The organism is Moraxella sp. CTOTU48717 (assembly GCF_032057165.1).
GTDB classification, from domain to species: domain Bacteria; phylum Pseudomonadota; class Gammaproteobacteria; order Pseudomonadales; family Moraxellaceae; genus Faucicola; species Faucicola tetraodonis.
In genome coordinates this window covers 57,672-115,342 of sequence record NZ_DAMBBC010000007.1, presented here as the reverse complement: position 1 = coordinate 115,342, position 57,671 = coordinate 57,672, and the positions used below count along the sequence as shown (strand labels likewise).

The window sequence follows — 57,671 nt, the reverse complement described above, 5'->3', positions numbered from 1 at the left end:
ATCTCACGAAGCTAAAGAAGCTAACGCGACTTCATCGCAAGCGCCGTCTATGGCTGCGCCAAATCAATCACAGCCAACATCCGCATCAGCTGAAGCAACCTATACATTGCCAGATTTAGGGGTGGATACCGCAGAAATTAGTGAATGGTTAGTCAAAGAGGGCGATACTGTCACTGCTGAACAACCGCTGGTATTGGTCGAATCCGATAAAGCCTCGGTCGAAGTACCGGCACCTGTCAGTGGAAAAATTGTCAAATTTTTAGTCAATGCAGGTGATACGGTCGCCAATGGTCAGGACTTTATCGTGATGGCCTCCCAATCAGCTTCGCAACAGCCATTAGCCAGTGACCCATCAGAACAAGTCGCTAGTCAAGCCAATTCAGCTGCAAACCAAAATCAGCCACCCGCTCAAACGGTATCTGCGCCTCAATCATCCACACCCGCTGGTAAACAAACCTTTGGTTTGCCTGATTTAGGGGTAGAATCGGCACAGATTAGTGAATGGATGGTCAAAGTAGGCGATGAGATCACAGCAGAACAACCATTGTTATTGGTAGAATCCGATAAAGCCTCGGTGGAAGTCCCTTCGCCAGTCGCCGGTAAAGTGGTTGAATTACTGGTTAACGCTGGCGATACCGTCACCAATGGTCAAGACTTTGTTGTGATTGAAGCGGCGGGGTCAGTGCAATCAGCATCACAGCCGCAAGCGACCACCAATACTGCTCAGCAAGAAATCGCTAAAACGCAAAATACCGCGTCGACTTCAACTAATAGCGCTACCACAACAGCTATCCAGTCAAGTTCACAGTCAAAACTGTCTGAAGCACAAATTAATGCCAAAAACGCCGCGGTTTATGCAGGGCCTGCGGTGCGCAAACTTACGCGCCAATTGGGTGTTGATGTCAGTGAAGTGATTGGTACGGGCGCTAATGGGCGTATTGTCAAAGAAGACGTGTTTGCTTATGTCAAAAATACAATAAAAGCAGTTAGCACACCCGCAGCAGCAAATAATATATCTGCGCCATCAGCGGCTCGCGCAGGATTACCTAATTTACCCGATATGAGTAAAACGGAAATTTGGGGAGAAATTGAGCGCCAAGATTTGACCCGTCTACAAAAAGTCTCAATTCCGCAGCTTAATTACAATACCTATTTGCCACAAGTCACCCAGTTTGATTTGGCAGATATTACCGATGTTGAAAAATTGCGTGGCGACCTGAAAGATGAGATGAAAAAAGAAGGGGTGAGTTTAACCATTCTGGCTTTCATCATGAAAGTAACTGCTTATGCACTGATGCAACATCCAAAATTTAACAGCCATTTAAGCGATGACAATACCCAGATTATTATCCGTAAATCCGTGAATTTAGGCTTTGCTGTAGCCACCGAGGAGGGTTTGACAGTCCCTGTCATTCAACGTGTAGAGCAAAAAGGTATCAAACAACTAGCGATTGAAATCGGTGAACTTGCCAAAAAAGCACGTGATAAAAAACTATCTGCCAAAGAGTTAACCGGCGCGTCATTTACGATTTCAAGTCAAGGCAATCTTGGCGGTACTTACTTTACGCCGCTGGTCAATTGGCCACAAGTTGCGATTTTAGGCGTGAGTGAATCTAGCATTCAGCCACGTTGGAATGAGACTAAAGGCGAGTTTGAGCCACGTTTAATGCTACCTTTGTCATTATCGTATGACCACCGTGTGATCAATGGTGCGGACGCTGCAGTATTTACCCGCTATATTGCAAAATTACTAGCAGATCCACGCCGCGTGTTGTTATAAATTGCAGCGCAAAAAAACCTAGCGTGTCATGTGCATGCTGGGTTTTTTAATGCCCAAAAAAAGCCCTTAGTCAAAACTAAGGGCTTTATGAATGCCAACAAGCTTATTTTTCGGTTTTTGCTAAGAAGAACCAAGTATCCAACACTGAATCGGGGTTCAGTGAAACAGAAGTAATGCCTTGTTCCATTAACCACATCGCTAGATCTGGATGATCAGAAGGACCTTGTCCGCAGATACCGATATACTTGCCTTGTGCGTTACAGGCATCGATAGCCATTTTCAGTAGTTTTTTAACCGCTGGGTCACGTTCATCAAATGATTGAGATACGATACCCGAATCACGGTCAAGACCAAGCGTTAACTGGGTTAAATCGTTTGAGCCGATTGAGAAACCATCGAAGTATTGTAAAAACTCTTCTGCCAATAAGGCATTGGTTGGCAACTCGCACATCATGATGACGCGTAAACCGTTTTCACCACGTTTAAGACCATTTTTCTCAAGCAGTTCTAGTACCTTACGCGCTTCTTCTGTCGTACGTACGAATGGAATCATGATTTCAACGTTGGTTAAGCCCATTTCATCACGAACACGTTTTAATGCGCGACATTCTAATTCAAAGCAGTCACGGAAGTTTTCTGATACGTAACGGCTGGCACCACGGAAACCAAGCATTGGGTTTTCTTCAGATGGCTCGTATAGTTTACCGCCGATTAAGTTTGCATATTCATTCGATTTAAAGTCAGACATACGTACGATAACTTTCTTATCTTTGAATGCGACGGCTAGGGTTGAAATACCTTCAACTAATTTGTCAACGTAGAAATCAACCGGTGAAGCATAACCTGCCATGCGCTCTTGAATTGCCTGTACGATTTCGCGTGGTAGGGTGTTCATGTTAAGTAATGCTTTTGGATGCACGCCAATCATACGGTTGATGATGAATTCTAACCGTGCCAGACCCACCCCTTCATTAGGGATTTGGGCAAATCCAAAGGCGCGGTCAGGGTTACCCACGTTCATCATAATTTTAAATGCTAAGTCTGGCATTGACTCAATTGAGTTGTTTTGGATTTCAAAGTCCAATTGACCTTCGTAGATATAACCGGTATCACCTTCTGCACAAGATACAGTGACTGCTTGACCATCGGTCAATAGGTCAGTGGCGTTACCACAACCCACGATGGCAGGGACGCCCAATTCACGCGCGATAATTGCCGCGTGACAGGTACGACCACCACGGTTAGTGATGATAGCAGCCGCACGTTTCATGACGGGTTCCCAGTCTGGGTCAGTCATATCAGACACAAGGACGTCACCTTCTTGTACTTTATCCATTTCATGAATTGAATTGACCACGCGTACCGTACCTGCGCCGATACGTTGACCAATTGAACGACCTTCACAAATGACATCACCTTTTTCTTTAAGGATGTAACGCTCCATGACATTTTGACTTTCACGACTTTTTACTGTTTCTGGACGCGCTTGCACAATGAATAATTTGTTGCTATCACCATCTTTTGCCCATTCGATATCCATCGCATGACCATAATGTTTTTCGATGATTAACGCTTGTTTGGCAAGTTCAACCAATTCTTCATTGGTCAGTGAAAATTGGTTGCGTTCTGCTTTGTCTACTGGGACTATTTTGACTGATTTGCCAGCTGAGTGCTCGTCTGCATAAACCATTTTTTGTTGTTTGCTGCCGAGGTTGCGGCGAATAACCGCGGGTTTACCGGCATTTAATAACGCTTTTGAAATGTAGAATTCGTCAGGGTTCACCGCACCTTGCACCACCATTTCACCCAAGCCATAGCTTGCGGTGATAAATACCACATCATTAAAACCACTTTCGGTATCAATGGTGAACATCACACCTGAAGTGCCTGTCTCTGAACGTACCATGCGTTGTACGCCAGCTGATAATGCAACACCTGCATGCTCAAAACCTTTATGAACGCGGTAAGCGATGGCACGGTCATTGTATAAAGAAGCAAAGACTTCTTTAATAGCAATCAAGATATTGTCAATACCACGGATATTGAGGAAAGTTTCTTGTTGACCAGCAAATGAGGCGTCTGGTAAATCTTCAGCAGTCGCTGATGAACGAACCGCAACAGCGATGTCCTCGCCTTGGCTCATCTCGGCAAAGGCATCACGGATTTCTTGTTCCAAATCTTTGGGCAACTCTTGCTCAATAATCATGTCACGGATTTTTTTACCCGTGGCAGTCAATGCGGCTACATCATCCACATCCAGACCTTGAAGCGCGTCTTTGATTTTGTCTTGAAGACCGGTACCGATTAAGAATTTGTTAAAAGCTTCAGACGTTGTTGCAAAACCACCTGGTACGCTTACCCCTAAATCCGTTAGGTGACTAATCATTTCACCTAATGAAGCGTTTTTACCGCCTACTTTGTCAATGTCGTTTTTGCCTAACTTGTCGAGTGAGATAACTTGTGCGTTCAAGGTGATAACTCCGTGAAATAAAGATTATTTTGAAAAGATTATAACGGTATTTCGTAGAAAATTCATCTTAAAAAATGATTTTCTAGCAAAAAATTTATAATTTAAAAAAAACTGTCAGCGATCAACAATTCAACTAAAATTTTGCTTGGATATCTTTGAGTTTAAGGGGGTGAAAAACGTAGATAAGCCTTCAATGACAATAACTGATGGCTAATTTAAGGCAAATTAAGCATCGATTTGTTAGATTAAAGCCTACAAGTCACGTATAATAACAAACTCTCGACCTGTAAGACAAACGCCTGTAAGACAAATGCCCGTGAGACAAACGATAGTGTCTGCACTGATAACGACATTACTAGATGACATTCACTGCCAAAAACGCGGTGAATGAGTGAGGTTACTCCTCAGTGTCAGTTCAAACCAGTGTTAATTTAAATTAGTATGGACGCTTCTTGTCATTTTTTTGGATAATTTTTCATGACCATTGAGAAAATCAAAGCCACGATTCAAAATAAAGACGCCTTAAATTTTGCAAATTCTCAGTCGTTGCGAAGTGTGTTTTTTATCTCCGATGGTACCGCGATTACGTCTGAAACCCTAGGTCGTTCTATTTTAAGCCAATTTCCCACGGTACCATTTGAGACCCGGGTTATTCCTTATGTTGATACCCTCGATCGCGCCGATGAAGCGGTCAATCAAATCAATCTTGCCCACCAGCGTGATGGGGTAAAGCCGCTAGTCTTTGATACCATCGTTGACCCTGTGATTCGTGAACGAATCAACGGTGCAGATGCCTTTAACTTGGATATTTATGAAGGCTTAATCAGTAAAATTGCCGATGAAATCAAAGTACAACCTGCACCGCATACCGGTCATGCGCATGGGGATGTCGATTCTGAGAACTATAAATCACGTATCGATGCGGTGCATTTTGCTTTAGACAATGATGATGGCGCGCGTACCACCCATTATGATGCGGCAGATATTATTTTGATTGGGGTATCACGTTCAGGCAAAACGCCCACCTCTTTATACCTAGCGTTGCAATTCGGTATTCGTGCGGCGAATTATCCGTTGACTGAAGATGATTTATATGAAAATTCGTTGCCCAAAGCGTTAAAGCCCTACCGTGACAAATTGTTTGGTTTGGTGATTGACGCCGATCGACTGGTAAAAATTCGTAACGAGCGCCGTGCAGGTAGCCGCTATGCAAGTTACCAGCAATGTCAGCAGGAGTTGCGCGCCATTCAAGGTATTTATATTTCTCAAGGGATTCCAAATATTGATGTATCAACCATGTCGATTGAAGAAATCGCGACGCGTATTTTACAGATGACGGGGTTAAAACGCCGGATTGGTTAATGTAATCTCTTAACATACGGTTGATTTATCGTATTTTATATTTAATTTAAAAATTTTTTATTCATTATCTTTTTATTCATTACCAAGGCTTAAAATATGGGAGCTAATATGCCAAAAAAACGGATTAATGACAAAGTCACTCAAATTCCCCCTACAAACAACGACAACGAAAACATCTGTGATGCCAACACACAGTCAATTATTGAGCCCCAAGAAAATATTACCGAAATTTTGGCAAAACCAACCAAAACTGAAATTTCGGACTCTGATAAACAAGCCAATACCGTCAGTATTAGTGAAGACGATGATAAGGTAAAACATTTTGATGATGCATCGGTGCATTTTGATTTAATTAGCCCGCTAGATAACACCCGTATCAATTTAAAGCGTTACAAGCGTCAAGATGCCGTTAGCCATGCCTATGATTATGATGCTATTGTGATTGGTGCAGGACCCGCGGGTGAAGCAGCAGCGATGAAAATCGCTAAATCTGGACAAAAAGTTGCCGTGATTGATCCACGTAAACAAGTGGGCGGTAACTGTACACACGTAGGCACGATTCCAAGTAAAGCATTGCGTCAGTCAGTGTTTAATATTATCGGTAATCGCCGCGATCCTATCTTAAACCAAGGCATCGACTATCACCAGATTCCACTTAATAAAGTATTAACCAAAGCGCGCGAAGTGGTGCGTAACCAGGTAGAAACGCATACCCGTTTTTATGAGCGCAATCAAATTGACTTAATCAATGGTTGGGCAAGTTTTAAAGATACCCATACCATTCATGTTGATATGAGTGATGGTACCGAGCAAGACATTACCTTTGAACAAGCCATTATTACCGTGGGTAGCCGTCCTTATCGCCCTGATTTGTTAGATTTTAGCCATCCTCGTGTGTTTGATTCCGATAAAATCCTGCAAATGGATTATGTGGTACAGCGCATTATTATTTATGGTGCGGGCGTGATTGGCTGTGAGTATGCGTCTATTTTTACCGGTCTTGGCTATAAAGTAGATTTGATTAATACCCAAGAGCAGTTGCTTAGCTATCTGGATGATGAGATTTCTGACGCATTGTCGCATGACTTTAGACAATTTGGCGTATTGATTCGCAACAAAGAAGAAATCGAACGGCTAGAAACTTATGATGACTGCGTAATTTTATACCTAAAAAGTGGTAAACGCATCAAATCAGATGCTATTTTATGGTCAAACGGTCGCTCAGGTAATACCGACAGTCTCAACCTTGCCGCCATCGGACTCACCGCAAACAGCCGTGGTCAACTCAAAGTCAATGAACATTACCAAACCGATATCCCAAATATTTATGCAGCAGGGGATGTCATTGGCTGGCCATCGCTGGCATCGGCAGCTTATGACCAAGGGCGCTGCGCTGCTGCTTATATGGTAGGCGATGAAAATGCACAACCTGTTCGCAGTGTGCCAACGGGTATTTATACCATTCCTGAAATTTCAAGTATTGGTAAAAACGAACAAGAATTAACCGCCGAAAAAGTGCCGTATGAAGTCGGGCAAGCTTTCTTTAAACACCTTGCCCGCGCACAAATCATCGGTGAGCGTAGTGGGGTGTTAAAAATACTGTTTCACCGTGAAACCTTAGAGATTTTAGGTATCCATTGTTATGGCAATCACGCCTCTGAGATTATTCATATCGGACAAGCAGTGATGGAAAGTAAAGGCGGCAATACGCTAGAATACTTTGTCAATACCACCTTTAACTACCCAACGATGGCAGAAGCCTATCGCGTTGCTGCACTCAATGGTCTTAATCGGGTGTTTTAATGGCGCAGATTAATGTAAAGCTACAACCCCAGTACGTAAAATTACAACCGCAGTTGCAACAAGCGCTCTCTGAGTTAAAGTTGCAGCTATCGGATGAGCAGCAATTACAGCTCCTGTACTATCTACAGCAGCTGTTATTTTGGAATAAAGCGTATAATTTGACCGCTATCAAAGATGACCAACAAGCGTTAATCAAACATATCTTTGATAGTTTATCGATTGTGCCATTTTTGCCAGCCGGTGATTTGCTAGATATTGGGACGGGTGCGGGTTTGCCAGCGGTGATAGTTGCTATTTGTCAGCCACAACGTGCGGTGACAGCGCTTGATAGTAACCAAAAGAAAATTCGCTTTATCAAACAGGTCGCCAGTGAACTGGGGTTAAAAAATCTAACGCCGGTTGCCAGTCGTATTGAAGCGCATGCAGGTAGTTATCAAGTGATTACCTCAAGGGCGTTTGCATCACTGGTGGATTTTGTCACCCATAGTCAAAGCAAATTGGCAGACAATGGTATCATTTGTGCCATGAAGGGGGTTGAACCTGTTGACGAGATTCAAGCCCTTCAAAATGAGTGGCAAATTAACACCCAAGTGTTAACCGTGCCAAAGCTCTATGAATCACGCCACTTGATTTATTTGCAAAGATAAACACCCCATTTCAGCCAGTTTTACCGGTATTAGGGTTTGAAAAACTGGCTGTTTTTGACTACAATTTTCAACCTTTTTATCAACACATTGCGAGACAGTTCATGGATATTTTAGCCATTGCTAATCAAAAAGGTGGGGTGGGCAAAACCACCACCGCGGTTAATTTGGCAAGTGCACTGGCACATCGCCGCAAAAAAGTTTTACTGATTGATTTGGATGCCCAAGGCAATGCGACTACGGCATCAGGGCTGGATAAACGCGAGTTAGAGTACAGTATCGCTGATGTGCTATTAGATGATTTGCCAATCCATGAGGCGATTGTCAAAACCCCGAATGGGTTTGATATTGTCGGTGCCAACAATGAATTGTCAGGCAGTGATTTGCATTTAAGTCAAAAGCCTGAAAACCATGCAATTTTGTCAAAAGCCATGCAGCAGCTTGCTGATATGCCTGCCAAAAACGGCCGCGCGCCGAAACCTTATGATTTTATAGTAATTGACTGCGCCCCGAGTTTAAGTTTACTTACCATTAATGCAATGTGTGCCACATCAGGGGTGATTATCCCGATGCAATGTGAATATTTTGCATTGGAAGGATTGGCAGATTTATCGCAAACCATTGAGCGTTTGAAGTCGCTAAACCCAAACTTGCATATCCGCGGTGTGTTAAGAACCATGTTTGACCCGCGCAACACCTTGGCAAATGATGTCTCTATGGAATTGATCGAGCATTTTGGTCCGATTTTATTTAATACCATCATTCCCCGTAATATTCGTCTAGCAGAAGCCCCTGCGCACGGCATTCCTGCGCTTGATTACGAGATGAATTCAAAAGGCTCACAAGCCTATATTCGCCTTGCCAATGAAATTATCAAGCAAAGTCGCCAATTCCAACTTGCCTAGCTTAAGCTGTTTGGGCACTTTCTTTGTTAATTTGTTGGCGAGTGCGCACTGGCAAAAGCAATGAAAATATTTTTCAAGCTATGGCGAATCTGCTAAAATAGCCAGTTCAAAAATGGCGGCATTGGTTTAATTTTTTATCAGTCATTTTTAACTATTTAATGGCATTGGGAATTTCGACATGGTTAAAAAGCGTGGATTGGCATCAAATCGAGGACTTGATGCGTTACTCGGCTCAATCAAAACAGAAAAATTGATTACCGGTAATCTAATCGATGCGAGTGTTCGAGCCGCTGTCGATGACGCTAAAAGCGCTGAAAAACTAAATGCCAAGCCAACCGATGATGGGCAAAATGTCTCAGATGCCGAATCAGCCGAAGCTTGCGATATTATAGCCGTAGCCAAAAAATCGCCTACAGCGGCGATAACCCCCAAACCACTCACCCCAAAACCCGCCAAAACAGTAAAGTCAAATACCCATAACGCATCCATAAATAACGATCACAATGATAATAGTAATGATAGTAGTAATGTGTCTGGGTTAAATTTGATGCATATCAATGTCGCTTATTTGCAGCGTGGCAAGTATCAGCCGCGCATTGATTTGGACGAAGATGCCTTGCAAGAGTTGGCAACGTCTATCAAGCAGCATGGCGTGATGCAGCCCATTGTGATTCGGCCCTTAGCAAAAGTATTGCCCAATTCCCCGATTACCCATGAAATTATCGCGGGTGAACGTCGCTGGCGTGCGGCGCAAATTGCGGGTCTAACCCATATACCCGCCATCATGCGCCCCATGTCAGACGACTTGGCAATCGCTTTGGCATTGATTGAAAACATCCAACGGGAAGATTTGAGCGTCATGGAACAGGCTGCCGCATTGCAGCGTTTTCACGATGAATTTGGCATGAGTCATTCGCAAATTGCGGATGTGGTGGGTAAGGCAAGAACAACGGTTTCTAATTTGTTGCGTTTGAACCAATTACATGACGATGTCAAACAAGCGCTAAACGAGGGGCAGATGGACATGGGGCATGCCAGGGCATTATTGTCGCTGTCACCCAAACAGCAGCCTGTTATTGCCAAAAAAATTATACAGGGTCAATTGACTGTTCGTGAGACTGAAGCGTTAGTCAAAGATATTTTAAATCCAAAAGCGCCGACACAGAGCCAAGAAATTGATTATGATAGGCTGCGACTAAACCAACACCTCTCTGAGCAACTCGGTGCCGTGGTAAAAATCAAAGGCTCATCAAAAGGCAAGGGGAGTATTGAGATATTTTTTCACAACGAAGAGGAATTGCAAGCTTTGATTGTGCAGTTCCAGTCGCAACTTGAGCATTAATCTTGCGCATTAGATTAGTTTTCTTAATTTATTAGTCATTGACAGGCAAAGGCAGTATAACGGATGTGGGAATTAGTTAAAGCAGGCGGTTGGTTGATGTGGCCCATTGTCTTATGTTCGATTTTGATGTTAATTATCATCATTGAGCGCGCGATAAAACTTAAAGCCAGCACAGTGACACCCGCCCATCTGCGTGAACAATTGATGCAGCGGCTGATTGAGCAGAGCGATATTGATCGTGAATCGCTTGAGAATGTCAAACTCAATTCGCCTTTGGGTGATATCCTCGCTTCTGGACTCATGAATCGCCAGCATGGGATTGATTCAATGACCATGCATATGGAAAACCGCGCCAGTATCGCCATCCACCAATTAGAAAAACATATTAATATGTTGGGTACCATCGGTGCTATCGCGCCATTGTTGGGTCTTTTAGGTACCGTACTGGGGATTATTTCATCCTTCTTAGCCATTACCGAAGGCGCAATGCAAGATCCGACCATGCTGGCAGCTGGCGTATCACAAGCGCTGATTACCACAGCAGGGGGTATGCTGGTTGCGATACCTGCAGTGATGGCTTACCGTATTTTTCAGCGCCGTATCATTGATATCAATGCCGCGTTTGAACAAGAAGCGGGTTTGATGATGCAAGAATTACTGGACTATGGTCTAATCACGCCTCGTTAATGGCATATAGCTGCGTAAAAAAGTCAACCCATGCGATTTCGTAAACCCACGGTCGAACCATTGGAAATCAATCTTACCCCGATGATTGATTGCTTGCTGTTTTTGATTGTTTTTTTGCTGCTGTCGACCACCTTTAACCATTTTAGTAAACTCAATATCATTTTGCCGCAAGCAGAGGGCGTACCGATTACTGATAAAAGCAAACGCATTGAAATCGCGGTGCAAAAAGATGGTAGTTATCTGGTCAATGGCATTGCTTTATCTGGTAATGGCGAAGCTGAATTGACAGCGATGATCCGTCAAGAAGCGGGTGAAGACCGAAAGCAGCTATTTGTTATCTCTGCTGATGCCGATACCAGTCACCAGTCGGTGGTTAAAGTGATGGATATAGCGGGTAAAATGGGCTTTATGAATTTAAATATCAGTACTGTGATACCTGCCACTTCGCTCGATAGTAATATAGCCCCAGCGCCCGATGCCAAATAATTTTTATTGTTCAATTTACTGATACAATAGCTGTTAAGTCGTTCTTTTATATATTGAGATGCCATGACCGTTTCAAACCCTTTCAATGCTCACCCACGTTGGCAGACCTATCGAAGATTGCTAGGTTATCTCAAGCCGTATTGGTGGGCGATGACGCTGGTCGTCATTGGCTTTACCTTAAATGCAGGCACCGAAGTGGGCATTGCCAAGCTGGTTAAATTCATTATTGATGCGATTAATGAACGTGATCAAGCCCATATCAATCTTTTTCCAGCCTTAATTGTGTTGTTGTTTGTACTGCGAGGACTTAGCTCATTTTTGGGTAATTACTTTAGCGCAGTGATTTCACGCAATGTCGTCTATCAGCTGCGTATGCAAGTGTTTTCAAAATTGCTCAGATTACCTAGCCAATTTTATCTTAACCACAATGCCGGTCAGATTTCTGCAAAATTAATTTTTGATGTCGAACAGGTGACTGCGGCGGGTACCGATACGCTCAAAACCTTGTTACGCGATGGTTTGACCGTGATTGGGTTGTTGGCGTTTTTGCTTTACAGTAATTGGAAATTAAGCCTGTCGTTGTTTGTGGTATTGCCGCCGATTTTATTGTTAGTCGGTAAAGCCAGTAAACGCTTTCGTAACCTGTCGCGCGGTATTCAAAAGTCCATGGGCGAGGTCAGTCATATTACCAATGAAGTCATCACAGGCTACCAAGTGGTCAAAAATTATGGTGGTCAGCAAAATGAATTGACAAGGTTTAATAACGCCTCTTTAACCAATCTTAAACAAGGGCTAAAGGTGGTGGTGACCAATAGCATCAATACCCCATTAATTCAATTATTGATGGCGTGCGCGATGGGGGTGGTGGTATGGATTGCGTTAAGACCCAATGTATTAGGTGACACCACCGCAGGTGAGTTTATCGCTTATATCAGTGCCGCAGGGCTATTGAGCAAACCCGTGCGCTCGTTGACCGATATCAACCAAGGCTTGCAAAAAGGTTTGGCGGCGGCGGATTCTATATTTGAAATGCTCGATGAAGCCGAAGAAAAAGACACAGGCAAGGTTGAAAAAACCCTGAGTGGTAAAATAGTACTTAACAACCTAAGCGTCACTTTTGAGGATGGCAAACAAGCGCTCAACAACGTAAATTTGGTGGTCAATCCCGGTGAAACGGTGGCGTTAATCGGTCGAAGTGGCGCAGGTAAAACTACCCTAGTCAACTGTCTGATGCGCGCGCTAGAGCCTACAGCGGGCAATATTTATCTTGACGATGTCGCTATCGAAGATTTGACATTACATTCACTGCGTAGTCAGATTGCCAGTGTCAACCAACAAGTGGTGCTGTTTGATACCTCTATCCACAACAATATCGCCTATGGCGAATTATCTAACCGAACTTCGGAGCAAGTGATTGATGCCGCAAAATCAGCCTTTGCGCACGATTTTATCATGCAATTGCCGCAGGGTTACCAATCAAAGATAGGTTCACAGGGTCTGCAGTTATCTGGCGGACAACGCCAACGCTTATCTATTGCACGTGCTTTGCTAAAGGATGCGCCTATCTTGATTTTGGATGAAGCCACGAGCGCGCTAGATAACGAATCAGAATTTTATATCCAAAAAGCGCTGGAGCGCGTCATGCATGGGAGAACCACCATCGTTATCGCGCACCGATTAACGACAATCCAAAATGCCGATAAAATCGTGGTCATGGATAAAGGTGAAATTATTGAAGTCGGTACCCACGACAGTTTGCTAGCCGCGCAAGGTACGTATGCCAAGTTGTATGAGCGTCATTTTGAAGAGGATATATTGTCAAGCTAATGCAACATACACTACTACAGGCGTGGCGCAACAAATCTCTCTGGCTATGGTTGTTATTGCCCGTGTCTTGGTTATATGGATTGGTTTTTTGGCTCAATAAAACTATTTATCGATTAGGGCTAAAACCCGTTTATTATCCCAACGTGCCCGTCATTGTAGTGGGCAATATCACGGTTGGCGGTAGCGGTAAAACGCCGCTAATCATTGCGGTGGTAACTTACCTACAGCAAAAAGGGCTGACAGTCGGCGTCATTAGTCGTGGCTACGGCGGACAACCCAAGCTGATGCCCTGTATCGTGACAGCAAATTCAAAGCCCAGTGACGTTGGTGATGAGCCGTGTCTGATTGTGCAGCGTACAGGTGTGCCAATGGCAGTCTGTCCAAACCGTGGGCAGGCAATTGAGTTATTGCTTGAGCAATTCCCAAGCATTCAACTTATTTTGGCGGATGATGGACTGCAACATTTTGCCTTGGATAGGGATGAAAACTGGATTGTCGTCGATGCCGATCGCGGCTTTGGTAACCGCCAGCTATTGCCCACAGGCTTTCTACGCGAACCGATTAAACGCCTGTATCAGCCCAATACCACCGTCATATTTCACCAAAGTGATTGGCAGGATACTCAGGCTTTAACCCATTTTTCAAATAGCCTAAGCAAAAATTACCATAGCCTATCACCCGATGTTCGTATGCGTTTGCTACAAAAACCGCTAGTACCTTTATTTAAAGCGCCTTTATTTAAAACCTATTCGCAAAATAGCTTACCTGCCCAACAAGTGATTGCCATGACGGGGATTGGATTGCCGCAGCGTTTTTTTAATAGCCTAAGCCAATTAGGGTTTGACATCATACCGATGCCATTGAATGACCATCACACTTATAGTTTGCAAGATTTTGCCAACTTGCCAAAGTTACCGATTATCGTCACTGATAAGGATGCGGTCAAATTGCGTGTCATGTTCGCCCAAGGTCATGAGAAAAATGACATTGCAACAAACATCTGGGTGTTACCAGTAGAAGCTGAATTATCACCCGCCTTTTATGCGTTAATCGACCGACAAATCGGTGGATTGGTTACCCTTGCTGACAATGCTGACAATGCTGACAATTAAAAAATTTGTAGGAAATACAATATGTTAAAACATTTGGTCATACCAGCCCGTCTAAAAAGTACCCGACTACCCAACAAACCACTGTTAGAAATTCATGGTAAGCCGATGATTCTATGGGTGATTGATCGTGCCAATGCGGTGAAATCGGCGGGAATTGCCGATGATATTTTTGTGGCAACAGATGATGATAGCATCGCTAAACTGTGTCAAGACTATGGGGCAGCTGTCATCATGACTGACCCCAATCATGCGTCTGGCACTGATAGGCTTGCTGAAGTAGCTAGACTTCAGCAGTGGTCAACTGAAGATATCGTCATTAATATGCAAGGCGATGAACCACTCGTGCCTGCAGGACTCATCAAACAAGTGACTGAGCTTCTGCTACAAAAAAAAGATTGCGTGATGGCGACTTTGGCTGAACCCATCCAAAGCGTTGAAGAGTTTTTACGGCCATCGGTGGTCAAAGTCGTCAAAAATGCCCACAAGGAAGCCTTATATTTTAGCCGAGCGCCGATTCCTTGCGATCGCCATACAGCATTGTTGACCGAACAGCCAATCAGTGATGAAAATAGCGCGCCAAAAAACGCTTACCGACACCTAGGCATTTATGCTTATCGGGTCAGTTTGTTACAACAATTTAGTGTTTGGCAGCAAGGCGAGCTAGAGCAGCTTGAATCATTGGAGCAATTGCGTATTTTGGAGCAAGGCATGCGTATCGCCATTGATACTGCTTCAGAGTTGTTGCCGCCCGGTGTAGACACGCAAGAAGATTTGGATCGGCTCAATGATTTGACGTTATCAGAATTATTGAAATAATAAAAAAGCCCAAGTTAATCTTGGGCTTTTTTATGGTTTGCGTTTTTATGGTTTTGATTAGCTGTTTAAGCTAAATAATTCAAGCGATTTCACCAAAGATAATGAGTTGAGGCGGGCTTGTTGGTCATAAATATTACAAGTGACAATCAATTCATCAGGGCGGATAGTCTCAAGGAAATGGTCAAGTTTTGGTTTGACACTGTCAGGTGTACCGACAAACGAGATTGCCAACGACGATTCAACCATGTATTTCTCTGCAGATGTCCAAAAAGCATCAATATTCTCAATTGGTTTTGGCATTTGTGAGGGTTTACCACGGCGCAAATTGACAAAACTTTGCTGCGCTGAGGTAAATTGGTAAGCGGCTTCCTCATCGGTTTCTGCTAAGAGCAAATTACTCGCTACCATCACATAAGGTTGTTGTAAGTAGCGAGAAGGCTTGAAATTCTCACGGTACAATGTCACCGCTTGCGATAACATCTGCGGGGCAAAATGAGACGCAAATACATAAGGCAACCCTAATGCAGCAGCGAGACTGGCGCCAAATAAGGACGACCCTAAAATCCAAACAGGCACATTTAAGCCATTAGCCGGCATAGCAGTCACTGTCTGACCATCGAGCGGGTCAAAATAATGCATCAGCTCTTGCACATCTTGCGGGAAGTTTTCGGCATCATTCATGGTGCGGCGCAAGGCACGGAAGGTTGCTCCATCCGTACCAGGGGCACGGCCGACGCCAAGATCGATACGTTCGCCATACAAAGTGGCTAACGTACCAAACTGTTCTGCGACCACTAACGGCGCATGGTTAGGCAACATGATACCACCCGAGCCAATTCGAATCGTTGAGGTGTGAGCGCCAATGTGAGCTAGCAACACACTGGTTGCAGTACTGGCAATGCCGCGCATGTTGTGGTGCTCAGCCAGCCAATAGCGGTTAAAACCTACTTGTTCGGCAGTTTGGGCAACAGTCACCGCTTGCTTAAGCGCGTTTTTAGCGTCACTCCCTTCAGGTACAGGAACAAGGTCTAAAAATGAAATAGGGATTTGTTTGGTCATCATTATAGTCATCATAAAAAGAATAGTAGTCCCTTTATAATGGCGAATCCAAAAAAATCAATCACCCAAATTGTTGCTGACAAATATCAATGAAAGCTTTGCCAAAATTACGGATATCGCCATCGACACGGGTGGCTATCCACGTCACATGTTTTCCAAAAATCTTCGTTGGAATTTTGACAAGATTGCGATAATTCTGACCTTCAAATGCCATTTCAGCAATCGTGCCCACGCCCATACCAATACCGACATAGGTACTAATCACATCGGCATCCAAAGCAGTAAGTACAATATTAGGCGTCAGCTGTGCCGCGCTAAAGGCTCTATCAATCGCACCACGGCCCGTAAAACCGCCGTGATAAGTGATAATCGGATATTTCGCTAAGGTTTGGATATCAATCTCAGTGCGACTCTCAAGCTCATGTCCCACTGGCACAATAACATGATGATACCAATCATAATAGCGAATACAGTGTAGATTATCGTGCGCAAGCAGCGATTCAGTTGCGATGCCAATGTCAGCTTGACCTTGTGCCACCATATTGGCAATCGACTCGGGGTCAGCTTGATGTAAAATCAGATGGACATTGGGAAATTGTTGTTTAAAGCGCTGTACCACCCAAGGCAACACATAACGTGCTTGGGTATGGGTCGTGGCAATTGACAACTCACCCTGATGGGGATTTTGAAAATCTAAAGTTAAATTTTCAATCGACCTTACTTCCACAAAGATTTTCTCAATATGCGGCAGTAGCAGCTCCCCGATAGGAGAGAGACCCACCAATCGCTTACCCTGCCGCACAAAAACTTCTGCTCGAAGCTGACTTTCGAGCGCGGCAATATGCTTACTAAGACTGGATTGACTGGTGTGTAATACTTTGGCAGCTTGGCTTAGATTGTAATTATTAATCACAGTCTGCCAAACGGTTTCAAGTTGTTTGAGTTGGATTTGTAAATAACGTTGATTGATGACAACATTGATTGCCATAAAATGACCTTAATAAAAAAACGAAATAAAAATGCTCGCTTTATGAGCTTGGTTGAACTTAAATATTAACAAAATTAGCCATTAGACTGATTTTTTACATAGCTTTTTAATGCCATTAACACGATTTTATCAAGTGACTCGTCAGCAAATTGCTCAGTGGCTTGAGAAATAAGCTGGCTGGGTAACTGTAAAGTGACTTCGACGGTTTTTCCCATAATTCGTGATAACTCAACACTCACGATGGCCCAAGTATAGCCTGCGTATTTAGGTTTTATCAAATGCTCGGTGACAGACGAGGGCTCAGGAATCGGTAAATCTTCTTCAATTAGGTGATATAAATGGCTCATCACCGCCATACGTGTATTAGACACTGCGCCTGCCATGCTACTATCGACTACAGATATGCTTTCAATATCAGGTACCGTGACATGATAGGCATTATTTTGCTGATAGATAGCAATCGGGTATTGCATAATTTGCCTCAAAGCTGCTAACAAAAAGGTTGAAAGTCATCGCAGGGTGTCAAGTATAGCATATTACCATAAAATAGCAGGTTCAAAACCTAGCTGCTTAAGTCAGGCCTATTTAATAGGCCTAAAATTTAAGGAATTGATTAATGTGACAAGTATACAGACATTGACTCAGTTATTGATTCAGTTGTATTGCCACCTTGTTTCAGATATCAACGTTTCAGACATCTATAATAATTTTAGTTTGTCTACACCTAGAAAACCGCTACAATAGCAAGATTTTAATGAAGTTTTGTGGTAAATCGTGCGTGATCAGTGAGAGGTAACATGCAAATATCAAAACAACCTGTGTCAAACGACCAAGCGGCGCTACCCAGCGAAAGCTCAACAGGCACAAAAAAGTCTTGGGGCGAAGCCATCAAAGCCTATATGGACAAGCGCGCTTGGGTGATGTTGCTATTGGGTTTTTCTTCAGGGTTGCCTTATCTATTGATATTTTCTAGTTTGTCAATTTGGCTCAAAGAAGCAGGGTTTGATATCAAAATTATCACCATGTTTAGTTGGGCGATGCTGGGGTACTCGTTTAAGTTTGTTTGGTCGCCCCTCGTCAATGCCGTGCCGATTCCACTGTTAACCAAAATGCTAGGCCAACGCCGTAGTTGGCTAGTTGTGGCACAAATTGTGGTTGCCTTTGCAATTTTTATGCTTGGTAGTTTCAATCCCACCAGTGATGTTGTACTTGATTACATGGCATTTTTTGCCGTGTTGTTAGGTTTTTCAGCGGCGACACAAGACATTGTGATTGATGCTTATCGCATTGAAATTACTGAAAAATCTATGCAGCCCGTACTCTCTGGTATGTTTATGGCAGGCTACCGAATCGGTCTGATTGTCGCAGGGGCGGGAGCGCTGTTCTTGGCAGAATATTTTGGCTCGACCAAAGCCACTTACAACTACGCTGCTTGGCAACAAACCTATTATATTATGGCATCCTTGATGCTCATAGGGGTTGTCACCACCCTTTTGATTAAAGAACCCACCGTCACCCGTGAGCAGCATGAACGCCCGATGTCGGATTATTTTCAACTGTTTTTACTATTTTTAATTTCAGTGATTGCGCTGATTGCCAGTTTTATTGTCATCGGTCATGTGCTTCCAGAGACTGAGTCAAAATTTTTGGGCTTTGTTTATGAGAGTATTAAATTTATTGGCGCTGTTGTTATCGCCATTGGCACCGCGTTAGTGTTATTAAAAGCCAAAATCATCAAAAAGCAAGTCGCGGTTGACATGTGGGTCGCGCCGATTCAAGACTTTTTCATTCGTTACGGGAAAAAAGCCGTATGGCTGATTTTATTGATAGGCTTGTATCGTATTTCAGATATTGTGGCAGGTACGACGTCAAACTTGTTTTATGTTAATTTAGGCTTTAGCAAAACCGATATCGCCTTGGCGGTCAAAACCTTTGGTATGGGGATGTCAATTGTAGGTGGTATTCTAGGCGGCTTGCTTGCCGAGCGTTTTAAAATCATGAACGCTATGTTGATTGGTGCTATTTTAGCTTCAGCCAGTAATTTATTGTTTGTGATTTTAGCGGGCAAGGGACATGATTTTTTTTACATGTACTCAGCGGTGATGTTTGATAATCTCGCATCAGGTCTAGCAAGTGCTATCTTCGTCGCCTTTTTATCGGTATTGACCAATATTCGCTTTAGCATGGTACAGTATGCACTGCTTAGTTCATTGATGACGTTAACACCAAAGATTTTAGGTGGCTACTCAGGTGCGATGGTAGAAACCATGGGGTATCCTGCTTTCTTCACCTTTACTGCACTGATTGGCATTCCTGTGCTGTTGTTGATTTATATGGTAGATAAGCATGTGATGAGCCAAGATGCGACAAGAAGCGATAACATCACCCATGAATAATCCAGTATCATCTTACACTATTCAATCATTGTTGGCTGTACCAAGCACGGTTGAAAAACACCTCCGCAAACAGTTACTGGGTGAGTATCTTCATGTAGGGCAGACTTATCTGATTACTCATGATAGCGAAATGGTAACTGCAGCAATAGCTACTCAATATTTTGCAGCGCTAGATGAGTTGATAGCCGGTAAACCATTCGCTTATGTACTAGGTAAACAAAGTTTTTGGCAGCATGAGTTTTTAGTCAATCAGCATACTTTAATACCGCGTCCTGATACCGAGCGGTTGATAGAAGCAGTGCTTAATCACCATAAAAATAGCCTAAGCAAATCAATGAATATTTTAGATTTAGGCACTGGGTCAGGTTGTATTGCCATCACGCTGGCAGAGGAATTTAGAAATTCATCCGTTAAAGCAGTAGATAAATCGCTTGATGCACTGAAGGTGGCAGCACAAAATGCGAAGAGAATAGGGGTTAGTAATATCACGTTTTTTGAAGGCAGTTGGTATGAACCCTTTATGACAGCCCAAGCAGACGAAAACAACAAATTTGATATCATCGTGTCTAATCCGCCTTATATCGATCCCAACGATCCCCACTTGGCAGGCTTAACCGATGAGCCTATTAGCGCGCTAATCGCGGATAATAAGGGTATGGCGGATATCTGTCATATTGTCAAAACTGCGCCACAATTTTTACAGCCTCATGGGTTATTAGCAATTGAACATGGGTATGATCAGGGCGAACAGGTTAGGGGCGTGTTTTTGTCAAATGGCTTTGGCGATGTAATCACCGTCAAAGACTATGGGCACAATGACCGAGTAACGCTGGGTGTACTAAATTAGTGTACTAAATTAATGGGCTAAAATAGCCTAAGTAAATATGTGAAATTTAACAACTATGTCAGAACAAACAGAATTAACCGATGCAGAAATGCTACGCTATGCCCGCCAAATATTGCTAGAAGGGTGGGATATAGAAGCACAAACGCGGCTAAAAAATAGCTGTGCGATTATTATTGGCATGGGCGGGCTAGGCTGCCCACTTGCAGAGACCTTGTGCCGTGCTGGCATTGGCAAAATGCTTATTATTGACGATGATACGATTGATGAGAGCAATCTGCAGCGGCAGTCGTTGTTTACCCCTAACGATATCAGTCAATCTAAAGCGCTGGTAGCCAAAGCTAAATTACATGAAATCAATGCATTTTGTGATGTTATCGCCATACAAGCACGTTTAACAGCCGATAATTATCAACAAATGGTTGAACAAGCGAAAATAAATAGCCTAAGCAAATTAATCTGTGATTGCACAGATAACTTCAAAGCACGAGACCTCATTAATACCATCGCTGTCAAGTCAAATTTGTCACTATTATCAGCCTCTGCCATTGCGCAAACCGGGCAACTGGCATTATTTACGCCACAGCAGGGTTGCTATCATTGCTTATTTCAAGGGGCAGGGGATGACGAGCGAACGTGTGCCACTAGCGGCGTGCTTGCTAGTACTACCCAAATTATCGGCAACCTTCAAGCCCAAGCGGCTTTGAGTTTTTTGGGACTCGGTATCAATCCTATAGCGCAAACGTTATTGCTATGGAACGGCAAAACCATGAATCTTAAAAAACTTCACTATCGTAAAGACGCGAACTGCGAGATTTGTAGCCAACCATCGGCTATCACAGACGTAATGTAAACTAGAGTTAATCATGCAAAAAAATCACTTTTTGAAAAAATCCTTAAATGTCATTCAGCGGGTCGGGAAGACGGCAACCGTGGCTGGCAAAGCAGGGCTGCGCATCACCCAAGGTGAAAAAATGACCCCAACGCTGCTGCGCCAAAGCTTTGAAGAGTTGGGTACTACCTATATCAAAATCGGTCAGTTTATTGCCAGTACCCCGTCCATCTTTCCCCGCGAATATGTGACAGTATTTCAAGGCTGTCTGGATCAAACCACGCCCATGCCTTATAGCTATATTGAAGGTGTCTTAAGAGAGGAACTGGAAAAAGATGGGCAGACATTGGAAGATATTTTTCAAAGTATTGAGGTCAAACCGTTAGCGTCTGCATCCATCGCCCAAGTTCACAGTGCTATTTTAAAAAATGGCGATAATGTGGTGTTAAAAGTGCAAAAACCTGAAGTAGATACCATCATTCAAACCGATTTAGGCATGATGGTTGGGTTGACTAAACTGATTGATAGTATCGCACCGTCGCTAAAATTTGCCAGTATTTCACCCATTATTGATGAAATCCGTTTGCGCATGGCAGCAGAAACAGACTTCTTACAAGAAGCCAAAAACATTGATGATTTCCAAGATTTTTTAAAAAAAACAGACAATCATAAAGTAGTCGCGCCCGATGTTTATCATGATATCAGTACCAAAAAAGTACTTGTCATGACCCGGTTCTTTGGGGTGTCGATGATTGATGATGCCGCCATGCGTCAATACTGCAAATACCCCGCACAGGTGATGACAGATACTTTAAACACGTGGTTTTCTAGCTTGATGCTGTGCAATAGTTTTCATGCCGATTTGCATGCAGGTAATTTGATGTTGTTGACCGATGGTCGTATTGGCTTTATTGATTTTGGGATTGTAGGCAAGCTTGAACCCAAAGCGTGGCAAGCCAGTATGGGCATGATGGATAGTTTTGCTAAAGAAGACTATCGCGGCATGGCGCATTATATGGTTGAAATGGATATGACCCACGCGCGAGAGCAAGTCAATGTCGATGTCCTTGCCCAAGATCTTGAATCAGTGATGAAAAAAATCTTGGCGGAAGATAGTTTATTTATGGGAAAAACCATCGACCAAACCATGCCAAACCGATTAAAAGATCATACTGATGAAATCAACCAAATGTTGCTTGAAATGGTGGAAGTCGGTAAACGCCATGGCATTCACTTTCCAAGAGATTTTGCGCTACTGACCAAGCAACTGTTATATTTTGACCGCTTTATGAAAGTACTTGCCCCTGAAATGGATATGTTTCATGATGCGCGGATTAAAATGGCATAAAAACGCGATGAATTAATCCTCTTTGCGCTGTAGCCATGTTCTAAGCCAAGTTAAAATCGCTTGGTGGTGTTTGATACATAGGCTCAGCGCCTTCAAGTCTGCTTTTAGGGTTTTTTGTTCGCGCTGTAGAGTTTCTAACATCAGTTGAACCACCAACTCTGTCACCAGGTCTGAGATATCATCAATGTTGCGCTGACTGAGTTCTTTAAAAAACCGCGCCCAATGTTTGATAAGTTTGTTTTGCTGCTCTGATGTCAAGCCCGCCAGTATAAAATGCGCTTTGGCATTGATTCGCTCGTAAGTTGACCATTTTGGGTTATCAAAATCCTGCAATCTTGATTGAATGGTTTGAATCCAAGTAATCAACTTCAATAGTTCTTCATCGGCAATGGCTTGCCAAGTTAGGCAGCAACTTTCATCATAGTTTTTGCAGGGCGTATCCATGGCATGAGTGATACCCTCAGTGTCACCCGTTAAATTTTCGTCCAATCGAATCGGGGCTGTCGGTTTGGTAGAGGGGTGTTTCGGTTTAAAAACATTAGCCGCTTCGCTGCGCTGATAAATATCGCGGATGACAGATTGGCTAATGCGGTTATTTTCCAGACTGCCTAACAGCTCTGGTTGAAACAAAAAACACAGCTGCAGATGCAGTTGTACCGTCAATTCGCTATCAAAATTGAGCAGGGCATCTTGCGCTTGCCGTGCTTGGTTTTTTCGCCCCAATCCCATTTTGTTTTTGATGTCTTCACGCAGCAACCAGCCATAACTGCCTTTTGGCAGTTTTTGGGTCAGCGCAGAGAGCTGCTGCAAAATTTTGCTGCGATTTTCAGGGGTATTGGTAGGATATTGACGCGTCAGACTTGAGTACAAATACGCTGATAGGGGAACCGCTTGGGCGATTTGTTGCTGCATCGCTAACAAACCATGCGCTTTGACATAACTATCCGGGTCATGATTATCTGGCAGTGTCAAAAAGTGTAATTCCTTGCCATCAGTAAGGGCAGGCAACCCAACTTCCATGGCACGCCAAGCGGCTTTTTGTCCTGCACTATCGCCATCAAAACTTAAAGTAAGTCTGGGATTAAATTGCAGTAATCTTTCGATTTGTGATTGCGCCAGCGCTGTTCCCATGGAGGCAACTGCACCATACACGCCCGCTTGATGAAGGCTTATGACATCCATATAACCTTCAACCACCAGCCAGTCTTTGGCTTTGGCCTTGCGACCTTCAAAAAGACCATATAACACGGCTTGTTTATGAAATACCGGTGAATCTGAAGAGTTGATATACTTGGGATGCTCATCATCAGACATGGTGCGACCGGCAAAGCCGATCACGCGTCCTTGTTGGTCGCGGATGGGGAAAATCACCCGATTGCGCAGCAAATCAAAATCACGGCCATTTTGCGAAGTGCGCACCAATCCCAAAATTTTTAAACCTTCGATGTCTTGGGGGAAGGCTTCCTCAAGATGTTGCCAACCATTTGGGGCAAAACCCAAGGCAAATTCTTCGATAGTGTGCGGCGTCAGACCACGTTTGAGCAAATAATGTTGGGCAAAGCTATTTTGCTGTAATTGATGTTGATAAAACTGGCAGATTTGGGTCAGTAAGTCGTATAAACTTGATGAACTATCCTGCGGACTGCTATTACCCAAGTCATCAAAGGGTGAAAACCCGCCAACGCTTGCATCATCATACTCACCAAAAGGGATAAAGCTCGCATCTAAGTTATCAGATGTTTGAAAATCATCAAAAGCGTCTATCCACAAAGCCTCTGTATTGGTAATAGCCGGACGCTCGGCAACATCTGAGTCAGAGAGGGTTTGAGTGGAACTTTGAGCCAGATTTTGATGAGAGGATGCCCTTGCTTGCGATACAGCAGGTTTGGGTTGAATGGGTGTTTTTTTATAGGTATGTGATTTATTAATAGGTTCTTTGGGCAGCTCAATCCCCGTTTGACGGGACAGTTCTTTGAGCGCTTCGCCCGCAGTGAGGTTTTCGTACTCTTTCAAAAAGGTGAGCGCATTGCCGGCGACACCACAGCCAAAACAGTTATATAACCCTTTTTGCGGATTGACAAAAAATGAGGGCGTTTTTTCTCCATGAAAAGGGCAACAGCCTTTGAATTCATTGCCCGAACGTTTGAGCTCCACATGCTTGCCAATAATCTTGACGATATCGGCATTAGCAATGATTTGATCAATGATGGCATTGTTACTCATGGTAAAAAGCGCATTTCCAGTTAAAAATTAGCTGATTGAAAAAAAATAGCTAGGATAAACCTAGCTAATGTTAACAGGGTTTATAGATTATTTGACTTGACTGGTATTGTCAGGTGGCAGACCCAAACCAATTGTGGTCTCACGTGGTCTTGTCGGAGTTTCATCATTTGCCGTGGTAGCTGGACTTGGCAAGCGCATTGCCGCAGCTTGCTGAATTGAGGTCTGAATTACTTGTGGCTTGGTATTGCCTGAGTATTGACCCGACTGCTGGGCTAGCCCTTGAACAGCAGCATTTCGTGAGCTTTGACCGAGCACGCCCAATGTGGCTTTATTTAACCAGTTTGAACCGGTACGGGTATTATCAAGTTTGACGTTGCCACGCGCATCAATCAGACCAGGGTAGTTGATACGAAGGAGTTGTTTATATTGATTAGCGGTATCGGTCATTCCCAGTTTGTCATAGCTATAGGCGATGGTAGCAATAGACTCTGGAATCGCCTCGCTTTGTGGGTAGTACTGAAATACCCATTTAGCACGGTTGGCAGCTGCCACATAGGCTTTGCGTTTAATATACCAGCGCGCTACATCCATCTCACTTTCTGACAATTGGTTATAAATATAACGCATACGTAGCGCAGCATCTGGAGCATACGCACTATTGGGGAAGCGATTAATCAGTTGCTGAAAGTTATTAAACGCGATGCGCGAATAGCCCATATCACGGTGTGCAGGATTAAGTTTGGTGTACTTCATCACGCCGCCTGATGCTGCCTGCATATTTGAGATGCCGCGAACATAGTAAGCGTAGTCAACTTGCGGGTTGGATGGGTAAGACTGGATAAAACGATCAGCACTGGCAATCGCATCCAAATAGTCACCATGTTGGTACTGCGCATACATCAAGTCAAGTAACGCTTGCTCGCTGTAATCACCCACAGGATAGAAAGTCCGTAAATCGTTCAACTGGCTAATTGCTTTAGCAAGGTTGCCTTTTTTGATGTTGTCAGTCGCTGCTTGGTAGTAGCCTTGTTCGCTTTTTTCAGCTTTGGTCGCGACGACTTCGTCTTTGCCACCAAACAATTTTGAATTTTTTAGCGTTTGACAGCCCGATAAAGTGGTCAAAGCCAGAGTAATTGCGGTGAGACCCACAACTTTGGAAAGATGATGCATACGAACCTCAAATCTATTGCAAAAATATTTGCCCATCATAATACTTATTGTTCAAAACTGAATGCAAAATATTGTATTAAAAATTTCACTAAGTCTATCACGAAACGTTATACTTTGTGACCTATCCGCACATATTAATTTTGAAAATCCCTATACCCTAAGTCTGAACTGTTTATGACCACGCCAATCGCCTCACATCCGATCAACTTAAATCCAATCGAATCAAACATTGAATCTATGAACGAATCTATGACTCAAAACAATACCAATCAACTCGAAGAAGAATGGGAAAACCTGTCACAACCACACCCAAGCCATCAGGATCTGCAGACCCACGATGCTGGCAGTCATCAAATTGTCCAAAATTATACAGTCAACTCTGAGCAAATAGGGGAGCGCATTGATAAAATTGCTGCCTTGGTGTTTAGCGACTATTCGCGTGAGCAAATTAAAAATTGGCTTGAGTCAGGCGAATTAACCGTAAACGGCGCAGCGCAAAAACCCAAATATCGTCTTAAGCCCAATGATATGTTGGTGCTTAAAGCGAGTTTGACCGCTCAACAGCAAGATTTGCCTGAGAATATCCCACTTGATATCTTGTATGAAGATGAGGCGGTGCTGGTCATCAATAAGCCCGTAGGCTTGGTCGTCCATCCTGGCGCGGGCAATGGGTCAGGTACGCTAGTCAACGCGCTGCTTTTTCATTATCCTGACAGCCGCACGCTACCTAGAGCAGGATTGGTACATCGCATCGATAAAGAAACATCGGGTTTAATGGTGATTGCTAAAGACAGTCAAAGCCAACTGCATCTAATTAATCAGCTTAAAGACAAATCCGTGTACCGGCTTTATCAAGCGATTGTGTTAGCGTCCGCGGCTGAGCTTGCCCGCCATCGCACCATTGACGCCCCCATTGGTCGCCATCCGACCCAGCGCACTAAAATGGCGGTGGTGGGTAGTGGCAAACCCGCTGTCACCCATCTTGAGAAAATCACAGCGATAAGCGACGCTGTCTCATTGGTCAGCGTCCGCCTTGAAACAGGGCGTACCCACCAAATCCGTGTACACTTATCAAACTTGGGTTTTCCGTTGCTCGGAGATCCGCTCTATGGTGCAGCTCGTAAAAATGCGATATTGTTAAAAACTTTGCATGACGACCAAAAACACATCGTGCAACAGTTCCAGCGTCAGGCACTACATGCTTATGAGCTTGGCTTTATCCACCCAAAAACAGGCGAGCCTATTAAAGTGCAAGCACGCCTGCCCGAAGACATGCAAAAATTACTCGACACCCTAAAGCCCTAACAAAGCCATAACTTTTTACCGTTATACGACTTTGATTAAATGACTGAGGCGTTATTGAGGCGTGTTAGCGGGCAATTAGGGTACGCCCCGCTATTAACCCATTTTTTCCGTCAAATATTTCCAATAGCGTTTTGGTAAATACTGAATATGCAGCTTGCGATTCAACATTGACGCTTAAGCGATCGGCATACAATCCTGCTTCCTGCTTCCTGCATCAGCTCAGCAGACGCACCCGGAATGGTTTTTAGATGAATATAGCCATTGAATTTGTGCGCAAGGCACAAGGTTTTGGCGACACATAATTCATCGCGTAAACCCTGCATATCTCATATATCAGCGGATAAAAACATAAAAAATAGGTTGCAAAATTAAACTTAAGATGAGTATTTTACCTTATCAGAGACTAAAAATACGGTTAAAAAAAAGCAAGACGACAACGTGTGACGTCTTGCTTTTGGTAGATTAACTAATTAGTGACTACCAATTACGAATTACGGATTAACGATAATAGCCGGTGCGGTCGTGACAGGCACGGTGGTCATTGTCGCTACCGCAGGCGTTGATGCGGGTAGCAACACGGGGGTTGTCGTGGTAGTAGAAACAACGGTGGCAGGTTTTGACACGGTTACTGTCGCGCCTGAGCCTGTTTGTACCGTCACTGGGGTGGTGGTATTGACATTCGATGTTGATACTACGGTTGTACTGGGCGCTGTTGTTACCACAGGGGCTGTGGTAGTGACGACAGGCGTAGAGACAGTGCGATAAGTCGGCGTGGTGACAATTTGTGTCGGGTAAAATGGCATACCGTCAACGATGGTAAATCCATTAGGGCGAACCATCACCGTATCGCTCGTGCCATCGATATGTTGATTAACAATCGTTGTGGTTTTTGGCGCCACGCGGGTCGTGGTTACCGTTGTCGTTTTCTTAGCGGCGGCTTTAACGGTGCGCGCATTACTGGGCGTTGCCACGGCACTCATGGCAATCACCGCAACTGACGCGGCAACGATTTGGGATTTTTTTATAGCGGTCATCATCATATTGTGTTTCCTCAAAAATACACATGGAATTGATGAAATTATTATGCGCATATTGTTGATAGAAATATAAGTTATAAATGTAAATAACACGCAAAATTTGCAATTTATGCGATAACTGCTGTGAAAAAATGTAACTGCATGGGTCAATTAACCCATTGAACAGGACACTTTAACAGGGCTGAATTTTTGCTAATTAAAGCGCTTAGACCAGCAAAAAAATAGGCGTGACGGTTGTTTTATTGGGTTACAAGGTTTATCCTTATCCGTTGACATTGAATATTTGGGCAATGCCACGTTAGCGTAAATTTTTTAGCAGTCAAACTTATCAATTAAATGTAGGAGCTATTCATGTTTTCACATGTAGAACCGTATGCGGGTGACCCGATTTTGGGGTTGATGGACAAGCATAAACAAGACCCACGTGCCGACAAAGTTAATTTGGGTGTGGGTGTATATTTTGATAATGACGGTAAATTACCCGTCCTCAACTGTGTGCAAAAAGCTGAAGCACAAATCGCTAATCCACCAAAACCCCGTCCCTATCTGCCAATGGACGGTCTGCCAGGTTATCGCGCCGCTTGCCAAAACCTATTGTTTGGTAAAGACGCACAAGTATTAAAAGACAAGCGTGTGGCAACCACAGCGACCATCGGTGGTTCAGGCGCGCTCAAAGTCGGGGCTGATTTTATTCATGCTTGGTTTCCACAAGCCAAATGCTATGTGTCTGACCCAACGTGGGCAAACCATATTGGTATCTTTGAAGGGTCTGGTTTTGCGGTGGGCAAATATCCCTATTATGATGCAGCGACCAATGGCATCAAATTTGATGAACTCATTGCTTTCTTAAACACCTTGCAAGCCCATGATGTGGTGTTGCTGCATCCTTGTTGTCATAACCCAACGGGCGTTGACTTGACCCAAGCGCAATGGGATAAAGTGCTTGAAGTGGTAAAAGCGAAAAACTTGCTTGCCTTTATGGATATTGCCTATCAAGGCTTTGGTGAAGACATGGATGCAGATGTCTATGCGATTCGCAAAGCAGTGGATATGGGCTTGTTGTTCTTTGTCAGTAACTCATTCTCAAAAAATCTATCACTGTATGGTGAGCGCGTTGGCGGTTTATCTGTGGTGTGTAAAGACGAAGCACAAGCCAAAGCAGTACAAGGTCAATTGCAGTTTAATATTCGCCGCATTTACTCAAGTCCACCTTCGCATGGCGGTCACGTGGTTGATATCGTGATGAATGACGAAGCGTTATTCAATGAATGGGTACAAGAAGTGTATGTGATGCGCGATCGTATCAAAGACATGCGCCAAAAACTGCGCGATAGCTTAGAAGCCAAATTACCCGGTCGCAGTTTTGAATATATCACTAAGCAAAACGGTATGTTTAGCTATACCGGTCTCACCCCTGAGCAAGTAGCGCGCATTATCAAAGATTTTGGTATCTATATGGTCGCTAATGGGCGTATCTCGGTTGCCGGTCTAAACGCTAGCAATATCGACTATGTAGCCAATGCCATGGCAGAAGTGTTAAAAGACTAAGCGTATTACATGGGCTTATTAAATAAGCCTGTTAAAAAACTAAGATAGCTTAAATCATCAAAACCCTTAACCGCCTGTTAGGGGTTTTTTATAACTTATGATTTATAAGTGATGGTGTATGACTTATGATTAATGGGGCGGGGGAGTATTTAAGCCCTTCTGGTAAGATTGTAGAAATATTTTTGACTGTTGTTAATTAAATCCCCACAAAAAACCTTGCTTTTCGTATCGGCTTTTGCTGAGATACCGATTACAATAATTTTTATAAAAATAGGATATCTTTTATGGTCGCCCACAACCCCATACCCAATTTTCAAAACCCAGCTCATTCTACGCCGCCATCCATCCCGCAAGCCCCCACCCCCCAGTTTCGAGAAATCGACTACGGCAATAACGTTGCCCAGCGTACCCTGTGCGTTTTGGTGTTGGATTTGTCAGGCTCAATGGCGATACGCTCAGGCAATGGCGACAAACGCCGTATCGATATGCTCAATGAAGGGATTGAAGCGTTTTATCATGATTTGATGAAAGATGAAACAGCCCGCAACCGTGTGCGTTTAGCCATTGTCATTGTGGGCGGGGTCAATGATACCGCAGAGCTGATGATGGACTGGACGGATGCGATTGATTTTTTCCCCATTAAATTTCGTGAAAATGGCATGACGCCGCTCGGACAAGGTATGTTACTTGCGCTCAATTTGATTGAGCAAGAGCGTATCAATCTACGCGACAACGGTATCAATTATACCCGTCCTTGGGTTATTGCCATGACGGATGGTCTGCCCACCGACAGCCAAGATATGTGGCAGGCGGCTATTAATCAATGTCACCAAGCCGAACAAAATAATCAATGTATTATTTATCCGATTGCCATTGACGCAGGCGTGCAAGAAGTTAAGATGCTCAAGCAACTGTCGATTTTAACCCCCCCTGTGCATCTCAACTCCGTTAAGTTTGTCGAATTTTTTGTGTGGTTGTCCGCGAGTCTTAAGACCGTCTCACAATCTGCGCCTGGGGAAACCGTGCAATTAGGGAGCATCTCACCGTGGGCGACCATTCAAAGTTGATGGTAAAGACAATCACCTGCAACGCTCATGATAATAAAAAAACCTAAAAAAACTGGGGATAATGATGAACCAAACCACGGATTTGTTCGCGCCAACATCGCAATTATCAGTCCAACCATCTTGGCAAGTGTATGGCGCATCCAGTATTGGTAAATCCCATATCGACAGCAACCTGCCCAACCAAGACAGTATCTATTTGCAAAAAACCCAAGACGGTATGGTCGCTGTGGTATGTGATGGGGCAGGCTCGGCAAAATTTAGCCAAGCGGGGGCAGCGTTTTTTAGTCAATCAATTGGAAAAATGCTGCTCAGTCTCGGTGTGGGTCTCAGTGTTAGTCACAGTGTCAGTATCAGCGGCATTGCGTTTGATTTGGTGCAAGTCAAACAGCAAATTATCGAGCAATTATCACAAATACGCCTCGACCTGCAGTCACAGCTGACCGCTGAATCGAGCCTAAGAGATTATCACACCACCTTTACTGGGCTACTCATTCATTCAAATCATCAAGCACTATTGGTGCAAATCGGTGATAGTCCTCTTATCACCAGCCAATTTGTTGTCCGCCATCCTCACATTGATTATTTTACCAACTTGCAAGTGTACGGAGATGATAGCAAGAATGAATACGTCAATGAGACGCATTTTATCACCCAAGACAATTGGCAATCCTTTTTAAGGGTTGAGCCCATTGATTTATCGCAAGTGGATTGCCTTGCACTGATGTCGGATGGCTGTGCGGACTTGGTATTTGAAGGCGCAAGTGTTACGCCCAAAATTTACCGCCCTTTTTTTGGTAACTTGCTATTTAATTTAACCCAAAGTCAAAGCTTACAGCAGGGCAGCGCGATTATTGAACAGGCGCTTGGCAACCCTGCCACCTATCGATTAACCGGTGATGATAAATCCTTGGTGGTATTACTAAAAAATCAACAGCATTATCAAAGCCTTGAACCGATGGTTGAGGGGCAAAATAAAACCCTAGCGAATGACACCCTAGAAAATGACACGATAGCGACTGCACCAAACAACCCCACGGTTTGGCATGCCGATGCTGTCAATCATAAAAATACCCGCGCCACTAGCACGCCTGATGACGTAGCATTTAATGACATAACCTCCAATAACATCAATAACATAGCGCCTAACCCAAATCCGCACTTTGACAGTGTTGTACAGACTGCTCCTGCAACGCCAGCGGCCACAACGTCACAGGCGTTGCCCCCTTCGCAGTCCGTCAGTGACTCAACCAGACAGCGGCGTAATACTGCTATGATGGCTGGCGCCGCGATGCTCATTGGCACAGGCATATTGGGCTGGATAAATAAAGATCGATTGCTCCCCACGCAAACTGTCAACAATGCCAATACTGCGGCATCGGTGGCGAGCACAACGCCCATCTCGGCTATAACGCCCCCACTGACCGCGCACGCACTGGGTGATTCCTATGCCATTGACTTGAGCAAAGCCGCAACGCTTACCGAAAGTGGCAATCCCAGCGATGATCCCATCCTAAAGGTGATAGTAGCCAGTCCGCAAGGTGGTTCTATCAGTGTCATCGAGCAAAAATCCAAACCAACAAGCAGCGCTAAAACTAAAAACAATAATAAAAACGAAAACAAAAATAGGGTGAATCTGCCCTTATTATCCGCCACTGTTACCACGGTGGTCGCTAATAAAAACCCAACGGTTGCCAGTGGCGCAGCGAGTACAGCTTTGCAAAACCAACATACCGAGACTGAGGCTACTTTGGCGGCTACTTTGACCGACTCACAATTTAACAATCATGCTGTCAAACTTGCGGCTAAAGCAAGCTGCTTGCCAGTTACCGATACCCATGATTTGACAAGTTTAGGGGTCACCATCCAGCCCACGATGCATTACTACAACTGCCAAATTAGCTTGCCTATCAAATCGATAACGAGCCAAATAGCTGGGTTAAGCAAAAAGACTGAAATCTTGGATAGTCTGACGCTTGACAAAGGGTTATCAGAAATTTTAACTAGCTCTACTAGCCATAAAGCAGCTACCGCCTCTACGGGTTTGCCTGCTAGCACGGTCAGCGATTCTAGCGGCAATCAGCAAATACAGCTATACTATTTGGGTATTACTGACACAATAAATCATATGAGTGCCACTGCTAGCACTGAGTTAGCCGCTTTACCCACCTCATCTGCCAATCTTAAGAGATAGTTCATGCCGTATTTAATTGCAAACAATCAGCGTATCACCATTGATTTGCCTATCTCTCATGAGATCGGCTCTGGCGGTATGGGCATTGTCTACCGTCTTGGTAATCTGTTAGGCACGGGCAATTTGGTGGCAAAAATCTTTAAAAATCCCATCGACCCCAAAAACCCCAGCCTTGCCAAACTACAAGCCATGATGGCGCGCCCGCCTGAGCATATTTATGAAGTGATTAATGGGGTAGGATATACCCAGTTTGCTTGGGTGAGACATCTGATTGTCGGCGAGCATGATGAGCTCATTGGCTATGCCATGCCAGAGCTGGATTTTGATAGGTCGTTATCGCTCAATCCTTTTATGTACCCACGAGAGGCAGCAAAACTGACCGCGTATCAGCAGAGTCTCAATTATCGCGTGCAGCTGTGTGCCAATATTAGCGCCTTGATGGCGGATTTACATGGTCATGGGCATGCCTTTATTGATTTTAAAGAAGCCAATATGCGCCTGATGCCAGAGCCAAGCACGGGCATGGATGATGATTATAAAGGCTTTATCGTTGGGTTTATCGACTGTGATAGCTACCGTATTACTGGCAGTGATGGCAGCGTTTATCCAAGTCCTGTCATATCACCTGAAATGACCAGTCCTGAATACCATGAACACAAAGATATTGGTTTGTTGGATGAAAAACACGACCGTTTTGTACTGGCGATTGAGCTGTTTAAAATTTTAAACAATGGTATTCATCCTTTTTATTTTATCCCTGTCTCAGACCGATTAAAAAATGCTGCCCATCGCAACACCGACCAATTTATCAAAGAGCGGCTATATGCTTATGGCTTGCAGCCACACCCAGAGATTGCCCCGCTAAAAAACAGCATTCATATGTGTTGGGATGACCAAACCCGTGCAATGTTTGATAAAGCGTTTTTATCCACCCATCCAACTGATCGCCCAAGCGCCGCCGAGTGGGAAAACCATCTACGCGGATTGGTTCAACACCGCCAGTTTAAAGTGTGTGAAAATTATCCCAATGATGCTAGCCACATTCATTTTGTTGGTAAACCCTGTCATCGCTGTCTGTTTTTAACCGTACCCAATAACCCGTTAACCACGCCCGTCACACCTGTGCCCGCAATCATCGCTGCAGCGACAACCAGCGTCTGGCAAACCACGCCCACCCGTGCTTCTGTAGCGTCCACTGCCGCAAATCACCCAAGTCATCAGCCAAGCGCGGCTTTGGCCGGTTTGATGGGTGATGAGACATTGGCAAATAATCGTCGGCTTGAGCAATCGCTCAATACTCAGGCTAACAGTCACCGGGGCATACCGAGCCAACCCATCAATATAGTCAATGCAAATGTAGTCAATGCAGGGGATGCAGTCGATGACGCGACCCAAACACCGGCGACTCATTCAATGGCGATGCCAGATACGATGCTAGATACAATGACAGATGCGAGAACAGCACCCACGCATCACACTGATACTACAGAGACGACACCCACTACGCCACCGTATACTACTTCTACCGGTGAGGTATCTGTCAAAAAGCCCTCTAAAGGGTGGCTGATAGCGATGATTGCTGCCCTAGTGGCAATCGGTGGCTATGGCGTATCAAGGTTAAAATCCGCCTCAACACCGACGACATCACAATCCGCCACTACCAATCAGTCCGATAATACCAAAGCGGCAAGTACCGATGATAATTCACAAAAAAAACCAAAAAGCCAAAATAGTTACAGCACCATCATCAAATCGCTACCGACTGCAAAAGCCACTATGACGCAAGCGCTTAAAGAGCAAAGTGGCTTTTTTTCTTCCTCGTCGCAAACTAGCGTAGCCAAGCTGTATCAAGACACGCTCGGTATTAGCCCCGAGTTTTTTGATAAAGTCGTCAAGGTGGGTGAGTTTGCCGAGCCATCGCTCAAACAGCTGCAAGAGCTCGGTTACAGCCAAGATATCAATGCGACAAAGCAATACTCGCTTGAAGCCTTTCGCAACGCGGATATGGGCTATTTTAAACAGCAGCCCACGAATAAAACGCTCGCCAAACAACTCAATGAAGCAGCAAAAAGCTATTACTGGCGCAAAAAAGACCCAAAAGCCGCCGCTTATCTTCAAGCGCAAGCAGTGAAATACAATCCCAACCAAGGCGAATATGTCGCCAATTTTGCTTATTATTTATTTAAAAACAACTATCCTTATAGCAAATCTTTTTTGCTTTATGCGCTACAAACGCCGCGTGATAGCAGCAAATATCCCAATACGTATATGATTGAATTGGCAGCGGCAATGGCACTGCAAGCGGGTGATGACAAAGGCGCGGTGGGGTCGTTATTGGCACAGTTTTATACCACTGACGATCAACAAAAACGTTGCCAAAACATGTTAAATTATCCGCAAACCTATCCAGAACTGGTACCCATCGCCGAGAAAGTGTTAGCCATTATCGACCAGCAAAACAGTAGCGGCGCCAATCCTGTGCCTGCTGAGTGTTTGCCGCCATACAACTGGGTGGTTGGATCGTCAAATTAGTTTATCAAATTGAAAATATGAAAATATGAAAATAGGGTAGTAAACATCTATGATTATTGTCTGCCAACAATGTGGTCAAAAATTACCAAAAACTGCGGTTATGTGCCCAAATTGTGGCAGTCGTCAGTTTGCGCAACAATCTGATAATCATACTCAGCCGCAGCAAGCAAATTCTTTTGTACAGTCAAGTGGCTATAATGCCTATGACAGTACCCATAACGCGATCCAGCCCGAACATTCTACTTGGCAAAGTTATACACCAAATCCATCTGCAGGCAATTATCAACCGACCGATATGCCAGCTGTGCAGGCTAGTCAACCTATGCAGCAACCTGCTCAACCAATCTATGCACAGCCTAATTATGAACAGCCTGATATTGCTCAAGCGTCAAATCTACCCGCACAACCCTCTGACTATGCAAATCCTTATGTCGCTCCCGCAGTGCAACCACAGCAACCTAGCCAATACCCAACTCCCGCTACCAATCAGCTGCCTTCGACCGCGCTGCAGACTCGTAAGCCGGCTCATACCATGCTGTATGCAGGTTTTGTGCGCCGCGCATTGGCTTATCTATTTGATTTAGCGTTAGTCAGTTTATTATTGGGATTGGCTTATCAATTATTGTTGCCGCAGATTTTACCGCAGCTTGGCATTCGTGGGTTTAGCGATCAAACGCTTGCCTTGATAGCGTATGGATTTTATTTGTTTTATATGACGTTATTGACCTGTTTGGGACGACAAGCAACGGTGGGCAAGGTGATTATGGGTATGTGGGTGTTTGGTATGCAGGGTCAACGGGTTAATTTTTTCCATGCGTTAATCCGCGAAACCTTAAAACTTATCTTATTGCCATTTGGTTTTTTGATGTGGTTTACCGCCCGAAAACAAACGCTGCATGATTTAATCGCACGCACGGTGGTGTTGTATGACCCCAATTAATTTTTAAACAGGGATAACAATAAAAAAGTTAATCAATTTGGAAAACCCCATGCTAAACATAGTGAGTCGTACAAAAGCCAGCAAAAAACCCAACGCCAAAGCGCAAACGTTGAGCGAAATCATGATTTTAGCGGTGGTATGGCTCCTGTTAATTGGCGCATTTTTACTGGCAGATTACGCCCATTCGCCCAAACTGCAGCGTTATCAACTCGAACTCACCAGCTATACTGAAGGCATCGCCAAACCGCAACTGCTTAGCAAATATTGTGGCGACAACGTTATTACTAATCTGTATGACAACCGTAATGATCCTAACTATGGCATGACTCAAGCTTGTGCCCAAGCCAGTCAGCCTACACAATTAATGAGTGAGGCAAAGCAACATTTTGCCAAAACCCAACAAGCTTTAGCGGCCGCATGGCAAGCCCAAGGCAAACAGCAACGCCAAAACGAATTGGTTGAGAATGAAACCGAAGTGAATTTGGGTGGCGATAAACTCAGCAATCGCCAAGATTGGCTACACCTTAATGCTAGCGGGCAACTCGATAGTTTAGACAACTTAATGGCGGTAAAAACCGATAAATTATCCCCTGCCGACCAAGCTAATTTTGCGGTGTCATTGCTTGCGGTTGCCGATGGTAATCGACGTTTTGCCTACAATCGCCTGTTTAGCAATCAGCCCGCCATTGCCAAACTGTTAAATCAATCGGCAAACGATGTCGCCAGTATCTATGACGCCAATAACAACCAACAAAAAGCCCTGCAAGCGAACAATTTACTGCCGTTAATTGGCACGCCCACGCATTTGGGAATGCTCACTCAGGTGTGTATTTGGTCGTGGGTGACGTGGGGGTTACTGTGGCTGTCGCGGCGTAAGCACTGGCTAGAAGTGTTGCCGATAGCCATCACCGTGTGGGGACTGGTTATTGCGGGTGTTAGCCATACGGTGATTCTGCCGATGATGGTGGGGGGCGTGCTGTTTTGCGTCGGCGTGCTACTGAGTGTATTGACGATTTTTTCCCCCATGCGTCGGTTCATGGAAAAATTCCCCGACAACCGTGCCATGCTGTCATCTGCGTGGATTTATCCGTTGTTTGTAGGCTTTGCCACCTTTGGCTTGATGATTTTATTTGATTTAAGCACCCGTAGTTATTTGTCACTGCGTTATATTTTTCTCAATCATTTCAAAGATTTGTTTTGGTGTTTTGTGTTTATTAGCCTGGCTCGCCCGATTAGCAGTTTGCTGAGTTGGGGGCTTAAAACCCTCATTGCCAATAACTTACTACACAGCAGTTGGGGCAATGTTAAATCGGCGATGACTAAAGCACGTGTGTGGCTGCTTGCTTTTGCGGTGAGTTATTTGGGCTTGGCAGTGTTGATTCACAGTGACAGTGCGAAAGTCGCTGAACTGTCAAAGATTTGGCTGATGGTGTTTTTGGGTGTGTTTTTGGCGATTAACCAACGCGGCTTGATTAATCATCTGTTTTTCCGCTCCAAAAAAATGACCCTGCTGCTTGCTTTTGCGGTGGTGTTGCCGTTTATCGCACTGGGTATTGCCAATGAAAAAGGCACCATGCTGGTATTTTTGTTTTTGTTTACCTTTTTGGTGGGCGTGGCGCTATCCAACAAAATTTTCCAAATGGGCGGACGGGGTTACATTTTGGGCGTGTTGTCGAGTACCGCGATTTTGCTTTTGCTGATGATGGTGTTGGTGAATTTAAGCGGATTTGATGCGCGTACTGCCGAGCGGGTCAATGCGTGGGTCAATCCGTTTGTGGCGAGCAACGATCAGATGGCGATTTTGCATTGGTTTCGCGATAGTGTGCCGATGATTGGCTATGGGTTTGGCGATATTCCGTGGTGCGGTTATCATTTATCGGGCTGTCAGGGCGTGCCGCTACAAATGCAAAGTGACTATACGATTACCTCGGTGATGGCAGTGGTGGGTATCGGGGCAAGTGTGGTGCTGATGATGGTGTATTTTGCGTGGCTGGTACTGATTGCCCGTCAGCAGATGGCGTTCGCCAGTGAGCAGATGAAATCACGGCTGTTATCGGGTGGTTATTTTTTGCTGGCGTGGGTGATTTTGCTGTGGGTGGTGATTACGGTGTTTCAGGCACTTGTCACCATTTCAGGGAATTTAGGAATTTTACCGCTCACGGGGGTGACCTTGCCGTTTTTAAGTTATGGCACCAGTAATTTATGGCTCAATAGTATTATGCTCAGTTTGGCGCTGTTTCAGCCAAAGCTGATGTTGGACGGCAATAAACCATAAACCGTATGCTCAATAACTTATCCAATTGTAGAAACGTCAAATTTTAGTAAGGCTTGCAAAAATTAAAGGTTCAAAATGACCGAAAACCAAACCCCGAAAGACGAAAACAGTCAAGAAACTATGAACAGTGGCAAGTTAGAAACTGTTCAAAAAATAGATTCTAACATCTTACCACAAGATAATAATGTCACTGATTCAACCACAGAGATTGAAGAAACAGCCACGCCTGCCAATACCTCCGACAATACGCAAGCAAGTGAAACAAAAAATAGTAACAAAAAAATCAAAAACGACGGTAAAGTTGCCAGTTTTCGGGTTTCTCAAGCGCTTTACAAAACCATTTTGACCAACTTACAAGTAATTTTGGTGGTGTTTGTTGTCGGCCTTATCGGCTGGCTGGCCTGGTATCTCTCGCCCTTAACCGCCTCAAATACCACGTACAATGCAGAGGCGAATGAAAACGCCGTGTCACTTGTCGTCGATAATCTGGGTATGGCGGATGTGGTCAACCAAGCCAACAGCCAAAATACTAATACCCAAAGTGCAAACGCTAATCTATCAACTTCGGTCAACGCCACGCCTGCCAAAACGTGCGACTTAATGCAGCCCAAAAACCAAGCCCGTTTTACCGACAGTATCAACCGAGTTAATCAAAGTCTGCTCAGCTTGTATCAGCAAAAACGTCTAGCCAACCAATACCAACTGCAAACTGCCAGCCTTTGGCAACAAGCCTGTGAGCAACATATCAACGAAGACGCGTTAGCCTTTGCGCTAAAAACGCTTGCCAACCCAGAGCGGTTGTTGCAACTACAATGGCGAGAACAACAGCCCAATCGCCGCAATCAAAACGACCCCAATGTCGCACATATGCCAACCAATTGGCTCACCCAAACCAACCCTTGGTATGGGCTACCGGGCTGTGTATACATCAAAACCGCCAAAACGGCGGACAATCAAACAGGCTATCTGTATGTCGATAGTCGTGGCAATACCATGACTGACACAGGTGACGTTGACTCATTAACCCAGCTTTGTAACAACCCTAGATTGATTCCGATGTCGGTCAAGTCCTTGGCGGTCAAACCATTGACAGGGGCGGCGACTTTACCCAATGCACCAGCATCTGACCCAAATAATGCTTTTAATAAAACCAAAAACGATATTCAAAACCAAGCCAATGGCGTGTTGCAAACCCTACAAGACAAACCCACGCAAGACCCGAAGAAACGGATTGCCTCCACCAGCAAAACTGAGGTTGCTTTGCCGACCAATCTAGGGTTGATGTATAGCGAATTGTCCAACATTCACGCCAGCCATTTTGACCGCCAGTTATTGGATGCTTATCAAAGCTACCAACAAAAAAATGATCAACGCAGCTGGTGGCAAAAACTCACTGCACCGCCAATCAATAGCATCAATGTCGATGGCTCGGATATCAAAATCGGCTACAACATGGCGTTAACCCTAGATCCCGCCGTACAGACTACCGCCCAGCAAGTAGCGGATTGTGTTACCAATAACCCCAATGGCACGGACTGTAATAACGTGCTTTCGCCTGCGTTGCAAAACGTCGCCAATGGTATGTATGAAAACGCCTTGGTACGCAGTATCGGTATCGCGGTGATTGATGTCAAAACCCAAGGCGTGCTTGCCCTTGCTAGCGCTGACTCCAACTGCTACCGTGCCGATAATGGCGATACCACGATTAAGCCCACAGGCTGCCCAATACTGTGGAAAAAAGACTGGAGCAAGCAAAACCTCATGAACCATGCTTTATACCAAACCGTGTACCCAGGTTCGACCGTTAAAACCGTACAAGCATTGGCACTGGTACGCGCCAATCCACGGTTTAAAAATATGCAAACCCCTGAAGCGCAATATCTTAAACAAGTAATAGCAAGCTCATCTACCGAAAAAGTGGCGAATTTTTTATATTGTCACCGCACGACCAGTGCGATGTCATTGCAACGTGACCGACAAGGCGTTTGCCCAGGTATGCCCGCCTTTAAAAAAGCCAGTGATGACATGGGCTGGAGTGTGAATTGTGCCGATAAAGGGGGAGTGAATTGCGGATTTAAAGATTTACTGTTTGGTAAAGCCTACAATAGTGACCCGATGCTACAAAGCCGCTATTTCTCAGGCGTGCTGCTCACCGATGGCAAGCAAGATTACACCACCAAGCAATTACAATTTACCGAAAGCCAAGTGGCAAGCTGTGTCAAAGCCAATGGCGGACGTATGAATGGGGCGTGTCGTCAAGGGGGCGATATGCTCAATGCCAGCATGAACCAAGTGTTTGGCGCAGGTAATGCCAAAACCTCGGTACTGGGTGTGTCGGATATGTTTGCCAATCTGCTGATTGCCGATAATGGCGCGACCCAACGTCGCGGCGTGCATTTGATTGAGGATTTGTGGGGCGTCAATCAAATTCCGCTGCGCCCTAAAGCCTGGCGAGGCGATGCCCAAAGCCAAGAGATATTGACCACAGCTACTAGCCAACTCGGCGCCATGCCTCTGGGCATCAATCAATCTGAGGCCCGCGGTGCGCTTAATTTATTATCAGGTACGCTGCTAGCAGGCACAGGTTTGGGAGGCGGCAACGGCACAGCTTTCACTGCCTGTAACCAAGCGATTGGTAGCTGTGCTTGGACACAGGGCGTGATAGTGGGCAAAACAGGCACACCCGGCTTTAACTACCCAACCACACAAAACGGTCGCAGCTTTTATACCCCCAATGTCACCGTCACTATGGTGGCAAATCTGTGTAACAATGCGGACATTCGCGCAGGCAAAACTCAGCCATCGGTGGCGTGTTATGCTCGTCCGTATAAATGGTTTGTCTATGGGCTAAAAGATAAAAATGGCAAATGGGATAAAGCGGTAGCGGTATTGGTTGAACGTAACTGGACTAAAAACGGCTTGGTCGATGACCCCCGTGATGGCATTAACCGAGCGGTACAGGCAGGCATGATATTAGCCAAACAGATGTATCAAAGCTCAGCGATTAGCCGTCCTGCCAGCGCCAAGCCACTGGCTGATTCAGTGGCTAGTCCAGTGACTGATACTACGCAAGCTGTTAAAAAAACGCAAACCCATTAATAAAAAATTTCACCATTAAGAGTAAATTATGGCTTACATCACCACCAACCACCGGTTTATCATTGACGACAAACACCCAAGCGATGTGTTTGATGAAATGGAAAATTTCTTTAGCCTATACACCACCGCCATTGATGACTTACAACGGGTGAGCGTTCAGCTGTCCGTGCCGACGAGTTTTGATATCACTGCCAATAAGAAAATGGCAGAAAGCTACCGACACTTTACCCAATCGCTCAAATACACCATGCCTGATATTCATATATTGCCGATTAAAACCCATGCCGCCCAAACAGCGGATGACGATGACACAGTCAGCGAAGCAGATAATTCGGTCATTTTGCTGATTCAACGGCTTGACGGCTATGCGCTAAATGATGAAGACGAGAACCCCAGTCTATATCAAAGCCTGTTAGGGCGACTGATGCCACGATTTGCCGAAGAAAAATCTGCCACAGGACACTACCCTGAACGCGCCCCAATTACCTTACCTGAACCTATCGCGCAACCAGCGCCTGTAGCACCGATACCTGTATCGCCGCAGTACCCAACCCAGCCTGTTTCGCCACAACCGCAGCCTGATCAAGCTTATCAAATACCTGTGCAACCAACAACACCGCCTTCAAACCCCAATCCAGTGCCTGCAGTTGCGCCGATGCAGTCGCCGCTGGTCAATACCGAGCCTACACCACATAAGCCACAACCTACGAGGGTACAACCGCCAACAGCTGCGCCCAAGCCGATGGTAACTGTGTTGCCAAACATCCAAAAATCCGCCAAGCCGTATCAAGATTTATTGACCGATGCGATTATGGCAGCGGCGAAACAATGGGTAAATAAATCCCAAGTGATTACTCAAATCACCTTAAAATCTAATGATGGACTGACAACCGCGATGGTAGAGCAGTTATTTAGCAGTTTTAATCATGCCCATAAATCCACCAATACCCCGCATGATGCCATTGATTTGGTATCTTACGGCTATGAGGTGTTAAAACCCAAGCTTGCCACAATTGGGGTAAGCTTGTCCGACGAAGCGCAATTTGGGTTAAAAGCCAAAGTGCAAGCCACGCCAACGGATATCGCACGTTTGCAAAAAGGTGAGGTATTTAGCAATGAGATTAAACTGGGTGTTAAATTCATTACTCAGAATCAGGCACAGCCAAACTCAAATCATCATATCGTAGCAAGCCCGCCCGCTTTTAGTACTGCTAGTACTGCGCCACGCCAAGCGCAAAGCAAACTGCCGCAGTTGAACCAAAATCTACAGCAGATTGTTTTGACCATAAAATCTGTGGATGGGCTAGGGGAGCGCCAACAAAAAGTACGCGAGTTTCCGATTGTGTTTGCCAGTCGCGAGGCGCAAATCGCCCATGCCTTACGTCTATTTGCCGCCAATGACCTAAAGCTTGCCAGTGGCGTGTATTTTGCGATTGTCGAATCTCAAGGACAGCTGCTGATTGATGAGATTGATCCCAACATCAGCATTACCCGAAACGGTCAACCCATCAACCGACATGATGTTTTGCTGCCCAATGATGTGCTAAGCATTAATCATGCGATAACCGTGCAGTTGTTGTTAGCCCAATAAATGGGCGTAAAATAAAACAGCATCGATAAAGTGGTTTTTAAAAATGATAGATTTAACATGATAGAGCGTGGCATGAAACCCAGTAAGTTATATTTACCCCATGATAAGTTGTATATGGGTGGGCGGCTTATCGATTATTTGGCAGCGCATTTTTCTCATATTAGTTTGGCAAACTGGCAACGACGGTTTGACAGCGGTTTAATTAGCCTTGAGCGTGGCGAGCCGCTCAAACACGATTCGCCCTATTTGGCAGGGCAAACCATCTTGTACTATAGGCAGGTTGAGAATGAGCCTATCATTCCATTTGAGCCCAGCATTATTCATTTGGATGAACATTTACTGGTGGTCGATAAACCGCATTTTTTACCCGTCACACCGTCAGGTCACTATGTCAGCCAAACCCTACTAGCCAAATTAAGAAATCATCCAGATTTACAGCAGTTAGCGGTAAATGATATCTCACCCTTGCATCGGTTGGATAAGGACACGGCAGGCGTGATGTTATTATCGGTTAATCCAAGTAGTCGCGCTTGCTATCATGCGCTGTTTGCCGATAGACACATACACAAAACTTACCACGCCATAGCACCGACTCGCAGCGATTTATGTTATCCCTTTCACATCCATTCCAGACTTGAGAGTGGTGAGCCGTTTTTTTTGACCAAGACGGTCGAAGGTGAGCCCAATGCGCACACTATGATTGAATTAATTGAAAATAACGGGGCGTTTAGCTTATACCGATTAACCCCGGTGACGGGCAAAAAACACCAATTGCGGGTGCATATGGCAAATTTAGGTATGCCGCTGTTAAATGACAATTTTTATCCCACTGTTAATACTGTCAAGACCCAAGGCAGTAGCGATTTTACGAAGCCTTTGCAACTGTTGGCAAAATCCATCGACTTTATTGACCCCATCACCCAGCAAGCAAGGCGTTTTGATAGCCAGCTACGGCTGATAAAAAATTCTAACTGATTGATTTATTTAATTTTTATCATTTCTTTAAGCTGTTCACTGGCAAGTTTGACATCTTTTTGCCCCAAAATTGCAGAAACGACTGCCACGCCGTCAATCACATCACCAGTGGACGTGTCGGCAGCTTGCAGGGATTGTTGTAAGGCGGGCAGGGTGGTGTGATTGATACCACCAATGGCGACAATCGGAAGCGTTACCGCTTGTCGTATTTGCGTTAAGCTCGCTATGGTAACTGTTTGGGCATCTTGTTTGGTGGATGTGGCAAACATCGCGCCAACGCCCAAATAATCTGCGCCGTCTGCTTGCGCTTGGATGGCTTGCTGGGCGGTGCGCGCGGAAACCCCAATGATTTTATCCTTGCCTAAAATTTGCCGAACCACGCGACACGGCAAATCACTTTGACCGATATGCACCCCATCTGCCTCAACTGCTAAGGCGATATCGACACGATCGTTTATGAGTAATGGTACGTTATAGCGGTGGCAAATCGCTTTGATACGCAGCGCGCGCTCATAGAACGCTTTGCTAGCAATCGCTTTTTCTCGAAGCTGCACCAATGTCACGCCGCCCAATATCGCTTGTTCAACGGCTTGTTCAAGCGTTTGCTGTTGCAGGCAATTGCGATCTGTGACCAAATATAGCCGATAATCAGCACGGTTATGCATCATGTTTGACTTCCAATATCATATTGACATGCTCAATGCCGTCTTCAAGGTAACAGTCACCTTGCATACAAAAGCCGAGCGCTTGATAAAAGTGGATCAGATAAGTTTGAGCGGCGATAAAAATCGGCTGGCTAGGGTAGTATTGCTGGCAAATTTCAATGGCTTTTTGCATCAAATCATGCCCATAATGGTGACCGCGAAAATCGCCAACCGTTAACACGCGACCAATCGCCACATAACCCAAATAATGATAATCAGGTGGGATAATCCGCGCATAACACACCAGATTATTATTAATAAAACCCTGTAAATGCCAACACACCAAGTCGGTATCATCAATGTCTGGATAAGCGCAATGTTGCTCTACAACAAACACCTCACAGCGCGCCTTAAAAATATTATATAAGGCTTGTGCTGATAACTGTGGCAGTAGATTGAGTTGAAACGTTAGCATACGAATAAATCGAACATCTGCATTATTTTAAGCTGGCTTGGCTGTCGATAGTATGCCATTTGACCATTTTTTTACCCAATAACGGCAAGCAAAACGAAGGCAATTGGTACGCGCCAATCAGCGGTAAAAACATCGCACCCATAAACGGCGTGGTGATGGTATACGCCAATAACACATTGCGGCCACCGCAAGCCAGCGCAGAGATAATGGCGTTTTCATAGCCAAAGCGGCGGTATAAAAAATAGGCAGAAAAGTAAAATACTAACGACAAGACAGTGCCCAAACCAAACAAGCTTAACGCCTGCATGGGATTGGTGTCAAAGGTATGTCTAAAGCCCGACATCAATCCAAGCGGAAACATCATCAGTAGAATAATGTTAAACTTAGCAATTTTTGGATAATAAGTATTGAGCGTATCACGGGGAATGTATTGGCGTGCTGCGACCGCCAGAATCATGGGGGCGATAATGTAAATTAATAACCGCTTAATATACAGTACAAAGTCTAAATGGGCGTCCTTGCTGCCAAGCAACCACAATATCACCAGTAAGCTAACAGGCATCACCAACGTGGCTGTGATGGTTTTTGCCATGGCTAATAGTGCATCAAAACCCACTGCATTCACAATAGCGCCCGTACCAAATAGCGGTGCGGTGGCTGACAGACCCGCGATAGCCAACAACAAATCACCACGGACACCTAGCAAATAAGCAATCAAGGTCATGGCTAAGCTCATCAGCGCACTTTGGAAGATGGCAAATCCCCAAACATATTGGGTCGTCATGCGTCTAATCAGCTGGGTTTGGTCAATGCCCAACAAGGTAAAAAACATCAAGAAAAATAAAATCTGCGGCAGCAGCCCAAGGACAAAATGCGACAAGTCAGGAAATATAAATCCAATCACACCAAACAATGGCATAAAAATCGTACTGTGACGGGCAATAAATCCAATCATGATAAATCCTTGGCGATTTTAATGATAAACAAACAAATGATAAATAAATAATTGAGTGAGCATACTACTCATTATTGATTGATAAATGCAAATAGTTTTGCTGCTAATTGTCATTTCATCATTAAACTAATCACAGTAATATACATCCCATTTTTGACGCCGATAGCTTTTATTTCGCATAATGTATATTATGTTAAATAAAATAATTTAAACTAAACGCTAACTGCCACTCAGCTCACTGTATATGCTAACGGTCTTTCACAGCTTGCAATGCGTTATCAAGATTTTGGTTCACTGTCTTTTCTATCAGCGGCAAAAAACTTTTGAATAAAAACCCAAGCTTTGCTTGCATATCAAATACCTCATCATCCACTGTTAACATACCTGTCACACCGGCACGAGAAAAATTGACGCGTATTTGCTCATCACTGCGCACTACATCGCAATGCATTTTATAGTCTTTTTCTGCTGAGACAATCCAATCTTCGGTTATCTCAAAGGCTTGGGCTTTACTGATGCCATGCTCACGATGAATCACAAAATTACTCATAATTTTCTACTTTTTTCTACGCTGTCTTAGGTTTTTAGCTATCTATTTTTAGTGGTCTGCGTTCGCTTAATCTAGGTTAGCCCTTCAAAACACGTACGGGTCACGATAGCGATAATCTCATCATCGTTATACAGCTGCGATGAGCGTAAAAACCCCAGTACAGGGTCACAAGCTCTGGCATATAAGGTATATAAAATTGCCAGTCCTGGTATGTTGCTTTGCAAATTGCCCTCTGCTTGCGCTTGCTCAATCCATTCACCGATGCTATCTGACAACATGACCAAGTTGTTGGTGTAATCATCATTGGCAATTAGCAGCTCGCGCAGCTGGGAGTTTTCACTCGGCAGATTCGGCATTTTTTGCGCTAGTTTTAGTCGCATCGCCCACTGTGTCAGCGCTTTAAGCTTATCGATGGCGGTTTGGTCGGTCGCGTTTAGCTGATTGATGACCTCAAGCGCTTTGTGCATGATATCAACCAGCGCCGCCATGCCTAGCGCTTCTTTACTGGGAAAATGTCGATACAATGACGCCTTGGCAATGCCCACCGTATCAGCAATCTCATCGACGGTCATCGCGTCATAGCCTTTGGTGGCTAACAAATGGTTGACCGTTTCAATAATCAGCGACTCACGCTCTAGCATCATTCGCTGTTTAAACGTTAACTTTTTCATCACAAGTTTCTAAGGTTTTTCAGGTTTCTAATATTTATGAGGTTAAAAATTAGCTAATATTATACTACAAATTTTTTTATGATACTTATTATTTGATTATATACCAATAATTATATTTTTATACTAAATAGTATAAAACCTATTGCCAACCATCGGCTACTCTTTTATAGTATGCGTTAAGTCGTTTGCAAAATTTTGTATTGAGTTGTTATATTGAGTCGCTATGATGTCAACCCCCAATCCCTCAAAGCCTTTATCCATCGTCATCACAGGTGCAACCTCAGGCATCGGTTTACAGTTGGCGATGGATTATCTAAGCCAAGGGCATGATGTGTATACGGTGGGGCGAAACAGCGATGTTTTGCACACGTTGGCAGCGATGGGTGCAAAAACGATTCAGCTTGACTTAACCGAGTATGATGCCGTGATGCAAGCATTTAACGACATTAAAACGCTAGATTTATTCATCGCGGCGGCGGGTGTTTGCGAATATATCGACATGCCAAACTTTGATTCGCGGTCTATCATGAGGGTGATGAACGCAAATTATGGCTCGTTAGTGCATGCCATCGAAGCGCTACTACCCGCCCTCAAGGCAACTAAAGGTAAAATTGTCACCGTCGGCTCTGCTTCTGCTTTGGTGCCCTTTGTGCGTGCAGAGGGGTATGGTAGCTCAAAAGCGGCAATCCATTATCTGAGCAAAACCTTGCAAATGAGCCTGCAACCTTATGGGGTCAAAGTGGCTTTGGTAGTGCCGGGCTTTGTCAAAACGCCGATGACGCTGCAGAACGACTTTCCAATGCCTTTTTTGCAAACTGTACAGCAAGCCAGCCAAGCCATTCAACACGGGATTGCCAATGATGATAATATCATTGAATTTCCGCAGACATTGGTACAGCCCTTAAAGCTATTGGCAAAGTTACCTGATACAGTATGGCATTTTGTGGGTTCAAAACTTTCTCATACGACTTAATCATTTGACTTGTTAATCATTTGACTTGGCTTTAAAGGTATATCCGCACATGGCAGTGTTTACAAAAAAATCCCCGCGCTCTAATCACACAGTCCCCAAGACTGTGGTGGCTAATCCTATAGCAGCCAAGCCTACTAAGCCAAATATTACCACACCAAAGATTGCCATTATTGGCAGTGGTGTATCAGGGCTAACGTGTGCGTATTATCTCAAGGACAGTCATGCAGTGACGGTATTTGAAAGCAATGATTATATAGGCGGGCATGTCAATACGCTGGATGTCACTGTTACCGAGCGCTCACTTTTTGACAATCCTTTTTTTAACAACCCGTTTAGACCATCAACGGAAAAAGTCGCCATCGATACAGGGTTTATTGTATTTAATGAGCGTACTTACCCCAATTTTATTCGCCTGCTTGATGAACTCAATGTGCCATTTCAAAAAGCTGAGATGAGTTTTTCGGTTAAAAACACTTATATTAATTTTGAATACAATGGTCACACGTTAAACAGTCTGTTTTCTCAGCGCCGCCATGTGCTAAGCCCCAGATTTTGGCAATTTGTTCAGCAGATTTTACGCTTTAATCGCGAGACCAAATCACTATTAGCAAATTTTCGCCAAGCCGATAAAATACAGCAAGCGGCTTTAAGCCAGCAAACACTCGGGGATTATTTAGACAGTCATGACTATGGCGAGTTGTTTAAAACCAACTACTTGGTGTCGATGGTATCTGCGATATGGTCGATGGGAATGAATGACGCCAAGCGTTTTCCCCTACTCTTTTTTGCCCAGTTTTTTGATAATCATGGTCTGCTAGATGTGGTCAATCGCCCACAGTGGTTTACCTTAGTGGGCGGCTCAAAGCAATACGTCAATGCCTTAATCACTCGGCTTGTTGCAGCAGGTACAACCCTGTATATCAATACCCCAGTGCAATCGGTCACGCGTGGCAAGGATGGCGTTAGCATTGAATTTATTCATCAAGGTAAGCGTCAAACCCAAGTGTTTGATGACGTTGTATTTGCTTGCCATGCCGATGTAGCAAGACGTCTACTAGCTGATATCACTGAGACAGAATCGGCTATTTTAGGGGCTTTTGAGTATACAGATAACGAAGCGGTTTTGCATACTGACACCCAAGTTCTACCCAAAAAACCGCTGGCTTGGGCAAGTTGGAATTACGCGATAGATAAACCCACCGCGCGCGTGGCTGACCAAAAACCTATATTGACGTATCACATGAATATCCTTGAACGATTGACGGCAAAACATAACTATTTGGTGACGCTTAATACGCCGATTAATGAGGCGCATGTTATCAAACGTGTGGATTATCGCCACCCTGTGTATGACAACAAAATGACCGAGGCCCAAAAACGCTGGCATGAAATTTCAGCGAAGCGGCATACCCATTTTTGTGGTGCTTATTGGTTTAATGGGTTTCATGAAGATGGAGTAAAAAGTGGCTTGCGGGTATGCCAAAGTTTGGGGGTGGATATCGACATTTTAGTCACTACCAATATCACAGCTGCCTCAACCGCTGCTCAAATAAAACGGCTGTCTAAGCCCAGCAAACCGTCGGCAAAATTTACCGTATCAAAGTTACCAAGCCACGCTGACAAAAAACTCTTGGTGGTGCAACGACGGCAAGTAACCGCCACGACCAACCATGCGTTTTGCCAAAACCTAGCGCATGATGGTTTGTGCAACACCCCTCAAAGGTAAATCATCATGACATTTGCCCATCAAATCCTGCAAGGTATGACTTGGCATGCCAGACAACTCCCTACCCCTCATGAATTTCATTACCCCTATCGGTTTTGGGCGGTCAATTTAACCCAGCTAGCGGACAATCCATTACCTAAGGTTAATATGGTCGCTAGTGATGTGCCAACATGGTTGCCCCAATGGCTGAAAAAAAAATGGCTGAAAAAATCGCTGCAACAATCATTGACTCTCCCTCTGCTATCGCAGCACCATTGGGCGCTTTATCAATTCCATCAAGCAGATTATTTTGCTATCAATCGATTAGACCCCTCTTTGGACAACTGTCTAACCGCTTCAGTAGGACAACCTGCGCCATCGGCTAGTTTATTGGTCAAAGCCCAACAAACTTGGCAGCAATTGACTGGCAGTCAGCCGACTGGCGAGGTGGTGGCTTTGGTCGTGTTACGTAATATGGGTTGGTATTTTAGCCCAGTTAATTTTTATATTGGCTTTGATGAGAACCACCAGCCAAGCCATTTTTTGGCAGAAGTCTCTAACACCCCTTGGAACAAACGCCATTACTATGGTTTTTTACTCGCAGGTGAAAAGACCTTGTACCAACATGACAAAGGTTTTCATGTATCGCCTTTTAATCCCATCAATCAGCAATATCATTGGCGTGTTGAGATTCACCCTAAACGCTATGCATCGGCAAATGACAATCCCGAGCAAAATGGCTTTGATGTTGTGATTGATATTGGACTGACAGATAGCCGCGGCAAAGTGTTTAATGCAGGCGTGAGTCTAAAAGGCGTTCAATTGGACGAGGCTTCGGTGATAACGGCAATTAAGCGCCGACCCTGGATGAGTGCCACATCATTACTGCAAATTTACTGGCAGGCTTTTAAATTATACGTGCTAAAACGTGTACCTTATCAAGCTTATAACCAACGTTTACCCCAATAGTTAACTGAAATTTTTTATGGGAATTGACTATGACACCATCTTCTTTAGAGGATAAAAACACTGCAACCTCTCACCCGTCAAATCACCTATCAAAAGGTAAGGAGACTTTGGTGAAACGCCGTCAATCCGATTTAGCCAAGCGGCGCTCGTTTACGGATTATCTACCCTACCCAATTGTTGACCATCTGCTCACGCCTGTTCAACAAAGTGCGGCAAAAGCGGCGCGGCAAATAATATTTTTATTGCTATCAAAGCTCAAACAGGGTCATCTAACCGTAATTGAAACCTTTAGTCAGTCTGACAATGTAGCAACTAAGGTGGCGACTAAGGTAGCGACTCATAAAACCTTCGGTGTTAGCGTGATGAATACTGAGCATGTAACACAGTCGCCAGTGAGCGATACGCAACGAACGCTAGGGGAACAAATTGGCAATCATCCTTTGGCAGTGACAATCACCATCCATTCACCGCAGGTGTATCAACACCTATTAACAGGCGGTTCGATTGCGTTTGCTGATGATTATATTGATGGTTTGTGGAAAGCCGATGATTTAACAGCATTTTTACGCTTGATTGCCCGCAATTTGACCCTCATCAATACCATCGAAGCCAAATTTGCCAATTTGACCAAACGCTGGGAACACCGCCAACACCGCAATCGGCATAATGATAAAAACAATGCCAAATCCAATATTTTAGCCCATTATGATATTGGCAATGCGATGTATGCATTATTTTTGGATGAGCGCATGATGTATTCATCGGCAATTTATCCGACACCCTCATCAAGCTTGGCGGCAGCACAAACCCACAAGTTGGCAAAAATTTGTGAATTAGCTGAGTTAACAGCTGACGACCATGTCATTGAAATCGGCACGGGCTGGGGTGGGTTTGCTATTTATGCCGCCACCCAATATGGCTGCCGTGTCACCACCACAACTATCTCAGACGCGCAGTATGAAGAAGCCAAACGCCGCATTGCCGCTGCCAATCTAACCGACAAAATCACCCTGCTAAAACAAGATTATCGTGAGCTTACCGGCAAGTATGACAAGCTGGTCAGTATTGAAATGATTGAAGCGGTGGGTCATGAATATTTGCCAGATTTTTTTGCCCAGTGTAATCGACTGCTCAAAGATAATGGGCTGATGGTATTACAAGCGATTACCTTTAATGATCGGGGTTATCAAAAATATTTGCTCGCGGTGGATTTTATCCAAACCCATGTTTTCCCCGGCGGGTGTTTATTGTCTAACAGTGAAATTCTTAGCCAAGCGCGTGACCATACCGATATGCAAGTAACGTCATTGGTTGATTATGGCTATGACTATGCCCGTACCTTGATTGATTGGCGCTATAACTTTATGCAGGCGCTACCGCAGCTCAAGGCGCTCGGCTATGACGATGCGTTTATACGTTTGTGGCATTTTTATTTTGCGTACTGTGAAGCAGGATTTTTGGAAAAAACCATTGGCGTGGTGCAAGTACGCCTTGAAAAAGCCCAGTACCGTTAATCCAATTCGCGCGGTAACGGGTTCATGATAATTAATAACAGGACACAAGGATTTAGCAATGGCACCATTAAACTATCTGTGGGTATATCTGATCGCCGTCATGGTATTTTTGGGTATTGATGCCGTATGGCTTAAAACCATGACCCAACGCTTTTATGCCCCCCGCATTGGACATCTGCTCAGTGAATCACCCAATATGACCGCAGCAGGCGTGTTTTATCTATTTTATGTTTTTGCGCTTTGTGTGGTGGTCATTTACCCGCAGCTAAAATCTCACGCGTCATTGGCAGTATTGGCAGGATATGGGGTGGTCATTGGGCTAATGGCATATGGAACGTATGATTTTACAAGCTTAGCATTACTTAAAGGTTATGATAAAACTGCGGCACTGGTTGATTTTATTTGGGGCGGCTTGGTGACAGGATTAACTTGCGTGATTGTGGGCGTCATCTACAAAAACTGGTTGATGGATTAGCCTTAAGCTAGGTACGCAGCTACAACCCTAATACAAGGCTAAGGTACAATTTTAAGGCAGATTTAAGGCATGATTTCTTTGCCGTCCCAAGCCCAAATTTTGCCCGAGTCTTTAGGCGTAAGCTGATGCAAAACCTTAAGTAAACTTTGTGCTGAGAACGCTGCGGTAAATAACTTGCCTTCTGCCACATTTTTTTGAAAGGGTTTGGATAACTCACTGGCTACCGTGCCAGGGTGCAAAGCAACAATAATTGCGTTGGGGTTTTTTCGTTGCAGTTCGATGCTTAAGTTTTTAATGCCCATATGTAAACTTGCTTTTGCCATTCGATAACCATACCACCCGCCCAAGCGATTATCCGAAATACTCCCTACCCGTGCCGACAATACGGCAAATAGCGACTGGGAGGATTTGTTTAAGGCGGGCAAGGCGTATTTAGCAATCATCATCGGTAATACCGCATTGATATGGAAATATTGGTGCAGCTGATCGGCTGTGATATCACGCAGTGATTTTTCAGGCGCGATGTGTTGAGCGTCGATTTTAGACTCATGTAATAACCCAATCGTCACAATGACACTGTCCAACGCTTGAGTGCTGCTTATCTCTTTGATAAGCGCGGCGATAGCCAGCTCATCATCAAAATCAAGCTGATGAGGGACGATATGAGGGTGGCTAAATGCCGGGGGTTTTCTGGCAATGGCATGAATGGTGGCATTTGGATAGGCGATAGCTAAACAATTACAAAATGCCTTTCCAATCGCGCCAGAAGCACCAAATATGGCGATATGTTGCATACGCTACTCGCTTTTTAGTAATTCAATCATCGCTTTTGCCAGTTTTTGACCGCTTAAGTAGGCAGACTCGACATCACCCTTAAGTAGCCAGTCCCCACAAACACCGATATTTTGGTCGCTATCTAGTAGATAGCCTAACTGGTGGTCACCTGATTGGGAGTTAACCGCTTCGCCTGTGGCATAGCGCCAGTGGTGTATGTCTTTGTGTGCTGCAGTCGATAAATCGATACCCAATAGTTGACTCGCCGCTTGTGTCAAATGGCTGATACAGGCAGTTTTATCTTCCTCAATATGTCTATTCGTCCATGCTGGGGTACTATGAACCACAAGGCTATAACCGCCTTTGCGATGGGGTTTTGCACTATTGACGATAATTTTATCGATATCCTCACTCTCGATTTTGGCATACTCATAGTCTAAAGCCAGTGGCGTATCAAATCCCAGCATCAGCACACTACAAGGCATAAGCGCATATTTATTCAACACTTTGGTATGTAGCGATGTTTGAGCAAAGCTTTTTGCTTGTTCTACAGGCATCGCCGAGATAATCCAATCAAACTGACCCAATGTTTCACCCTTGTCGCTTAACAACTCCCAACTATTAAAAATTGGATGATGGTCAATGATAGAGGCTACTCTGGTATTACGCTGCACAGTTAAACCACTGGCAAGATGTTTACCAATGGCATTCATGGCGGGTATGCCGACATAGTTGTCAGAGACTTTGGGCACGGAGTGTGGTTTGGTAGATACAGTAGATACAAAGGAATTATCGGGGGTAGCTTGGTCAACTGCCCACACTGCAACCACCTCTTCAGTGAGTAATTGATTGACAAAACCTTGAAAATCGTCGTCACTGGCAGTAAACGCGGCAACACCATGATCAAAATAAAATGGTTCAGCACGGCGCGTTGCTAGTCGCCCACCGATGCCACGGGATTTTTCAAAAATCACTACGTCGTGCCCTGCTTGTTGCAGCGCTTTACCACAAGTTAACCCTGCCAATCCTGCACCGATAATGGCAATCCGTTTCATAGTTTTACCCGCTCTATACGATTTTTGAAAGTTAAAAAAATAGCGATGACTCGTATCACCGCTATGTCATCAGACCAATAAATTGTTGGCTACTATAACTATCCATAAAAACGACAATTTATGGCTGATAACTTATCTTTTTGGCAATATGACACGGTCAATCACATGTACCACACCATTGCTCGCTTTGATATCTGTGGTGACAATGTTGGCAATACGTCCATTGGCATCTTGTAATTTACCATTTGAAGTCACCATGACGTTTTGACCTTGTAAGGTTTTAACCATACCTGGCTTAACATCTTTTGCTATCACTGTGGCTGGCAGCACATGATAAGTTAACACAGATTGCAATAACGGTTTGTTTGCAAACAATTGCGCTTTGGTCATACCGAGCTCAGCAAGTAAATTCGCAAAGGCAGCATTGGTCGGCGCAAATACGGTGATGTTTTTAGTGGTCGCGACAGTGTCGGCTAGACCTGCGGCTACCACCGCTTCAACTAATATTGAAAAATCTGGATTTGATTTTGCTACATCAACAATGTTAGCTGCGTGCATCGGTGCATGAGCGGTATGGGTTGGCGTCGTGGCACAACCGGCTAATAACGTAGTAGAAATCGCTGCTGCTAAGAAGGCTTGTTTTAACATACTTATTTTCCTTATTTAATTATGATTGTTGAATAAAATACAGGTCAGCTTTTTAAGCTAAATTAACTTTAACTGATAAAATTAGAATTTTCAATATGTTTTTATACTAAAAAGTATAAAAAATACTACTTATTTTAATATATACTATTAGGTAAAATTTATTAACAACAAAAGCGACAATTGCTGCATAAATGTCACAGTAACTAGATTATTTTCCGCTACAATTTATTTCTTCATTTTGGGCAACGCATAAGGGCAAAATTATGTACGTTAATTCAAGTACGCAATCACCAACCGTAGCAGTGATTGGCGGTGGTTCAGCAGGTTCTACGATAGCTATACGGCTGGCGATGGCGGGCATCCATGTGCATTTGATTGAAAAAAATGCTAGCCTTATCAACGCCCCACCCATGTGTCATCTGCATGCAGGTGGCAATTTGTACCGCGAAATCAGTGATGAAGATTGCCGCATGTTGATGCGCCAATGTATTGATATTGCCAAGTTGTATCCAGAGAGTATTGATGTACGCCCCACCCTTATCACGGTGCCAAAACGGGATAACAATACCGCCACTGACTTACTGCCACGTCTTGATATGTTAACGGCTTACTATCAATCATTGGTTGATGCTGACCCTAGCAACCACGTGTTGGGCAATGTCGAAGATTATTACCGAGTGTATGACAAACAGCAAATTCAACAGCTAATTCAATTAGAAGCTAAAGACATTCCGAGCACCACAGATGAGTGGGTTGTGGCGGCTCTTAAAGTAATGGATTTGGAAAAACTGCAATACCCCATCATTGCAGTGCAAGAATTTGGCTGGAATATTTTTAGACTCTCTGCCAGTGCTTTTTTACAATTGCAGCGCCTACAGCGCGCTCAAGTACATCTAAATGCCCAAGTTGATGATTTAAAACGTCATATGGATGGCTGGCAAGTGTCATTTACCGATGAAAATGGCGAGGTGCAGCGTATCTATGCCGATTTTGTGGTCAATGCTTGCGGTTTTAGAACCGGTATTATTGATGACAAAGCAGGCGTGCATATCAAACGCATGGTAGAATTTAAAGCTTCTTATATCAGTGAATGGCGTGATTATAAGGGGCGTTTGCCTGAGATTATTTTTCATGGTGAGCGTGGCACGCCCAATGGCATGGCGCAGTTTACCCCTTATCCTGACGGGTTTTTTCAGCTACATGGCATGACCGAAAACATCACTTTATTTAATGATGGTTTGACCAAAGCCACCCAAGAAAGCAGCCAACCGCCTATTAATCCACAATATCTAAATTATATTGAAAACGGCTGGGAGCCAAACGCCCTAAAACAACGCACCCAAAACGCCATAGATTATGTCAGTGAATTTGTGCCAAGTTTTCGAACTGCACAAGCGGGAGATAATGCGCTATATGGTGGGCAGCAAGTACCGAGTGATGATATTACCGTGCGCGTCGCAGATTTACAGGTGTTTGCCAAGCTGCGTTATGCGGTGGCAGAAAATGTGAAAGCCAATTCTACCCTAGATGTGGCGGATAAAGTCATGGATGCGCTAGTTGACGCTAATTTGATAGAGAAATCTGCTTGCAAACGTCCTAACTGGCACAA

46 protein-coding genes and 1 pseudogene (2 of these 47 cut by a window edge) are annotated in these 57,671 nt (G+C 44.4%); 31 read left to right on the top strand and 16 right to left on the bottom strand.

Annotation, left to right across the window (positions count from 1 at the left end; translation table 11 throughout):
- Positions 1 to 1,780 carry the 3' portion of a 2-oxo acid dehydrogenase subunit E2 gene (locus tag RT084_RS06000; RefSeq protein WP_312385809.1) on the top strand. 293 nt of this gene lie to the left of the window's left edge, so 1,780 of the gene's 2,073 nt are visible here — the last part of the coding sequence; its start codon lies beyond the left edge, outside the window; the stop codon is at positions 1,778 to 1,780.
- A gap of 103 nt (positions 1,781 to 1,883) precedes the next feature.
- Here the strand turns inward: RT084_RS06000 and ppsA are convergent, their stop codons facing one another.
- The gene (gene ppsA / locus RT084_RS05995) at positions 1,884 to 4,250 is read right to left on the bottom strand and encodes a phosphoenolpyruvate synthase (protein WP_313098085.1); all 2,367 of its coding nucleotides are present in this window, start codon (positions 4,248 to 4,250) and stop codon (positions 1,884 to 1,886) included.
- 477 nt (positions 4,251 to 4,727) lie between these two features.
- Between ppsA and ppsR the strand changes: the two genes are divergently transcribed.
- From ppsR to kdsB, 10 genes are all read left to right on the top strand, one after another.
- Complete coding sequence (gene ppsR / locus RT084_RS05990) at positions 4,728 to 5,612, top strand: posphoenolpyruvate synthetase regulatory kinase/phosphorylase PpsR (protein WP_313098083.1); 885 nt, start codon at positions 4,728 to 4,730, stop codon at positions 5,610 to 5,612.
- Positions 5,613 to 5,720: 108 nt separating this feature from the next.
- Entirely contained in the window at positions 5,721 to 7,415 is a 1,695-nt protein-coding gene (gene sthA, locus RT084_RS05985; RefSeq protein WP_313098081.1) for a Si-specific NAD(P)(+) transhydrogenase, read from the top strand.
- Complete coding sequence (rsmG, locus tag RT084_RS05980) at positions 7,415 to 8,062, top strand: 16S rRNA (guanine(527)-N(7))-methyltransferase RsmG (RefSeq protein ID WP_203171884.1); 648 nt, start codon at positions 7,415 to 7,417, stop codon at positions 8,060 to 8,062. The genes sthA and rsmG overlap by 1 nt, the downstream gene beginning before the upstream one ends.
- Before the next feature lie 101 nt (positions 8,063 to 8,163).
- A complete protein-coding gene (locus RT084_RS05975; protein WP_203171885.1) occupies positions 8,164 to 8,964 on the top strand; it encodes a ParA family protein in 801 nt (266 codons plus the stop codon).
- Positions 8,965 to 9,142: 178 nt separating this feature from the next.
- Positions 9,143 to 10,306, top strand: a complete 1,164-nt coding sequence (locus tag RT084_RS05970) for a ParB/RepB/Spo0J family partition protein (protein ID WP_312385802.1) — start codon at positions 9,143 to 9,145, stop codon at positions 10,304 to 10,306.
- A 63-nt stretch (positions 10,307 to 10,369) separates the two neighbouring features.
- On the top strand, positions 10,370 to 10,993 hold the full coding sequence (locus RT084_RS05965; protein ID WP_312385800.1) for a MotA/TolQ/ExbB proton channel family protein: 624 nt from the start codon (positions 10,370 to 10,372) through the stop codon (positions 10,991 to 10,993).
- Positions 10,994 to 11,023: 30 nt separating this feature from the next.
- Positions 11,024 to 11,479 (top strand): ExbD/TolR family protein, encoded by a 456-nt coding sequence (locus tag RT084_RS05960; protein ID WP_095355429.1) that lies wholly within the window; start codon positions 11,024 to 11,026, stop codon positions 11,477 to 11,479.
- A gap of 63 nt (positions 11,480 to 11,542) precedes the next feature.
- Positions 11,543 to 13,306: a lipid A export permease/ATP-binding protein MsbA gene (gene msbA / locus RT084_RS05955; protein ID WP_096488918.1), complete on the top strand. Its 1,764-nt coding sequence runs from the start codon at positions 11,543 to 11,545 to the stop codon at positions 13,304 to 13,306.
- Complete coding sequence (gene lpxK, locus RT084_RS05950) at positions 13,306 to 14,418, top strand: tetraacyldisaccharide 4'-kinase (RefSeq protein ID WP_312385796.1); 1,113 nt, start codon at positions 13,306 to 13,308, stop codon at positions 14,416 to 14,418. Before msbA ends, lpxK begins: the two co-directional genes overlap by 1 nt.
- Positions 14,419 to 14,439: 21 nt before the next feature.
- Complete coding sequence (gene kdsB, locus RT084_RS05945; RefSeq protein ID WP_312385795.1) at positions 14,440 to 15,234, top strand: 3-deoxy-manno-octulosonate cytidylyltransferase; 795 nt, start codon at positions 14,440 to 14,442, stop codon at positions 15,232 to 15,234.
- Positions 15,235 to 15,291: 57 nt separating this feature from the next.
- Here the strand turns inward: kdsB and RT084_RS05940 are convergent, their stop codons facing one another.
- The 3 genes from RT084_RS05940 to RT084_RS05930 all read right to left on the bottom strand — a co-directional run bounded on the left by RT084_RS05940 (position 15,292) and on the right by RT084_RS05930 (position 17,754).
- On the bottom strand, positions 15,292 to 16,293 hold the full coding sequence (locus tag RT084_RS05940; protein WP_409418438.1) for an LLM class flavin-dependent oxidoreductase: 1,002 nt from the start codon (positions 16,291 to 16,293) through the stop codon (positions 15,292 to 15,294).
- A 61-nt stretch (positions 16,294 to 16,354) separates the two neighbouring features.
- Positions 16,355 to 17,281 (bottom strand): LysR substrate-binding domain-containing protein, encoded by a 927-nt coding sequence (locus tag RT084_RS05935; RefSeq protein WP_219331270.1) that lies wholly within the window; start codon positions 17,279 to 17,281, stop codon positions 16,355 to 16,357.
- A gap of 74 nt (positions 17,282 to 17,355) precedes the next feature.
- Positions 17,356 to 17,754: a type II toxin-antitoxin system HicB family antitoxin gene (locus RT084_RS05930; RefSeq protein ID WP_312275622.1), complete on the bottom strand. Its 399-nt coding sequence runs from the start codon at positions 17,752 to 17,754 to the stop codon at positions 17,356 to 17,358.
- Positions 17,755 to 18,078: 324 nt separating this feature from the next.
- Here RT084_RS05930 and RT084_RS05925 point away from each other — a divergent pair, with 324 nt between their 5' ends.
- The 4 genes from RT084_RS05925 to RT084_RS05910 are packed head-to-tail and all read left to right on the top strand — an operon-like array spanning position 18,079 to position 22,701.
- Entirely contained in the window at positions 18,079 to 19,677 is a 1,599-nt protein-coding gene (locus RT084_RS05925; RefSeq protein ID WP_313098071.1) for an AmpG family muropeptide MFS transporter, read from the top strand.
- Positions 19,670 to 20,524 carry a peptide chain release factor N(5)-glutamine methyltransferase gene (gene prmC, locus RT084_RS05920; protein WP_313098068.1) on the top strand — a complete coding sequence of 285 codons (855 nt, stop codon included), beginning with the start codon at positions 19,670 to 19,672 and terminating at the stop codon, positions 20,522 to 20,524. Before RT084_RS05925 ends, prmC begins: the two co-directional genes overlap by 8 nt.
- Before the next feature lie 55 nt (positions 20,525 to 20,579).
- Positions 20,580 to 21,374: a HesA/MoeB/ThiF family protein gene (locus tag RT084_RS05915; RefSeq protein ID WP_312385789.1), complete on the top strand. Its 795-nt coding sequence runs from the start codon at positions 20,580 to 20,582 to the stop codon at positions 21,372 to 21,374.
- Positions 21,375 to 21,387: 13 nt separating this feature from the next.
- Complete coding sequence (locus tag RT084_RS05910; protein ID WP_312385787.1) at positions 21,388 to 22,701, top strand: ABC1 kinase family protein; 1,314 nt, start codon at positions 21,388 to 21,390, stop codon at positions 22,699 to 22,701.
- A gap of 12 nt (positions 22,702 to 22,713) precedes the next feature.
- Here RT084_RS05910 and RT084_RS05905 read toward each other — a convergent pair whose 3' ends face one another.
- Both RT084_RS05905 and RT084_RS05900 read right to left on the bottom strand, forming a co-directional pair.
- Positions 22,714 to 24,924: a DNA primase gene (locus RT084_RS05905; protein ID WP_312385786.1), complete on the bottom strand. Its 2,211-nt coding sequence runs from the start codon at positions 24,922 to 24,924 to the stop codon at positions 22,714 to 22,716.
- 87 nt (positions 24,925 to 25,011) lie between these two features.
- A complete protein-coding gene (locus RT084_RS05900; protein ID WP_312385784.1) occupies positions 25,012 to 26,094 on the bottom strand; it encodes an outer membrane protein assembly factor BamD in 1,083 nt (360 codons plus the stop codon).
- A gap of 249 nt (positions 26,095 to 26,343) precedes the next feature.
- On the opposite strand from RT084_RS05900, the gene RT084_RS05895 reads away from it, so the two are divergent.
- Complete coding sequence (locus RT084_RS05895; RefSeq protein ID WP_286130689.1) at positions 26,344 to 27,399, top strand: RluA family pseudouridine synthase; 1,056 nt, start codon at positions 26,344 to 26,346, stop codon at positions 27,397 to 27,399.
- 160 nt (positions 27,400 to 27,559) lie between these two features.
- On the opposite strand, the pseudogene RT084_RS05890 reads toward RT084_RS05895, so the two are convergent.
- Both RT084_RS05890 and RT084_RS05885 read right to left on the bottom strand, forming a co-directional pair.
- Positions 27,560 to 27,701, bottom strand: a pseudogene (locus RT084_RS05890) (putative DNA modification/repair radical SAM protein); the annotation flags it as partial.
- A 189-nt stretch (positions 27,702 to 27,890) separates the two neighbouring features.
- On the bottom strand, positions 27,891 to 28,439 hold the full coding sequence (locus RT084_RS05885) for a hypothetical protein (RefSeq protein WP_313098062.1): 549 nt from the start codon (positions 28,437 to 28,439) through the stop codon (positions 27,891 to 27,893).
- Positions 28,440 to 28,787: 348 nt separating this feature from the next.
- On the opposite strand from RT084_RS05885, the gene RT084_RS05880 reads away from it, so the two are divergent.
- From RT084_RS05880 to RT084_RS05840, 9 genes are all read left to right on the top strand, one after another.
- On the top strand, positions 28,788 to 29,984 hold the full coding sequence (locus RT084_RS05880; RefSeq protein WP_076776244.1) for an amino acid aminotransferase: 1,197 nt from the start codon (positions 28,788 to 28,790) through the stop codon (positions 29,982 to 29,984).
- A 284-nt stretch (positions 29,985 to 30,268) separates the two neighbouring features.
- On the top strand, positions 30,269 to 31,051 hold the full coding sequence (locus RT084_RS05875; RefSeq protein WP_313098059.1) for a vWA domain-containing protein: 783 nt from the start codon (positions 30,269 to 30,271) through the stop codon (positions 31,049 to 31,051).
- A 64-nt stretch (positions 31,052 to 31,115) separates the two neighbouring features.
- Positions 31,116 to 33,242 carry a PP2C family serine/threonine-protein phosphatase gene (locus RT084_RS05870; RefSeq protein WP_313098054.1) on the top strand — a complete coding sequence of 709 codons (2,127 nt, stop codon included), beginning with the start codon at positions 31,116 to 31,118 and terminating at the stop codon, positions 33,240 to 33,242.
- Between the two features lie 3 nt (positions 33,243 to 33,245).
- On the top strand, positions 33,246 to 35,774 hold the full coding sequence (locus RT084_RS05865) for a hypothetical protein (protein WP_313098050.1): 2,529 nt from the start codon (positions 33,246 to 33,248) through the stop codon (positions 35,772 to 35,774).
- 49 nt (positions 35,775 to 35,823) lie between these two features.
- Positions 35,824 to 36,714: an RDD family protein gene (locus tag RT084_RS05860; protein WP_201664161.1), complete on the top strand. Its 891-nt coding sequence runs from the start codon at positions 35,824 to 35,826 to the stop codon at positions 36,712 to 36,714.
- A gap of 49 nt (positions 36,715 to 36,763) precedes the next feature.
- Entirely contained in the window at positions 36,764 to 38,989 is a 2,226-nt protein-coding gene (locus RT084_RS05855) for an FtsW/RodA/SpoVE family cell cycle protein (RefSeq protein ID WP_313098047.1), read from the top strand.
- A 75-nt stretch (positions 38,990 to 39,064) separates the two neighbouring features.
- Positions 39,065 to 42,088 carry a penicillin-binding transpeptidase domain-containing protein gene (locus RT084_RS05850; RefSeq protein WP_312385452.1) on the top strand — a complete coding sequence of 1,008 codons (3,024 nt, stop codon included), beginning with the start codon at positions 39,065 to 39,067 and terminating at the stop codon, positions 42,086 to 42,088.
- A 28-nt stretch (positions 42,089 to 42,116) separates the two neighbouring features.
- Positions 42,117 to 43,679, top strand: coding sequence for a hypothetical protein (locus RT084_RS05845; RefSeq protein WP_312385451.1), 1,563 nt, complete (start codon positions 42,117 to 42,119; stop codon positions 43,677 to 43,679).
- Between the two features lie 72 nt (positions 43,680 to 43,751).
- Complete coding sequence (locus RT084_RS05840) at positions 43,752 to 44,654, top strand: pseudouridine synthase (protein WP_312385450.1); 903 nt, start codon at positions 43,752 to 43,754, stop codon at positions 44,652 to 44,654.
- A gap of 5 nt (positions 44,655 to 44,659) precedes the next feature.
- Here RT084_RS05840 and thiE read toward each other — a convergent pair whose 3' ends face one another.
- The 5 genes from thiE to RT084_RS05815 all read right to left on the bottom strand — a co-directional run bounded on the left by thiE (position 44,660) and on the right by RT084_RS05815 (position 47,949).
- Positions 44,660 to 45,322 (bottom strand): thiamine phosphate synthase, encoded by a 663-nt coding sequence (gene thiE / locus RT084_RS05835; protein ID WP_312385449.1) that lies wholly within the window; start codon positions 45,320 to 45,322, stop codon positions 44,660 to 44,662.
- Positions 45,312 to 45,773, bottom strand: coding sequence for a GNAT family N-acetyltransferase (locus RT084_RS05830; protein ID WP_312385447.1), 462 nt, complete (start codon positions 45,771 to 45,773; stop codon positions 45,312 to 45,314). The genes thiE and RT084_RS05830 overlap by 11 nt, the downstream gene beginning before the upstream one ends.
- A 22-nt stretch (positions 45,774 to 45,795) precedes the next feature.
- Positions 45,796 to 46,728, bottom strand: a complete 933-nt coding sequence (locus RT084_RS05825; RefSeq protein WP_050325366.1) for a hypothetical protein — start codon at positions 46,726 to 46,728, stop codon at positions 45,796 to 45,798.
- A 247-nt stretch (positions 46,729 to 46,975) separates the two neighbouring features.
- A complete protein-coding gene (locus tag RT084_RS05820) occupies positions 46,976 to 47,278 on the bottom strand; it encodes a polyhydroxyalkanoic acid system family protein (RefSeq protein WP_065252692.1) in 303 nt (100 codons plus the stop codon).
- Positions 47,279 to 47,349: 71 nt separating this feature from the next.
- A complete protein-coding gene (locus RT084_RS05815) occupies positions 47,350 to 47,949 on the bottom strand; it encodes a TetR/AcrR family transcriptional regulator (protein ID WP_050325368.1) in 600 nt (199 codons plus the stop codon).
- A 223-nt stretch (positions 47,950 to 48,172) separates the two neighbouring features.
- Between RT084_RS05815 and RT084_RS05810 the strand changes: the two genes are divergently transcribed.
- The 5 genes from RT084_RS05810 to RT084_RS05790 are packed head-to-tail and all read left to right on the top strand — an operon-like array spanning position 48,173 to position 53,585.
- Entirely contained in the window at positions 48,173 to 48,922 is a 750-nt protein-coding gene (locus RT084_RS05810; protein WP_313098037.1) for an SDR family NAD(P)-dependent oxidoreductase, read from the top strand.
- Between the two features lie 49 nt (positions 48,923 to 48,971).
- Positions 48,972 to 50,648, top strand: coding sequence for an NAD(P)/FAD-dependent oxidoreductase (locus RT084_RS05805; RefSeq protein ID WP_313098034.1), 1,677 nt, complete (start codon positions 48,972 to 48,974; stop codon positions 50,646 to 50,648).
- A 6-nt stretch (positions 50,649 to 50,654) separates the two neighbouring features.
- Positions 50,655 to 51,596, top strand: a complete 942-nt coding sequence (locus tag RT084_RS05800; RefSeq protein ID WP_313098032.1) for a DUF1365 domain-containing protein — start codon at positions 50,655 to 50,657, stop codon at positions 51,594 to 51,596.
- 29 nt (positions 51,597 to 51,625) lie between these two features.
- A complete protein-coding gene (locus RT084_RS05795) occupies positions 51,626 to 53,110 on the top strand; it encodes a class I SAM-dependent methyltransferase (RefSeq protein WP_313098029.1) in 1,485 nt (494 codons plus the stop codon).
- A 58-nt stretch (positions 53,111 to 53,168) separates the two neighbouring features.
- Complete coding sequence (locus tag RT084_RS05790) at positions 53,169 to 53,585, top strand: DUF2177 family protein (RefSeq protein ID WP_312523025.1); 417 nt, start codon at positions 53,169 to 53,171, stop codon at positions 53,583 to 53,585.
- A gap of 62 nt (positions 53,586 to 53,647) precedes the next feature.
- On the opposite strand, the gene RT084_RS05785 is transcribed toward RT084_RS05790, so the two are convergent.
- From RT084_RS05785 to RT084_RS05775, 3 genes are all read right to left on the bottom strand, one after another.
- Positions 53,648 to 54,379, bottom strand: a complete 732-nt coding sequence (locus tag RT084_RS05785) for an SDR family NAD(P)-dependent oxidoreductase (RefSeq protein WP_313098027.1) — start codon at positions 54,377 to 54,379, stop codon at positions 53,648 to 53,650.
- 3 nt (positions 54,380 to 54,382) lie between these two features.
- The gene (locus RT084_RS05780; RefSeq protein WP_313098025.1) at positions 54,383 to 55,414 is read right to left on the bottom strand and encodes an NAD(P)/FAD-dependent oxidoreductase; all 1,032 of its coding nucleotides are present in this window, start codon (positions 55,412 to 55,414) and stop codon (positions 54,383 to 54,385) included.
- Positions 55,415 to 55,546: 132 nt separating this feature from the next.
- Complete coding sequence (locus RT084_RS05775; RefSeq protein WP_313098022.1) at positions 55,547 to 56,062, bottom strand: fasciclin domain-containing protein; 516 nt, start codon at positions 56,060 to 56,062, stop codon at positions 55,547 to 55,549.
- Between the two features lie 263 nt (positions 56,063 to 56,325).
- Between RT084_RS05775 and RT084_RS05770 the strand changes: the two genes are divergently transcribed.
- Positions 56,326 to 57,671 carry the 5' portion of an FAD-dependent monooxygenase gene (locus tag RT084_RS05770; RefSeq protein ID WP_313098020.1) on the top strand. The gene runs 100 nt beyond the window's last position, so 1,346 of the gene's 1,446 nt are visible here — the first part of the coding sequence; its start codon is at positions 56,326 to 56,328; the stop codon falls past the right edge of the window.

What these genes read in the sequence shown, in the direction of transcription:
- RT084_RS05775 (WP_313098022.1), bottom strand. Translation starts at nt 56,062, where the DNA reads ATGTTAAAACAAGCCTTCTTAGCAGCAGCGATTTCTACTACGTTATTA.
- prmC (WP_313098068.1), top strand. Translation starts at nt 19,670, where the DNA reads ATGAATAATCCAGTATCATCTTACACTATTCAATCATTGTTGGCTGTA.
- RT084_RS05845 (WP_312385451.1), top strand. Translation starts at nt 42,117, where the DNA reads ATGGCTTACATCACCACCAACCACCGGTTTATCATTGACGACAAACAC.
- RT084_RS05895 (WP_286130689.1), top strand. Translation starts at nt 26,344, where the DNA reads ATGACTCAAAACAATACCAATCAACTCGAAGAAGAATGGGAAAACCTG.
- RT084_RS05905 (WP_312385786.1), bottom strand. Translation starts at nt 24,924, where the DNA reads ATGAGTAACAATGCCATCATTGATCAAATCATTGCTAATGCCGATATC.
- RT084_RS05790 (WP_312523025.1), top strand. Translation starts at nt 53,169, where the DNA reads ATGGCACCATTAAACTATCTGTGGGTATATCTGATCGCCGTCATGGTA.
- RT084_RS05830 (WP_312385447.1), bottom strand. Translation starts at nt 45,773, where the DNA reads ATGCTAACGTTTCAACTCAATCTACTGCCACAGTTATCAGCACAAGCC.
- RT084_RS05975 (WP_203171885.1), top strand. Translation starts at nt 8,164, where the DNA reads ATGGATATTTTAGCCATTGCTAATCAAAAAGGTGGGGTGGGCAAAACC.
- RT084_RS05970 (WP_312385802.1), top strand. Translation starts at nt 9,143, where the DNA reads ATGGTTAAAAAGCGTGGATTGGCATCAAATCGAGGACTTGATGCGTTA.
- RT084_RS05850 (WP_312385452.1), top strand. Translation starts at nt 39,065, where the DNA reads ATGACCGAAAACCAAACCCCGAAAGACGAAAACAGTCAAGAAACTATG.
- RT084_RS05820 (WP_065252692.1), bottom strand. Translation starts at nt 47,278, where the DNA reads ATGAGTAATTTTGTGATTCATCGTGAGCATGGCATCAGTAAAGCCCAA.
- RT084_RS05915 (WP_312385789.1), top strand. Translation starts at nt 20,580, where the DNA reads ATGTCAGAACAAACAGAATTAACCGATGCAGAAATGCTACGCTATGCC.
- msbA (WP_096488918.1), top strand. Translation starts at nt 11,543, where the DNA reads ATGACCGTTTCAAACCCTTTCAATGCTCACCCACGTTGGCAGACCTAT.
- RT084_RS05815 (WP_050325368.1), bottom strand. Translation starts at nt 47,949, where the DNA reads ATGAAAAAGTTAACGTTTAAACAGCGAATGATGCTAGAGCGTGAGTCG.
- RT084_RS05965 (WP_312385800.1), top strand. Translation starts at nt 10,370, where the DNA reads ATGTGGGAATTAGTTAAAGCAGGCGGTTGGTTGATGTGGCCCATTGTC.
- RT084_RS05795 (WP_313098029.1), top strand. Translation starts at nt 51,626, where the DNA reads ATGACACCATCTTCTTTAGAGGATAAAAACACTGCAACCTCTCACCCG.
- RT084_RS05840 (WP_312385450.1), top strand. Translation starts at nt 43,752, where the DNA reads ATGAAACCCAGTAAGTTATATTTACCCCATGATAAGTTGTATATGGGT.
- RT084_RS05885 (WP_313098062.1), bottom strand. Translation starts at nt 28,439, where the DNA reads ATGATGATGACCGCTATAAAAAAATCCCAAATCGTTGCCGCGTCAGTT.
- lpxK (WP_312385796.1), top strand. Translation starts at nt 13,306, where the DNA reads ATGCAACATACACTACTACAGGCGTGGCGCAACAAATCTCTCTGGCTA.
- RT084_RS05880 (WP_076776244.1), top strand. Translation starts at nt 28,788, where the DNA reads ATGTTTTCACATGTAGAACCGTATGCGGGTGACCCGATTTTGGGGTTG.
- RT084_RS05810 (WP_313098037.1), top strand. Translation starts at nt 48,173, where the DNA reads ATGATGTCAACCCCCAATCCCTCAAAGCCTTTATCCATCGTCATCACA.
- ppsR (WP_313098083.1), top strand. Translation starts at nt 4,728, where the DNA reads ATGACCATTGAGAAAATCAAAGCCACGATTCAAAATAAAGACGCCTTA.
- RT084_RS05800 (WP_313098032.1), top strand. Translation starts at nt 50,655, where the DNA reads ATGACATTTGCCCATCAAATCCTGCAAGGTATGACTTGGCATGCCAGA.
- RT084_RS05875 (WP_313098059.1), top strand. Translation starts at nt 30,269, where the DNA reads ATGGTCGCCCACAACCCCATACCCAATTTTCAAAACCCAGCTCATTCT.
- RT084_RS05930 (WP_312275622.1), bottom strand. Translation starts at nt 17,754, where the DNA reads ATGCAATACCCGATTGCTATCTATCAGCAAAATAATGCCTATCATGTC.
- RT084_RS05825 (WP_050325366.1), bottom strand. Translation starts at nt 46,728, where the DNA reads ATGATTGGATTTATTGCCCGTCACAGTACGATTTTTATGCCATTGTTT.
- sthA (WP_313098081.1), top strand. Translation starts at nt 5,721, where the DNA reads ATGCCAAAAAAACGGATTAATGACAAAGTCACTCAAATTCCCCCTACA.
- RT084_RS05865 (WP_313098050.1), top strand. Translation starts at nt 33,246, where the DNA reads ATGCCGTATTTAATTGCAAACAATCAGCGTATCACCATTGATTTGCCT.
- RT084_RS05870 (WP_313098054.1), top strand. Translation starts at nt 31,116, where the DNA reads ATGAACCAAACCACGGATTTGTTCGCGCCAACATCGCAATTATCAGTC.
- RT084_RS05900 (WP_312385784.1), bottom strand. Translation starts at nt 26,094, where the DNA reads ATGCATCATCTTTCCAAAGTTGTGGGTCTCACCGCAATTACTCTGGCT.
- RT084_RS05785 (WP_313098027.1), bottom strand. Translation starts at nt 54,379, where the DNA reads ATGCAACATATCGCCATATTTGGTGCTTCTGGCGCGATTGGAAAGGCA.
- RT084_RS05860 (WP_201664161.1), top strand. Translation starts at nt 35,824, where the DNA reads ATGATTATTGTCTGCCAACAATGTGGTCAAAAATTACCAAAAACTGCG.
- RT084_RS05960 (WP_095355429.1), top strand. Translation starts at nt 11,024, where the DNA reads ATGCGATTTCGTAAACCCACGGTCGAACCATTGGAAATCAATCTTACC.
- RT084_RS05925 (WP_313098071.1), top strand. Translation starts at nt 18,079, where the DNA reads ATGCAAATATCAAAACAACCTGTGTCAAACGACCAAGCGGCGCTACCC.
- rsmG (WP_203171884.1), top strand. Translation starts at nt 7,415, where the DNA reads ATGGCGCAGATTAATGTAAAGCTACAACCCCAGTACGTAAAATTACAA.
- RT084_RS05940 (WP_409418438.1), bottom strand. Translation starts at nt 16,293, where the DNA reads ATGACCAAACAAATCCCTATTTCATTTTTAGACCTTGTTCCTGTACCT.
- RT084_RS05910 (WP_312385787.1), top strand. Translation starts at nt 21,388, where the DNA reads ATGCAAAAAAATCACTTTTTGAAAAAATCCTTAAATGTCATTCAGCGG.
- thiE (WP_312385449.1), bottom strand. Translation starts at nt 45,322, where the DNA reads ATGATGCATAACCGTGCTGATTATCGGCTATATTTGGTCACAGATCGC.
- RT084_RS05780 (WP_313098025.1), bottom strand. Translation starts at nt 55,414, where the DNA reads ATGAAACGGATTGCCATTATCGGTGCAGGATTGGCAGGGTTAACTTGT.
- kdsB (WP_312385795.1), top strand. Translation starts at nt 14,440, where the DNA reads ATGTTAAAACATTTGGTCATACCAGCCCGTCTAAAAAGTACCCGACTA.
- RT084_RS05855 (WP_313098047.1), top strand. Translation starts at nt 36,764, where the DNA reads ATGCTAAACATAGTGAGTCGTACAAAAGCCAGCAAAAAACCCAACGCC.
- RT084_RS05805 (WP_313098034.1), top strand. Translation starts at nt 48,972, where the DNA reads ATGGCAGTGTTTACAAAAAAATCCCCGCGCTCTAATCACACAGTCCCC.
- RT084_RS05935 (WP_219331270.1), bottom strand. Translation starts at nt 17,281, where the DNA reads ATGGCAATCAATGTTGTCATCAATCAACGTTATTTACAAATCCAACTC.